Source organism: Pantoea sp. MHSD4 (assembly GCF_021043305.1).
In the GTDB taxonomy this organism is placed as follows: Bacteria; Pseudomonadota; Gammaproteobacteria; order Enterobacterales; family Enterobacteriaceae; genus Pantoea; species Pantoea eucalypti.
In genome coordinates, this window is record NZ_JAJNDH010000006.1 from 171830 (window position 1) to 229079 (window position 57250).

General features: G+C 56.1%; 55 protein-coding genes (2 of these 55 cut by a window edge). 35 read left to right on the top strand and 20 right to left on the bottom strand.

Features of this window, described 5'->3' with window-relative positions:
* The 4 genes from glpG to malQ all read left to right on the top strand — a co-directional run.
* On the top strand, positions 1 to 80 hold the final stretch of the coding sequence (gene glpG, locus LQK91_RS17815) for a rhomboid family intramembrane serine protease GlpG (RefSeq protein ID WP_033743324.1). 742 nt of this gene lie to the left of the window's left edge; the window shows 80 of its 822 coding nt (coding positions 743–822); its start codon lies off the left edge, out of view; the stop codon is at positions 78 to 80.
* Between the two features lie 30 nt (positions 81 to 110).
* Positions 111 to 869 carry a DeoR/GlpR family transcriptional regulator gene (locus tag LQK91_RS17820; protein WP_003853028.1) on the top strand — a complete coding sequence of 253 codons (759 nt, stop codon included), beginning with the start codon at positions 111 to 113 and terminating at the stop codon, positions 867 to 869.
* A 160-nt stretch (positions 870 to 1029) separates the two neighbouring features.
* Positions 1030 to 3435 (top strand): maltodextrin phosphorylase, encoded by a 2406-nt coding sequence (gene malP, locus LQK91_RS17825; RefSeq protein WP_003853027.1) that lies wholly within the window; start codon positions 1030 to 1032, stop codon positions 3433 to 3435.
* A gap of 9 nt (positions 3436 to 3444) precedes the next feature.
* Positions 3445 to 5526: a 4-alpha-glucanotransferase gene (gene malQ, locus LQK91_RS17830; protein WP_003853025.1), complete on the top strand. Its 2082-nt coding sequence runs from the start codon at positions 3445 to 3447 to the stop codon at positions 5524 to 5526.
* A 35-nt stretch (positions 5527 to 5561) separates the two neighbouring features.
* On the opposite strand, the gene nfuA is transcribed toward malQ, so the two are convergent.
* Both nfuA and gntX read right to left on the bottom strand, forming a co-directional pair.
* Entirely contained in the window at positions 5562 to 6137 is a 576-nt protein-coding gene (gene nfuA / locus LQK91_RS17835) for a Fe-S biogenesis protein NfuA (protein ID WP_003853024.1), read from the bottom strand.
* 58 nt (positions 6138 to 6195) lie between these two features.
* Positions 6196 to 6876 (bottom strand): DNA utilization protein GntX, encoded by a 681-nt coding sequence (gntX, locus tag LQK91_RS17840; protein ID WP_003853023.1) that lies wholly within the window; start codon positions 6874 to 6876, stop codon positions 6196 to 6198.
* A 34-nt stretch (positions 6877 to 6910) separates the two neighbouring features.
* Here gntX and bioH point away from each other — a divergent pair, with 34 nt between their 5' ends.
* Positions 6911 to 7687 carry a pimeloyl-ACP methyl ester esterase BioH gene (gene bioH, locus LQK91_RS17845; protein WP_078805138.1) on the top strand — a complete coding sequence of 259 codons (777 nt, stop codon included), beginning with the start codon at positions 6911 to 6913 and terminating at the stop codon, positions 7685 to 7687.
* Positions 7688 to 7858: 171 nt separating this feature from the next.
* A complete protein-coding gene (locus tag LQK91_RS17850; RefSeq protein WP_003853019.1) occupies positions 7859 to 8128 on the top strand; it encodes a YdgH/BhsA/McbA-like domain containing protein in 270 nt (89 codons plus the stop codon).
* Here the strand turns inward: LQK91_RS17850 and LQK91_RS17855 are convergent, their stop codons facing one another.
* The 4 genes from LQK91_RS17855 to yjbE form a co-directional block, all read right to left on the bottom strand.
* Positions 8129 to 9814: an alpha-amylase family glycosyl hydrolase gene (locus tag LQK91_RS17855; RefSeq protein WP_078805139.1), complete on the bottom strand. Its 1686-nt coding sequence runs from the start codon at positions 9812 to 9814 to the stop codon at positions 8129 to 8131. It abuts the gene before it with no gap.
* 127 nt (positions 9815 to 9941) lie between these two features.
* Positions 9942 to 12269 (bottom strand): Tex family protein, encoded by a 2328-nt coding sequence (locus LQK91_RS17860; protein ID WP_105099967.1) that lies wholly within the window; start codon positions 12267 to 12269, stop codon positions 9942 to 9944.
* 103 nt (positions 12270 to 12372) lie between these two features.
* Entirely contained in the window at positions 12373 to 12846 is a 474-nt protein-coding gene (greB, locus tag LQK91_RS17865; protein ID WP_003853016.1) for a transcription elongation factor GreB, read from the bottom strand.
* Positions 12847 to 13030: 184 nt separating this feature from the next.
* Complete coding sequence (gene yjbE, locus LQK91_RS17870) at positions 13031 to 13279, bottom strand: exopolysaccharide production protein YjbE (RefSeq protein WP_003853015.1); 249 nt, start codon at positions 13277 to 13279, stop codon at positions 13031 to 13033.
* A gap of 537 nt (positions 13280 to 13816) precedes the next feature.
* Between yjbE and ompR the strand changes: the two genes are divergently transcribed.
* Both ompR and envZ read left to right on the top strand, forming a co-directional pair.
* Positions 13817 to 14536, top strand: a complete 720-nt coding sequence (gene ompR, locus LQK91_RS17875) for a two-component system response regulator OmpR (protein WP_003853014.1) — start codon at positions 13817 to 13819, stop codon at positions 14534 to 14536.
* The gene (gene envZ / locus LQK91_RS17880; RefSeq protein ID WP_003853013.1) at positions 14533 to 15900 is read left to right on the top strand and encodes a two-component system sensor histidine kinase EnvZ; all 1368 of its coding nucleotides are present in this window, start codon (positions 14533 to 14535) and stop codon (positions 15898 to 15900) included. Before ompR ends, envZ begins: the two co-directional genes overlap by 4 nt.
* Positions 15901 to 15938: 38 nt before the next feature.
* Here the strand turns inward: envZ and pckA are convergent, their stop codons facing one another.
* The 5 genes from pckA to LQK91_RS17905 form a co-directional block, all read right to left on the bottom strand.
* Complete coding sequence (pckA, locus tag LQK91_RS17885; RefSeq protein ID WP_039660825.1) at positions 15939 to 17558, bottom strand: phosphoenolpyruvate carboxykinase (ATP); 1620 nt, start codon at positions 17556 to 17558, stop codon at positions 15939 to 15941.
* A 375-nt stretch (positions 17559 to 17933) separates the two neighbouring features.
* Positions 17934 to 18800 carry an Hsp33 family molecular chaperone HslO gene (gene hslO, locus LQK91_RS17890; protein ID WP_003853011.1) on the bottom strand — a complete coding sequence of 289 codons (867 nt, stop codon included), beginning with the start codon at positions 18798 to 18800 and terminating at the stop codon, positions 17934 to 17936.
* 49 nt (positions 18801 to 18849) lie between these two features.
* Positions 18850 to 19251 carry a ribosome-associated heat shock protein Hsp15 gene (hslR, locus tag LQK91_RS17895; protein WP_003853009.1) on the bottom strand — a complete coding sequence of 134 codons (402 nt, stop codon included), beginning with the start codon at positions 19249 to 19251 and terminating at the stop codon, positions 18850 to 18852.
* Positions 19252 to 19264: 13 nt separating this feature from the next.
* Positions 19265 to 19912, bottom strand: a complete 648-nt coding sequence (yrfG, locus tag LQK91_RS17900) for a GMP/IMP nucleotidase (protein ID WP_003853007.1) — start codon at positions 19910 to 19912, stop codon at positions 19265 to 19267.
* Positions 19913 to 19966: 54 nt separating this feature from the next.
* Entirely contained in the window at positions 19967 to 22102 is a 2136-nt protein-coding gene (locus LQK91_RS17905; protein ID WP_033743308.1) for an intracellular growth attenuator family protein, read from the bottom strand.
* 391 nt (positions 22103 to 22493) lie between these two features.
* Between LQK91_RS17905 and nudE the strand changes: the two genes are divergently transcribed.
* Positions 22494 to 23057 (top strand): ADP compounds hydrolase NudE, encoded by a 564-nt coding sequence (nudE, locus tag LQK91_RS17910; RefSeq protein WP_003853003.1) that lies wholly within the window; start codon positions 22494 to 22496, stop codon positions 23055 to 23057.
* A gap of 71 nt (positions 23058 to 23128) precedes the next feature.
* On the opposite strand, the gene mrcA is transcribed toward nudE, so the two are convergent.
* A complete protein-coding gene (mrcA, locus tag LQK91_RS17915; protein WP_008926270.1) occupies positions 23129 to 25678 on the bottom strand; it encodes a peptidoglycan glycosyltransferase/peptidoglycan DD-transpeptidase MrcA in 2550 nt (849 codons plus the stop codon).
* Between the two features lie 116 nt (positions 25679 to 25794).
* On the opposite strand from mrcA, the gene pilM reads away from it, so the two are divergent.
* The 13 genes from pilM to LQK91_RS17980 all read left to right on the top strand — a co-directional run bounded on the left by pilM (position 25795) and on the right by LQK91_RS17980 (position 37368).
* The gene (gene pilM, locus LQK91_RS17920) at positions 25795 to 26601 is read left to right on the top strand and encodes a pilus assembly protein PilM (RefSeq protein ID WP_039660864.1); all 807 of its coding nucleotides are present in this window, start codon (positions 25795 to 25797) and stop codon (positions 26599 to 26601) included.
* The gene (locus LQK91_RS17925; RefSeq protein WP_105099968.1) at positions 26601 to 27143 is read left to right on the top strand and encodes a PilN domain-containing protein; all 543 of its coding nucleotides are present in this window, start codon (positions 26601 to 26603) and stop codon (positions 27141 to 27143) included. Before pilM ends, LQK91_RS17925 begins: the two co-directional genes overlap by 1 nt.
* Entirely contained in the window at positions 27136 to 27633 is a 498-nt protein-coding gene (locus LQK91_RS17930) for a hypothetical protein (RefSeq protein WP_105099969.1), read from the top strand. Before LQK91_RS17925 ends, LQK91_RS17930 begins: the two co-directional genes overlap by 8 nt.
* Positions 27623 to 28006 carry a HofP DNA utilization family protein gene (locus LQK91_RS17935; RefSeq protein ID WP_039660823.1) on the top strand — a complete coding sequence of 128 codons (384 nt, stop codon included), beginning with the start codon at positions 27623 to 27625 and terminating at the stop codon, positions 28004 to 28006. The genes LQK91_RS17930 and LQK91_RS17935 overlap by 11 nt, the downstream gene beginning before the upstream one ends.
* Entirely contained in the window at positions 27945 to 29216 is a 1272-nt protein-coding gene (gene hofQ / locus LQK91_RS17940; protein ID WP_078805146.1) for a DNA uptake porin HofQ, read from the top strand. Before LQK91_RS17935 ends, hofQ begins: the two co-directional genes overlap by 62 nt.
* A gap of 363 nt (positions 29217 to 29579) precedes the next feature.
* Positions 29580 to 30101 carry a shikimate kinase AroK gene (gene aroK / locus LQK91_RS17945; RefSeq protein WP_003852989.1) on the top strand — a complete coding sequence of 174 codons (522 nt, stop codon included), beginning with the start codon at positions 29580 to 29582 and terminating at the stop codon, positions 30099 to 30101.
* Positions 30102 to 30139: 38 nt separating this feature from the next.
* Positions 30140 to 31228, top strand: a complete 1089-nt coding sequence (gene aroB / locus LQK91_RS17950) for a 3-dehydroquinate synthase (protein WP_105099970.1) — start codon at positions 30140 to 30142, stop codon at positions 31226 to 31228.
* Positions 31229 to 31300: 72 nt separating this feature from the next.
* Entirely contained in the window at positions 31301 to 32347 is a 1047-nt protein-coding gene (locus tag LQK91_RS17955; RefSeq protein WP_105099971.1) for an SPOR domain-containing protein, read from the top strand.
* A gap of 93 nt (positions 32348 to 32440) precedes the next feature.
* The gene (gene dam / locus LQK91_RS17960) at positions 32441 to 33256 is read left to right on the top strand and encodes an adenine-specific DNA-methyltransferase (RefSeq protein WP_039660819.1); all 816 of its coding nucleotides are present in this window, start codon (positions 32441 to 32443) and stop codon (positions 33254 to 33256) included.
* A gap of 67 nt (positions 33257 to 33323) precedes the next feature.
* A complete protein-coding gene (gene rpe, locus LQK91_RS17965) occupies positions 33324 to 34007 on the top strand; it encodes a ribulose-phosphate 3-epimerase (RefSeq protein WP_003852981.1) in 684 nt (227 codons plus the stop codon).
* Positions 33991 to 34668, top strand: coding sequence for a phosphoglycolate phosphatase (locus tag LQK91_RS17970; protein ID WP_105099972.1), 678 nt, complete (start codon positions 33991 to 33993; stop codon positions 34666 to 34668). The genes rpe and LQK91_RS17970 overlap by 17 nt, the downstream gene beginning before the upstream one ends.
* Positions 34669 to 34684: 16 nt before the next feature.
* Positions 34685 to 35686 (top strand): tryptophan--tRNA ligase, encoded by a 1002-nt coding sequence (trpS, locus tag LQK91_RS17975; protein ID WP_003852975.1) that lies wholly within the window; start codon positions 34685 to 34687, stop codon positions 35684 to 35686.
* A gap of 404 nt (positions 35687 to 36090) precedes the next feature.
* A complete protein-coding gene (locus LQK91_RS17980; protein ID WP_003852974.1) occupies positions 36091 to 37368 on the top strand; it encodes a cytosine deaminase in 1278 nt (425 codons plus the stop codon).
* Between the two features lie 35 nt (positions 37369 to 37403).
* Here LQK91_RS17980 and tsgA read toward each other — a convergent pair whose 3' ends face one another.
* Positions 37404 to 38582: an MFS transporter TsgA gene (gene tsgA, locus LQK91_RS17985; protein WP_003852972.1), complete on the bottom strand. Its 1179-nt coding sequence runs from the start codon at positions 38580 to 38582 to the stop codon at positions 37404 to 37406.
* A gap of 261 nt (positions 38583 to 38843) precedes the next feature.
* Between tsgA and ppiA the strand changes: the two genes are divergently transcribed.
* The 5 genes from ppiA (at position 38844) to argD (ending at position 42188) form a co-directional block, all read left to right on the top strand.
* Positions 38844 to 39416: a peptidylprolyl isomerase A gene (ppiA, locus tag LQK91_RS17990; RefSeq protein WP_003852970.1), complete on the top strand. Its 573-nt coding sequence runs from the start codon at positions 38844 to 38846 to the stop codon at positions 39414 to 39416.
* 99 nt (positions 39417 to 39515) lie between these two features.
* Positions 39516 to 39686, top strand: a complete 171-nt coding sequence (locus LQK91_RS17995; protein WP_003852968.1) for a YhfG family protein — start codon at positions 39516 to 39518, stop codon at positions 39684 to 39686.
* On the top strand, positions 39676 to 40269 hold the full coding sequence (locus tag LQK91_RS18000; RefSeq protein ID WP_003852963.1) for a putative adenosine monophosphate-protein transferase Fic: 594 nt from the start codon (positions 39676 to 39678) through the stop codon (positions 40267 to 40269). The genes LQK91_RS17995 and LQK91_RS18000 overlap by 11 nt, the downstream gene beginning before the upstream one ends.
* A 41-nt stretch (positions 40270 to 40310) precedes the next feature.
* A complete protein-coding gene (locus LQK91_RS18005; RefSeq protein WP_008926263.1) occupies positions 40311 to 40886 on the top strand; it encodes an aminodeoxychorismate/anthranilate synthase component II in 576 nt (191 codons plus the stop codon).
* Positions 40887 to 40967: 81 nt separating this feature from the next.
* A complete protein-coding gene (argD, locus tag LQK91_RS18010; protein ID WP_003852959.1) occupies positions 40968 to 42188 on the top strand; it encodes a bifunctional acetylornithine/succinyldiaminopimelate transaminase in 1221 nt (406 codons plus the stop codon).
* Between the two features lies 1 nt (position 42189).
* On the opposite strand, the gene LQK91_RS18015 is transcribed toward argD, so the two are convergent.
* Positions 42190 to 44265, bottom strand: a complete 2076-nt coding sequence (locus LQK91_RS18015; protein WP_105099973.1) for a YccS/YhfK family putative transporter — start codon at positions 44263 to 44265, stop codon at positions 42190 to 42192.
* Between the two features lie 57 nt (positions 44266 to 44322).
* Complete coding sequence (gene crp, locus LQK91_RS18020; protein ID WP_003852956.1) at positions 44323 to 44955, bottom strand: cAMP-activated global transcriptional regulator CRP; 633 nt, start codon at positions 44953 to 44955, stop codon at positions 44323 to 44325.
* 303 nt (positions 44956 to 45258) lie between these two features.
* On the opposite strand from crp, the gene LQK91_RS18025 reads away from it, so the two are divergent.
* Positions 45259 to 45663 (top strand): OsmC family protein, encoded by a 405-nt coding sequence (locus LQK91_RS18025; protein ID WP_003852949.1) that lies wholly within the window; start codon positions 45259 to 45261, stop codon positions 45661 to 45663.
* A 513-nt stretch (positions 45664 to 46176) separates the two neighbouring features.
* Here the strand turns inward: LQK91_RS18025 and LQK91_RS18030 are convergent.
* From LQK91_RS18030 to LQK91_RS18040, 3 genes are all read right to left on the bottom strand, one after another.
* Complete coding sequence (locus LQK91_RS18030; RefSeq protein WP_003852946.1) at positions 46177 to 47046, bottom strand: phosphoribulokinase; 870 nt, start codon at positions 47044 to 47046, stop codon at positions 46177 to 46179.
* Between the two features lie 61 nt (positions 47047 to 47107).
* Positions 47108 to 47326: a YheU family protein gene (locus tag LQK91_RS18035; RefSeq protein WP_003852945.1), complete on the bottom strand. Its 219-nt coding sequence runs from the start codon at positions 47324 to 47326 to the stop codon at positions 47108 to 47110.
* A gap of 4 nt (positions 47327 to 47330) precedes the next feature.
* A complete protein-coding gene (locus LQK91_RS18040; protein ID WP_008926262.1) occupies positions 47331 to 48347 on the bottom strand; it encodes a hydrolase in 1017 nt (338 codons plus the stop codon).
* A gap of 57 nt (positions 48348 to 48404) precedes the next feature.
* Between LQK91_RS18040 and LQK91_RS18045 the strand changes: the two genes are divergently transcribed.
* The gene (locus LQK91_RS18045; RefSeq protein ID WP_003852942.1) at positions 48405 to 49007 is read left to right on the top strand and encodes a LysE family translocator; all 603 of its coding nucleotides are present in this window, start codon (positions 48405 to 48407) and stop codon (positions 49005 to 49007) included.
* A gap of 1 nt (position 49008) precedes the next feature.
* On the opposite strand, the gene LQK91_RS18050 is transcribed toward LQK91_RS18045, so the two are convergent.
* Positions 49009 to 49989: a LacI family DNA-binding transcriptional regulator gene (locus LQK91_RS18050; RefSeq protein ID WP_105099974.1), complete on the bottom strand. Its 981-nt coding sequence runs from the start codon at positions 49987 to 49989 to the stop codon at positions 49009 to 49011.
* Positions 49990 to 50225: 236 nt separating this feature from the next.
* On the opposite strand from LQK91_RS18050, the gene tauA reads away from it, so the two are divergent.
* Genes tauA through tauD form a run of 4 tightly spaced genes read left to right on the top strand, consistent with a single transcriptional unit; the run spans position 50226 to position 53640 of the window.
* On the top strand, positions 50226 to 51203 hold the full coding sequence (tauA, locus tag LQK91_RS18055) for a taurine ABC transporter substrate-binding protein (protein ID WP_003852939.1): 978 nt from the start codon (positions 50226 to 50228) through the stop codon (positions 51201 to 51203).
* Positions 51204 to 51212: 9 nt separating this feature from the next.
* A complete protein-coding gene (gene tauB / locus LQK91_RS18060) occupies positions 51213 to 51980 on the top strand; it encodes a taurine ABC transporter ATP-binding subunit (RefSeq protein WP_105099975.1) in 768 nt (255 codons plus the stop codon).
* On the top strand, positions 51977 to 52804 hold the full coding sequence (gene tauC / locus LQK91_RS18065; protein WP_003852935.1) for a taurine ABC transporter permease TauC: 828 nt from the start codon (positions 51977 to 51979) through the stop codon (positions 52802 to 52804). Before tauB ends, tauC begins: the two co-directional genes overlap by 4 nt.
* Entirely contained in the window at positions 52801 to 53640 is an 840-nt protein-coding gene (tauD, locus tag LQK91_RS18070; protein WP_105099976.1) for a taurine dioxygenase, read from the top strand. The genes tauC and tauD overlap by 4 nt, the downstream gene beginning before the upstream one ends.
* 30 nt (positions 53641 to 53670) lie before the next feature.
* On the opposite strand, the gene LQK91_RS18075 is transcribed toward tauD, so the two are convergent.
* Positions 53671 to 55575 carry an ABC transporter ATP-binding protein gene (locus LQK91_RS18075; RefSeq protein ID WP_003852931.1) on the bottom strand — a complete coding sequence of 635 codons (1905 nt, stop codon included), beginning with the start codon at positions 55573 to 55575 and terminating at the stop codon, positions 53671 to 53673.
* A 112-nt stretch (positions 55576 to 55687) separates the two neighbouring features.
* Between LQK91_RS18075 and kefG the strand changes: the two genes are divergently transcribed.
* Complete coding sequence (gene kefG / locus LQK91_RS18080) at positions 55688 to 56239, top strand: glutathione-regulated potassium-efflux system ancillary protein KefG (protein WP_003852930.1); 552 nt, start codon at positions 55688 to 55690, stop codon at positions 56237 to 56239.
* Positions 56240 to 57250: the 5' portion of a glutathione-regulated potassium-efflux system protein KefB gene (gene kefB / locus LQK91_RS18085; protein WP_003852928.1), read on the top strand. 798 nt of this gene lie beyond the right edge of the window; only the first 1011 of its 1809 coding nucleotides appear in the window; it begins with the start codon at positions 56240 to 56242; the stop codon falls past the right edge of the window. It begins immediately after the preceding gene.

Below are 57250 nucleotides of genomic sequence, written 5' to 3' on the forward strand. Positions count from 1 at the left end.
CCAACGCGGCGCACGTTGCTGGTCTGGTGGTCGGGCTGGCGATGGCGCTGGTCGATACGCGTAACGTCACGCGTCGATAGACAGGTTTAGCGGGTTAACAGGAGAGGAACGTGAAGCAGACGCAACGTCATGACGCGATTATCGATTTAGTCCGTCGTCAGGGATATGTCAGTACTGAGGAGCTGGTAGATCATTTTGAGGTCAGCCCGCAGACCATTCGTCGCGACCTCAACGATTTGGCCGATCAAAACAAAATTCAGCGCCACCACGGCGGCGCGGCGCTTCCTTCCAGCTCTGAGAATACCGCCTGGCACGATCGCAAAATGATGTGGTCAGCGGAAAAAGCGCGGATTGCGCAGCGTGTTGCCAGCCAGATCCCGGATGGCGCTACGCTGTTTATTGATATTGGCACCACGCCGGAAGCGGTGGCGCATGCGCTGCTCAACCACAGCAATTTACGTGTGGTGACCAATAACCTTAACGTCGCGATGCTGTTAATGGGCAAACCCGATTTCCGGGTGATTATCGCGGGCGGTGAAGTGCGCACCCGCGATGGCGCCGTGATGGGGGAAGCGACGCTCGACTTTATTTCTCAGTTCCGGCTCGATTACGGCATCCTGGGGATCAGCGGCATCGACATGGATGGGTCGCTGCTGGAGTTCGACTATCACGAAGTCCGCACCAAACGCGCGATTATAGAAAATTCACGCTGCGCGATGCTGGTGGTGGATCACTCGAAATTTGGCCGAAATGCCATGGTTAACCTTGGCAACATGAGTCTGCTGGATTATCTCTACACCGATAAAATGCCGCCAGCCAGCGTCATGAAAGTGATTGAGCAGCATGAGGTTCACCTCGAACTCTGCTGATTCCTGCGACGCCAGCCACCCGGCTGGCGTTTTTCTTTGATTGTTGTCGCTTTTTCCCCCACTCACGTCTTAACTTAACGGTTGCTGGCACCCGGTTGCCAGCCCGTGCGCTTTCTATTTTTGTTTTGCTTCACCTCATTGCGTAACAGAAGGGAGTGATATGCCGCAGCAAAAATTTAATAAAGCCCGTTTTACCGCTGCCCTGACCCGACAGTGGCAACAGTTGAGTCTCCATTCCGCCCAACAGATGACCTCGCACCAGGCGTGGCAGGCGGTCAGTGCGGCACTGGCAGAACTGCTCGATACCCAGCCGGCACCGCGTCCGGCTAAGCAGCAGCGTCACGTAAATTACCTGTCGATGGAGTTTCTCATTGGTCGTCTGACCGGCAACAATCTGCTGAATCTCGGCTGGTATGACGAGGTCAAAGCGGCGCTGGCTGAGCAGCAACTTGATTTAACCGAATTGCTGGAGCAGGAGATCGACCCGGCACTCGGCAACGGCGGGCTGGGGCGACTCGCCGCCTGCTATATGGATTCGATGGCAACGGTGGGGCAGTCCGCCACCGGCCACGGGCTGAATTATCAGTATGGCCTGTTCCGCCAGTCTTTCGAGGAGGGTAAGCAGATTGAAGCGCCCGATGACTGGCAGCGTGAACGCTATCCGTGGTTTCGTCACAATGCGGCGCTGGATGTGGACGTTGCGATGGGCGGCCGGGTGGAAAAGCGTGAGGATGGCGGTGTACGCTGGCTTCCCGATTTTACGCTGCGTGGTGAGGCCTGGGATTTGCCGGTGACCGGCTACCGCAACGGCGTGACACTGCCGCTGCGCCTGTGGCAGGCCGTGAGTGCGCACCCGTTTGACCTGACGGCCTTTAACGACGGCAATTTCCTTCAGGCGGAGCAGCCTGGTATTGAGGCGGCAAAACTCACCAAAGTGCTCTATCCCAATGACAACCATCAGGCCGGCAAGCGGCTGCGTTTGATGCAGCAATATTTTCAGTGTGCCTGCGCCGTAGCCGACATCCTGCGCCGTCACCATCTGGCGGGCCGCAGCATTCACAGTCTGCCGGACTTTGAGGTGATCCAGCTCAACGATACCCATCCGACCATCGCCATCCCCGAGATGCTGCGTGTGCTGCTGGATGAACATCAGCTGAGCTGGGATGAGGCGTGGCATATCACCAGCCGCTTGTTCGCTTACACCAACCACACGCTGATGCCGGAGGCGCTGGAGCGCTGGGATGAGAAGCTGATGCGCAGCCTGCTGCCGCGCCATATGCTGATTATCAAAGAGATTAATCAGCGGCTGAAAAAGCAGGTGAAACAGCACTGGCCGGATGACAAAGCGATGTGGCACAAGCTGGCGGTGGTGGCGGACGGACAGGTGCGCATGGCCAATCTCTGTGTGGTGAGTGGCTTTGCGGTCAACGGCGTGGCGGCACTGCACTCCCGCCTGGTGGTCAGCGATCTCTTCCCGGAATATCACCAGCTCTGGCCGCAAAAATTCCACAACGTCACCAACGGCATTACGCCGCGTCGCTGGCTGAAGCAGTGTAATCCGGCGCTGGCGGCACTGATTGATGAGACGCTGAAAACGGAGTGGGCCAATAACCTTGATGCGTTAACCGGTCTGGAGCCGTATGCCGACGATCAGGCGTTTCGTCAGCGCTATCGCAGCATCAAACAGCAGAACAAAGCGCAGCTCACAGAGTATATCGCCCGCCATACCGGCATCATCGTGAACCCGGCGGCGCTGTTCGATGTGCAGATCAAACGTCTGCATGAGTACAAGCGCCAGCACCTCAGCCTGCTGCATATCCTCTACTGCTATCAGAAGCTTCTGAACAACCCGGAAGATGTCACCTTCACGCCGCGGGTGTTCCTGTTCGGGGCCAAAGCCGCGCCGGGTTACTACCTGGCAAAAAATATTATCTACGCCATTAACAAGGTTGCGGAGGTGGTGAACAACGACCCGCGGGTGGGTGACAGGCTCAAAGTGGTGTTTATCCCGGACTACCGCATCACCGTGGCTGAACTGATGATCCCGGCGGCCGATCTCTCCGAGCAGATCTCTACAGCCGGTTATGAAGCCTCGGGCACTGGCAACATGAAGCTGGCGCTGAATGGCGCGCTGACTATTGGCACGCTGGATGGTGCCAATGTCGAGATTGCCGAACAGGTGGGCGAGGAGAATATCTTTATCTTCGGTCACACCGTGGATGAGGTGAAGGCGCTCAAAGCGAAAGGCTACAACCCGAAAAAGGTGCGTAAGCAGAACAAGCCGCTGGACGATTTACTGAAATCGCTGGAGAAAGGCAAATTCAGCGGCGGGGATAAACATGCGTTTGACCTGATGCTGGAGAGCCTGACCAAAAATGGCGATCCCTGGCTGGTGCTGGCTGATTTTCAGGCCTATGTCGAGGCACAGCAACGGGTGGAAGCCCTGTGGCGTGACCCGGAAGGCTGGACCCGCGCCGCTATCCTCAATACGGCCCGAACCGGCATGTTCAGTTCGGACCGTTCCATTCGTGACTATCAGCAACGTATCTGGCAGGCACCGCGCTAAGGAGCAGCAATGAAGCAAAATGCACTCGATCAGGCCGCCCGTGCCGCGGGAATTTCACTGGATTACATCAACGTTAACGGCGAGAAAGCGGCGATCAGCGATGAGACCAAACGCGCGCTGCTGGCGGTAATGGACGATCCGCAGGATGCCAAAAAATCACCGCTGCCGCCGGTCGCGGTGTTCAGCGGCAGTGGCAAACGGCAATTGACGCCACAGGGCAGCGGCGTCTACAGCTGGCAGTTGCAGACCGAAAAGGGCAAGCAGTTTAGCGGCGAGTTAACCGCCGGAGAGCCTTTTTCGCTGCCGGGGCCGCTGACACAGGGTTATCACCAGCTCACGCTCACTAAAGGAAAGAAGCGCTGGCAGACGCGGATTATTGTCGCGCCGCGCCGCTGCTATCTGCCGCCAGCGCTGGAGGCGGGAGAGAAACGCTGGGGCGCGCTGGTGCAGCTCTACACGGTGCGATCTGAACAGAACTGGGGCATTGGCGACTTCGGCGACCTTGACCAGCTGCTGGTGCAACTGGCTGAGCGCGGCGGCGATTTTGTCGGGCTGAATCCGCTGCATGCGCTCTATCCCGCCAGCGCCGGTTTTGCCAGCCCGTACAGTCCGTCATCCCGCCGCTGGCTGAATGTGATTTATATCGACGTCAGTCAGGTCGCCGATTTTCAGCAAAGCGCGGCAGCACAGAAGTGGTGGAAAAGTGCCAAAACCCAGAAGGCGCTGACCAAAGCGCGAGAGGCGGAGTGGGTTGACTACGAGGCCGTGATGGCGCTTAAGCTCACTGCGCTGCGGCACGCCTGGGCCCACTTCCAGGCGCGTGATAACCAGAGCGAAGAGCATCAATCCTGGGCAGATTTTGTACGTGAAGGCGGCGACAGCCTGCGTTATCAGGCGGCTTACGACGGCATCCAGCTGGAGCGGCAGGCGGACAAGACGCAGCAGGGCGGCTGGCCTGCATGGCCGGAAGCGTGGCGTAACAGCCAGTTACCTGAGGTGCAGCAGTGGTGTGAGCAGCATGAAGAGGAGATCGCGTTCTGGCAGTGGCTGCAATGGCTGGCACAGCAGCAGTTCTCGGCCTGCTGGACGCACAGTCAGGCGCTGGGCATGAGCGTGGGGCTTTATCGTGATCTGGCGGTGGGCGTAGCAGAGGGCAGTGCGGAAACCTGGCACGACCCGGAGCTTTATCGCCTTAAAGCTTCAGTGGGTGCACCACCCGATCGTCTGGGGCCGCTGGGACAAAACTGGGGCTTGCCGCCGATGGACCCGCATGTGATGCAGGCGCGGGGCTATCAGCCGTTCATCGACATGCTGCGCGCCAACATGCGCGACTGCGGGGCATTGCGTATCGACCATGTGATGTCTCTACTGCGTCTGTGGTGGGTACCCGCCGGAGAGACGGCGGATAAAGGCGCCTATGTCGCCTATCCGGTCAATGACCTGCTGGGCATCCTGGCGCTGGAGAGCCACCGGCTGCGCTGCATGGTGATTGGTGAAGACCTGGGCACCGTGCCTCAGGAAATTATCAGCCTGCTGCGTAAAAGCGGTGTCTTTTCATGGAAGGTGCTCTGGTTTGAGCAGGAGAAAGATCAGCGTTATCGCGCGCCGCAGGACTATCCACGCCAGTCTATCGCCAGCGCCAGTACCCATGATCTGCCGACGCTGACCGGTTTCTGGGAGCAGGGCGACCTGGATCTGGGTGAGAAGCTGGGCCTTTATCCGGGCGATGCAGTGAAAGCGCTGCATCAACAGCGTGCCGCGCAGAAACAGGCGCTGCTGGATGCGCTGCATCAGGCAGGTGCCTTACCGGCCCGCAGTCAGAAGAAGGCGGAAAAGCTGAACATGACACCTGCGCTGAACCGGGCCATCCATCGCTTCCTGGCGGATACCGACAGTGCGCTGCTTGGCCTGCAGCCTGAGGACTGGCTCGGTATGACCACGCCGGTCAACGTGCCGGGCACAGTAGATCAGTACCCTAACTGGCGACGCAAGCTGAGCAAAACGCTGGAGGCGATCTTTGCTGACAAGGAGGTGAATACGCTGCTGAAGGTGGTCAGTGAGCAGCGTCAGTCAGGACAGAAAGGGCAATAAAAATAGCGCGGCAGTCAGGCTGCCGCGCTTTATCATCAGTAGAACGAGTGTTCGCCACGCTGATGCTCGGTAATATCCCGCACGCCTTTCAGTTCCGGGAAGGCAGCCAGCAGCTCTTTCTCGATACCATCTTTCAGGGTCACGTCGATCATCGAACAGCCGTTACAGCCGCCGCCAAACTGCAGAATGGCGTAGCCATCTTCGGTGATCTCCATCAGCGATACGCGACCGCCGTGGCCAGCGAGCTGTGGGTTGATCTGCGCCTGCAGCAGGTACTCAACACGCTCAACCATTGGCGCATCATCAGAGACTTTGCGCATCTTGGCATTCGGCGCTTTCAGCGTCAGCTGAGAACCCAGATTGTCAGTCACGAAGTCGATTTCCGCATCTTCCAGATAAGGTTTGCTCAGTTCATCAACATACGCTGAGAGCTTCTCGAACTTCAGTTCAGTATCGGTGGCTTCAACAGCATCGGGCGGACAGTAAGAGACGCCACACTCGGCTGTTGGCGTACCCGGGTTAATCACGAATACGCGAATCTGGGTGCCATCTTCTTGTTTGGATAGCAGTTTAGAAAAATGTTCCTGGGCAGAGTCAGTAATTCGGATCATGTCGATTGCTCAATAGTTGACTAATTTAGTTGGTTATAATACGCCCATCAATGACGCGCTACAAGGTACGGCACAGACACCAGACCTGCACGCTGGCAGCACCCTGCGCCAGTAAAAGACGACTGATTTCATCTACGGTACTGCCGGTGGTAATGACGTCATCCAGCAAAGCGATATGGCGTCCCTGCACCGCCATTTCAAGGCGGAAAGCACCGCGTAAGTTAGTGCGGCGCTGGCGGGCGCTGAGCTGATGCTGTAATGCGCCTCTGCGCGTGCGGGAAAGCCCTTCACGCCATTCACATCCCAGCCAGTGCGCCAGCGGTGCGGCCAGCAGGACAGTCTGGTTGAAGCCGCGCTGCCAGCGTCGTCGCTGGTGCAGCGGAACCGGCAGCAGCAGATCAGGACGCGGCACATCACCGCGTCGGTAAACATTAAGCCAGCTTAGCAAAATCAGCCGCGCCAGCATCACCCTGAGTGCGGTTATGTGAGAAAATTTAAGCTGATTAACCCACTGGCTGAACGGCAGACAATAGTCATTAACGCAGACCAGCGCCTGCCAGGCGGGCGGTTTAAGCTGGCAGCGGCCACAGGCGACCTTTTCTGATCCTGCTGGTAACCCACAGCGTGGGCAGAGCCGCGGTAATGGCGGTAATTTGCGTAAACATAAGCTGCAGATACCGTGCCGGGCTATCCGCAACGGCATCCGGCATAGCCAACACAGGGCGGGCATTGCTAGCATAGCGACCTCCTTATCATTTTCGGGATAGTAACTGATGACGTCGCTCTACTGGCACACCTGCGGAGAAGGAAAACGCGATCTTGTGCTGCTGCACGGATGGGGACTGAATGCCGAAGTCTGGCAAAGCATTATTCCGCGACTCAGCGCGCATTACCGTCTGCATCTGGTCGACCTGCCCGGTTATGGTCGCAGCCAGAACGTTGACGCGCTGACACTGGAGCAGATGGCTGAGCAGATAATGCCTTTGCTGCCACCGCAGGCCATTGTGGTGGGCTGGTCGCTGGGCGGACTGGTCGCGACGCAGCTTGCGCTGACCGCGCCAGAAAAGCTGGACGCCCTGATTACCGTTGCATCATCACCCTGTTTCACCGCCACAGAGCACTGGCCCGGCATTAAACCGGAAACGCTGCAGAACTTTCAGCAGATGCTCAGTAATGATTTTCAGCGCACGGTGGAGCGCTTTCTGGCGCTGCAGACGCTGGGCACCGAAACGGCGCGTGCCGATGCGCGACAGCTGAAAGAGGTGGTACTGTCACAACCCGTGCCGGCGGTGGCGGTGCTGGATGGCGGGCTCGACATTCTGCGTCAGGTCGACCTGCGCGACGCGTTACCGCAGATCACATTGCCGTTTTTGCGACTCTACGGGGCATTAGATGGTCTGGTGCCGCGTCGGATTGCTGCAGAGATCGATGAAATGTTGCCAGCCTCGCCCTCTGTGATTATCGAAAAAGCAGCACATGCACCTTTTATTTCTCATCCAGAGATGTTTTGTCAGCACATTATTAATTTTATCAGCAGTTTAGAGGGATAGTCGTGCTATGGGTTGGCAAAAATCGTTAACAGCATCAATACTTCTCTTTGTGAGCAAGGCCGCTGCAATTTTATGTGATTAGTCACGGAAATGACTATGCCGTTCCATACTGCCTTACGCGTTTAGCGGCTGCTTACATCTCACAATGGATCATGAATGAGGGTAAACATAATGAAGGTTTTTAAATGGGTTGTGGCTTCAATGATGATGGGCGCGATTTCATTTTCTGCGATGGCAGCGAAGGAAGTCACCAAAGAAGAAGTTAAGACAATGAACCTGCAGAAAATTGGCACCGTTAACACCACAGCGGAAACCACCTCGCCAATGGATGCTAAAAAAGTACTGTCTAAGCTCGCTGACGAAAAAGGCGGGAAATACTACCTGGTGATCGCCGGTCGCGAACACGGTAAATTCAGTGCAACGGCTGAAGTCTACAAGTAATTAACGCAGCCACATGAACTGCCAGGCATCCAGCTTAACCGGCTGGGTGCCATCAATCTTCTCTCCGCTCACCACATCCTGCAACGTATGCGCCACCGGCAATCGCGTTTCCACTGACCGGCCACTCAGATTAAACACGCATAGCAATCCGCCGCCGCTTTCTGGCTGATGCCGGCTGAGCACCAGCAGGGCGTTTTCGCTGTCGTAGATCGTCATCGGATTATCAGGATGGAATGCGGGCTGACGACGACGCAGCTGGATCAACTGGCTGAGTCGGGTATAAATCTGCTGACGCAGCCAGTCACCACCCGCCAGGGCCGCCTCAATCTGCTGTAAATCATACTTCTGACGGTTAATCGCCCGGTTATGTCCGGCGGCCCGCACGCCATCATAATGGTTACGACCGCCCAGAATGCTCTGGATATAGATGGCCGGCACGCCAGGAAAGACCAGCAGAATCGCATGGGCCAGCAGGAAGCGTTTCAGCCGCGTGGCATCATCATCCGCTTCACGGTTCAGCGCATCCAGAAACGTGACATTAATTTCATAGGGGCTGGTGCTACCGTCAGGGTTATTTTTATAGGAGACCAGCGCGCCCTCCAGCGCCAGGTCGCGCACCAGCGACACAATCTCCACTTCAGACAGGATGCCGCGCGCCGGATTCAGCCCGATACCATCGTGTGACGCCAGGAAGTTGAAGAAAGTGGTGTCATTACTACTGAGATCCAGTGAGCTGGCCCACTGCCGCAACGCGCGCGCCGAGCCGGTGTGAATGGCATGCAGCACCAGTGGCGGCAGCGAAAACTGATAAACCATCTGCGCTTCATCGTGCCCGTTGCCCAGGTAGCTGATGTTGTCCTGATGCGGCACGTTAGTCTCGGTAATAATCACCGTACCTGGCGCGACATGGTTGGCAATCGCGCGGAACAGCTTCACCAGTTGATGGGTCTTTTCCAGATGAATGCAGCGCGTGCCTGGCGTTTTCCACATATAGCCGACCGCATCAAGGCGCACATAGTCGGCGCCACGGACCAGGTAGTCGAGCAACACGTTGACCATGCGCAACAATACCTCAGGATTGGCAAAGTTAAGATCAATCTGGTCGGCACTGAAGGTGGTCCAGATGAAGCGGGTATCACCATCCGCCATCTTAAACGGTGTCAGCAGCGGCGAGGTACGTGGGCGCGTCACGGCGCTGAGATCCGTGGCAGGTGGCATGCTGATAAAGAAATCGTCCCAGCCGGGATCCTGCGCCAGAAAGTGGCTGAACCAGGCGCTTTTTGCCGACATATGGTTGCAGACGAAGTCGAACATCAGGCGGGTTTCCTGATGCAAACGCGAAATATCCTGCCAGTCGCCGCACACCGGATCGACCTCGTGGTAATTAATCACCGAAAATCCGTCGTCGGACGACCAGGGGAAAAAAGGTAGCAGGTGAACCAACGGAAAGGTGGATTGCAGGTGCTGCTGATAGAAACGGGAAAAGGTGTTGAGCGTGGGTTTATCGGTTTCACGAAACTGGTCGGCGTAGGTGATGAGCACCACATCCTGCTCATCCCAGTGGGCCTTGCGCGGCAGCTTAATCGCCTCGCGGGCTGTGGCAATGTCAGCCTTAAGGCGCGCTAAGGTCGCCTCCGGAAATGTGCCAGCATAAATCTTATCAATCAGATCGGTGATCGTTTCCATCGTGAATTGGGTGCCACAGCAGGTGTTGTTTTTATGACAGGCTTCTTTTTAGCGTAGCGCGATGATGGGGATTTTCAACCGGGGGAAAGCGTGTGAAGAGGGGGCCTGATGTGGCCCCCTGAAAAGCTTAGCGTTTTTTACCGAATGCCGCAGCCAGTGCATCACCCATTGCACTGTTGCCTGCGGATGCGCTGGCTGGACGCGGACGGCCTTTACCTGCAGCCGGACGTTTCTCTTCGCGCGGCGTGGTATTCTTCGCGCCACCCCGTGCATTGCCTTCGCCTGGCTGCTCATCAAGACGCATGGTGAGGGCGATACGTTTACGCTGGAGATCGACTTCCATCACTTTCACTTTGACGATATCGCCGGCTTTCACCACCTGATGGGGATCTTCCACGAAGCGATCAGAAAGCGACGAGATATGCACCAGGCCATCCTGATGCACGCCGATATCCACAAACGCACCGAAGTTAGTGACGTTGGTGACGGCACCTTCAAGGATCAAGCCCGGCGTCAGATCGTTCAGTGTTTCAACGCCTTCCGCAAACTGCGCAGTCTTAAACTCAGGACGCGGATCGCGACCCGGTTTCTCCAGCTCTTTCATGATGTCGGTAACGGTCGGCAGACCAAAACGCTCATCAATAAAATCGCGCGGGCTGAGGTTACGCAGGCTGCCAGCATTACCCATTAGATCGCTGAGGGCCTGCTCGGTGGCGGCCAGAATACGTTCGACGACCGGATACGCTTCCGGGTGAACCGTTGAGGCATCCAGCGGGTTATCACCGTGGTTGATGCGCAGGAAGCCCGCACACTGTTCAAAGGCTTTTGGCCCAAGACGACTCACTTTCAGCAACTGCTGGCGGTTCTGGAAGCGGCCATTCTCGTCACGCCAGCCGACAATGTTCTGCGCCATCATGCGCGTCAGGCCCGCGACGCGGGTCAGCAGCGGCACCGAGGCGGTGTTGAGGTCAACGCCGACGGCGTTCACGCAATCCTCTACCACGGCGTCGAGTTTCTTCGCCAGCTGGCTCTGACTGACGTCATGCTGGTACTGACCGACACCGATGGATTTCGGGTCGATTTTCACCAGCTCAGCCAGCGGATCCTGCAGACGTCGTGCGATAGACACCGCGCCACGTAGTGAAACATCGAGATCCGGGAACTCCAGCGCCGCCAGTTCAGAGGCCGAGTAAACGGAGGCGCCGGCTTCACTGACAATCACTTTCTGCGCCGTCACCTGCGGGAACTGCTGCTGCAGATCCAGGAAGAAGCGCTCGGTTTCACGTGAGGCGGTTCCGTTGCCAATCGCCACCAGCTCAACCTGATGCTTAATGCAGAGCGCGGCGACGGCAGCGGCGGCTTTGGCGGTCTGGCCGGTGTGCGGATAGACGGTATCGGTCGCCACGACTTTACCGGTGGCATCGACCACCGCGACTTTAACGCCGGTGCGCAGGCCGGGATCCAGTCCCATAGTGGCGCGCATGCCCGCCGGCGCCGCCATCAGCAAATCGTGCAGGTTGCGGGCAAAGACGTTAATGGCTTCATCTTCTGCGCGTTCGCGCACTGTACCCATCAACTCCGTTTCCAGATGCAGCATCACCTTGATGCGCCACGTCCAGCTCACCACCGCTTTACGCCAGCTGTCGGCTGGCGCGTTGTTCAGGCGCAGATTCAGGTGTTCAGCGATCAGCGTTTCGCCGTGGCTTTCACGTGGTGCTTCATCAAACTGCGGATCGGCATTCAGCGACAGTTGCAGTACACCTTCGTTACGGCCACGCAGCATCGCCAGCGCACGGTGTGACGGCACGCTGCTCAGCGCTTCGTGGTGGTCAAAGTAGTCACGGAACTTCGCGCCCGCTTCCTCTTTGCCTTCCACCACGCGTGACACCAGATGGGCATTTTTCCACAGATAGTTACGCACTTTGGCCAGCAGCGCCGCATCCTCGGCGAAACGCTCCATCAGAATATAGCGGGCACCATCCAGCGCGGCACGGACGTCAGCAACGCCTTTGTCCGCATCGACATACTGCTCAGCAAGCTGCTCAGGGATGTGAGAGGGCTCCTGCCAGAGCGTGTCCGCCAGCGGTTCCAGACCGGCTTCAATAGCGATCTGTCCACGCGTCCGGCGTTTCTGTTTGTAGGGCAGGTAGAGGTCTTCAAGCTCGGTTTTGCTGAGGGTGGTGTTGATGGCGCGGGCGAGGTCGTCAGTGAGTTTTCCCTGATCGTCAATCGACTTCAGAATCGACTGGCGTCGATCTTCAAGTTCGCGCAGATAGCTGAGACGGGTTTCCAGCTGACGCAGTTGGGTGTCATCCAGCCCGCCGGTTACCTCTTTACGATAGCGTGCGATAAACGGCACGGTATTCCCTTCATCTAACAGGCGAACGGCGGCGTCAACCTGCTCTGGTCGCGCCTGTAGCTCACTGGCAATTATCTGGCTCAGAACTTTCATCATCAGGACTGTCTTGCTTTCCGGGTTGAGAAATAGCCGACAGTTATACGGATTGATGGTTAAAATTGCCAGAGAAGCGGGCGGCTTTCAGCGATAATCTGAATCGTTATTGCGGGTAGTCAATGGCGTTGACATACCACAGCGCCGGACCCACGGGTGTCTCAACAGTGGCGGCATCACCGACCTCTTTTTTCAGCAGCGCCCGCGCCATAGGTGAGTCGATGGAAATGTAATCTTTGCGGCCAAAAATCTCGTCGTAGCCCACAATGCGGAAGCGTTTGAGGTCGCCCTCATCGTTTTCAATTTCCACCCAGGCACCAAAGAATACTTTGCCATCCTGCTGGGGTGAGTAATCAACGATTCGCAGCTGCTCAAGGCTTTTGGTCAGATAGCGTACGCGGCGATCAATTTCACGCAGCCGTTTTTTGTTGTACTGGTAGTCTGCATTTTCACTGCGATCGCCAAGGCTGGCAGCCCAGGTGACTTTCTTTGTCACTTCCGGTCGCTCTTCACGCCATAAATAGTCGAGTTCCGCTTTCAGTTTGTCGAAGCCTTCGCGGGTAATGAGTCGGGTTTTCATGCTATACCGGCCAGAGAGATCTAAAGAGCGACAGTGTAAGGCAAAGAGGGCGCGGCAAAAAAGAGTCGGGGAAAGGGTTTTTAAAGGTTAAAAACCCACGTTGATTTCCCCGGCGGCGAAAGGGTTGGTGCTGTGATTGAAATAGAGCCAGTCATCTGAAGCCGGCGAAAAAGCGTGCGTAAACTTATTTTCCGGCGTGGGTCGCCGTGGTGGTCGATGTGCCGGTGCTGTGACCGTCACCGCCGCCGCCGCCCATGGTGGCCAGTGCTACGCCCAGCAGGGCTGCGACTGCGCCAACACCGATGGCGTTAGAGTTACCTTGTGCTGTTGTTGTCGCTGCTGCGCCGGCCGCTTCACCGGTTGCAGTGGCTGCATAACCTGGGCTGACGCTGCCTAAGGCCAGCGCGCTCAGCAGTAAAATTGTTTTTTTCATTGTATGTAATCCCCGTTGAGACATCGAATGTTGCCTGAGCAGTCTGGTTTAAAAAGGGGAAGGCGAAAAGTTGGCTTTACTGATTGATTTAAAGGACTTTAATTACAAATGGCCTTGCTGATGGCACGACTGAAACTAATCCGAGAGGAGCGTCGTGCATTATGCGGGGTTGCTGGAATATTATGCTGTCTGGCTGTGGTTGAGGTAGATTATCTGGAGCATATTCACAGTGATGGCTGATCATTAAGTCAAATTGCCTGCTAACTCACTGAATTAATACATTGATTAAAAGCTGGCACGCTTCCAACGCCAGCGATTCAGAGAAATAGGGCCTTTTTTTCAGATTTGCCGTATCGGCTGTCGGGCGGGGTTAAAAGCGCTAAAACTGACCCCAAAACGCCTTAAATCAAATATAAGCCCCTGTTTAATATGCTTTGTAACAATTTTGGCTAGAATATAAACCAATAATGACTGTCACTATAAGGCATCTTTTTTTAACAATGTTGGTTCAGGCAATAGCGCCTTTGGGAGTTGAAAATGCAAGAGAACTACAAAATTCTGGTCGTCGATGACGATATGCGTCTGCGTGCACTGCTTGAACGCTATCTCACCGAGCAGGGCTTTCAGGTGCGCAGTGTCGCTAATGCTGAGCAGATGGATCGCCTGTTAACCCGTGAATCCTTCCATCTGATGGTGCTCGACCTGATGTTGCCAGGTGAAGATGGCCTCTCTATCTGCCGTCGTCTGCGCAGCCAGAGCAACCCGATGCCGATCATTATGGTGACGGCTAAGGGTGAAGAAGTGGATCGTATCGTGGGGCTGGAGATCGGCGCTGACGACTATATTCCCAAACCGTTTAACCCGCGTGAGCTGCTGGCGCGTATCCGGGCGGTACTGCGTCGTCAGGCCAATGAACTGCCAGGCGCACCTTCGCAGGAAGAGGCGATTATTGCCTTTGGCAAATTCAAACTGAACCTCGGCACTCGCGAGATGTTCCGTGAAGATGAGCCGATGCCGCTGACCAGCGGTGAGTTTGCCGTGCTGAAAGCACTGGTAAGCCATCCGCGTGAGCCGCTGTCTCGCGACAAGCTGATGAACCTGGCGCGTGGCCGTGAATACAGCGCCATGGAACGTTCGATTGACGTTCAGATCTCCCGCCTGCGTCGCATGGTGGAAGAGGATCCTGCGCATCCGCGTTATATTCAGACCGTCTGGGGTCTGGGCTACGTCTTTGTGCCGGACGGCAGTAAAGCATGAAGCGACTGCGCTTCTCGCCACGGAGTTCGTTTGCCCGCACCCTGCTGCTGATCGTTACCCTGCTGTTCGTCAGCCTGGTAACGACCTATCTGGTGGTGCTGAACTTCGCCATTCTTCCCAGTCTGCAACAGTTCAATAAGGTGCTCGCTTACGAAGTTCGTATGCTGATGACCGACCGGTTGCAGCTGGAGGATGGCACGCAGCTGGAAGTGCCACCGGCGTTTCGCCGGGAAATCTATCGCGAACTGGGGATCTCGCTCTACACTAATGCAGCAGCAGAGGAGAGCGGATTGCGCTGGGCGCAGCATTATGAATTCCTGAGCGAGCAGATGGGACAGCAGCTTGGCGGTCCGACCGATGTCCGGGTTGAGGTTAACAAAAACTCGCCGGTGGTCTGGCTGAAAACCTGGCTGTCGCCCGACATCTGGGTGCGGGTGCCGCTGACTGAAATTCATCAGGGCGACTTCTCCCCGCTGTTCCGCTATACCCTGGCGATTATGCTGCTGGCGATAGGCGGTGCCTGGCTGTTTATCCGTATCCAGAACCGACCCCTGGTGGATCTGGAGCACGCCGCCCTGCAGGTCGGGCGCGGGATTATTCCGCCGCCGCTGCGCGAGTATGGCGCGTCAGAAGTGCGATCGGTGACCCGTGCCTTTAACCAGATGGCAGCGGGCGTGAAGCAGCTGGCGGATGACCGTACGCTGTTAATGGCGGGCGTCAGCCATGATTTGCGAACGCCGCTGACCCGCATTCGTCTCGCCACCGAGATGATGAGCGAGCAGGATGGCTATCTTGCCGAATCGATTAATAAAGATATCGAAGAGTGCAACGCCATCATTGAGCAGTTCATCGACTATCTGCGCACTGGTCAGGAGATGCAGACCGAGCGCGCGGACCTGAACAGCGTGCTGGGCGAAGTGGTGGCGGCTGAAAGTGGCTATGAACGTGAAATCGAAAATGCAGTGATGCCAGAAGAGCTTATGCTGGATATCAACCCGCTGTCGATTAAACGGGCGCTGGCTAACCTGGTGGTTAATGCCGCGCGATATGGCAATGGCTGGATCAAGGTCAGCAGCGGACGGGAACTGCATCGCGCGTGGTTTCAGGTAGAAGATGATGGCCCTGGCATCAAGCCGGATCAGCTGGCGCATCTGTTCCAGCCGTTTGTGCGGGGCGACAGTGCCCGCAGCACCAGCGGTACCGGTCTCGGTCTGGCGATTGTACAGCGTATTATCGATGCTCATCAGGGCTCGCTGGAGATTGGCGAGAGCGAGCGCGGAGGTTTGCGTATTCGTGCCTGGTTGCCGTTAGTGGAAAGCATGGCGCTGAGCCACAACAACGGCAGCAACAGCGTGTCGGGATAAAAAAACGGCGCGGCACTGTTATTGCCGCGCCGGTTCTTTTAGCGTTGCGGGCCCGCTTTCACCAGCGCAGCACCTGCGGCGTTATCGGTGTACTTGTCGAAGTTATCAATAAAGCGCTGTGCCAGACCCTCGGCAGCAGCGGTCCACTTCTCTTCACTCTCCCAGCTACGACGCGGATCCAGCGTGTCACTATCCAGCTCGCCCAGCGCAACCGGCATCTGCAGATTAAAGATCGGCAGCGTTTCCGTTGGCGCATCATCCAGCTCACCCGCCAGGATCGCATTGATGATGGCGCGGGTATTCTTCAGTGAGATGCGTTTGCCGCTGCCGTTCCAGCCAGTGTTCACCAGGTAAGCTTGCGCACCGGACGCTTCCATTCGCTTCACCAGCACTTCAGCGTACTGCGTCGGATGCAGCGTCAGAAATGCCGCGCCGAAACAGGCGGAGAAGGTTGGGGTGGGTGCCGTCACGCCACGCTCGGTACCGGCCAGTTTGGCCGTAAATCCTGACAGGAAATGATACTGTGTCTGCTCCGGCGTCAGACGTGAAACCGGTGGCAACACGCCAAACGCATCGGCGGTCAGGAAAATCACTTTCTTCGCGTGGCCCGCTTTTGAGACCGGCTGCACGATATTGTCGATGTGATTGATCGGATAGGAGACGCGGGTGTTTTCCGTTTTGCTGCCATCTGCGTAATCGATGCTGCCATCTTCGCGTACCACCACATTTTCCAGCAGCGCGTTGCGGCGAATGGCGCGGTAGATCTCCGGCTCAGCCTGCTCAGAGAGGTTGATGGTTTTGGCGTAGCAACCGCCTTCAAAGTTAAACACGCCATCATCGTCCCAGCCGTGTTCATCATCGCCAATCAACTGGCGATCAGGATCGGTGGAGAGGGTGGTTTTGCCGGTACCCGAAAGGCCAAAGAAGACCGCCACATCACCTGCTTTACCCACGTTAGCAGAGCAGTGCATGGAGGCGATGCCTTTCAGCGGCAGCAGGTAGTTCATGATGGCGAACAGACCTTTCTTCATCTCGCCGCCGTACCAGGTTCCGCCAATCAGCTGCATACGCTCAGTCAGATTGAAAGCGACAAAGTTCTCTGAGTTAAGACCCTGCGCCTGCCAGTCAGGATTGGTGCATTTAGCTCCGTTCATCACCACAAAGTCAGGTTTGAAGTCGGCCAGCTCAGCATCGTCAGGCTGGATGAACATATTCTTCACGAAGTGCGCCTGCCAGGCGACCTCGGTGACGAAACGTACGCTCAGACGTGAATCGGCATTGGCCCCGCAGAACGCATCCACAACAAACAGACGCTTGCCGGAAAGCTGGCGGGTGACGCAGCTTTTCAGTGCGTTCCAGGTCTCCTGCGACAGAGGCTGATTGTCGTTTTTGCCGGTGCCCTGGTCGTTCCACCACAGGGTATCGCGCGTGGTGTCATCACGCACAATGTACTTATCCTTAGGCGATCGCCCGGTGAAAATCCCGGTGTCTACTGCAATCGCGCCGCTCTGCGTCAGGGTGCCACGAGCAAAACCTTCGAGGTCCGGGCGCGTCTCTTCCTGAAATAGTGTGTCGTAATCAGGGTTGTAAACCACTTCCGTGGTATCCACGATGCCCAAAGCGGCAAGGTCTTGCGAGGTCAGGCCGTTAACGCGCATTTTACTGCTCCTTAAATCGGTGTCTGTTCTGCAAAGCAGAGATAGGTTGGGATCGTGCCAACCGGCTGTTGCATCAGGTGCGGCGAATCACTGACAGTCCACTGCGCTTCGTCACGACAGCCTGCAAAGAGAACCGGACTTTTCAGGGCATCTGCCTCTGGCTTCCGGGCGTTTGCACGATCGCGCGCAGTTTACTCTTCTGCGTTACGGGAAAAAGGGCAGTGATCTAAAAATGCGACTCAGGGCGCGTTAAGGCTATGTTTCGAACGTTTAAAAGATGTTATGAAAGTAAAAAAAGATAATTTGTCTGGAAAATTATGGGGATAGGAAAGGGGGAGAGGAGAAGGGGCGGCAGACGCCGCCCGAACAATCAAATCAGTGCAGACGGTCATCATTCTCAAGGGAGTGGCTGCGAATACCGGCGATATCGACAGCATCAAACACGTAGTTTGAACCGCAATAGTCACAGTGCATGTCGATTTTGCCATCTTCCGCGATGATCTCGTCCACTTCTTCCTGTGGCAGCGTAGTCAGCACTTCGCCACAACGTTCACGCGAGCAGGTGCATTTGTAGATCACCGGCTGCGGATCGTAGAGGGTGACCTCTTCCTGATGATAGAGACGCCAGAGCGCTTCATTCGCCGGCAGATCGATCAGCTCTTCTGTTTTAATGGTTTCGGTCAGCGTCGCCAGATGTTCAAAGACCTCTTTCTCTGTGTCCTGCGCGGGCAGCACCTGCAGCAGAATACCGGCGGCGCCTTTGTCGCTGGTGCGGATAAACAGACGCGTTGGCAGCTGCTCTGAGCGCATGAAGTAATCTTCCAGGCACGCAGCCAGGGTTTCACCTTCCAGCCCGACCACACCCTGGTAACGTTCACCCTTTTCAGGCGAAATCGTGATCACCAGATAACCGTTGCCGACCATGCTTTTCAGGGTGCTGTCGTCCGGGATATCGCCTTTGATGCGCGCAACGCCACGCAGCTCCTGATTGTTGTTGCCGTTGATCACGGCCAGCGACAGCGGACCGTCACCCTGCAGCTGTACGGTGATTTCGCCATCAAACTTCAGCGTGGCGGTCAGTAAGCTGGTCGCTACCAGCATCTCACCCAGCAGCGTTTTAACCGGTGCCGGATAGTCGTGATTTTTCACGGTTTCACGCCAGGTGTCAGAGACGTTCACCAGCTCGCCGCGCACGGCGGCATTTTCAAACAGATAACGGTGCAGTTGATCCTGGACTGACATATTTTTTCTCTCACTGGAACGGGGCGACGGTGCGTCAGCGAAGACGGCGTTATTCATCGCCCGATAATTTAAACTTCATCAAATCGCGACGCTCTTTTTTGTCAGGTCGCCGATCGGGATGGGGCATAGTCAGCGCATTCAGTTTGCGCGCCTGCGCCATTTTTTCGCGTTTTTCAATACTGGCATCGGTTTCGCGATAGAGCTGCTGGGCCTCACTGGCGGGACGGCGCTGGGCGCTGATGTCCGCCACGATCACGGTGCGTTCATCGTTGCCCTGACGCAGTGTCAGTTCCGCATTCAGTTCCACCACTTTGCCGGGTTTGCTGCGCTGGCCGTTGTAATGGACTTTGCCGCCTTCAATCATCTCCCGCGCAATCGCCCGGGTTTTGTAGAAGCGCGCGGCCCACAGCCACTTGTCGAGGCGGACCTCTTCGCTGCTTTTCTCTTTCATTGCTGCTCCTGACTCAGATCAGCGTCCGGTAATCGCCAGTGGCCCGGTGACGCTGAAAGATTTGCTCAGGACGACCCGAATCAGGGTTCTTCACGCCTAAGCACCAGCCGATGCCCCATAACGTTGCAGCATCCAGAATCACTTCGTTGTCATCGATAAACAGCGTGCGCGCCGCAGAAAAGCCGGTGTGCTGTTGTACCGCCTGCCATAAACGTTGGTCTTCTTTCGGATACCCAAAGGTATGGGTGGAAAGTAATAAATCAAGGTGCGGCGCTAAACCTGTCTGCGCCAGTTTGACGTCCAGATTGTAAGGATGCGCGTTGGTCAGCAGGATGGTGGACTTGCCCGCGCGACGCAGCGCCTGCAAAAAAGGCAGCGTATCGTCACGCAGGGCAATTAGGCTGCGCATCGCCAGCGTCATGGCACGGATATCCAGCTTCAGCGCGTCTGCCCAGTAATCCAGACAATACCAGTTTAGCGTATGGGCGACGGCCTGATATTTTTCCGCAATGATCGCGTCGGCTTCCGCCCGGCTGATGCCGCGTTGCTGGCTGAGCTGTTCAGGCACATGCTCCAGCCAGAAGTGACGATCAAACGCCAAATCCAGCAGCGTGCCATCCATGTCGAGCAGCACGGTATCAATCTCAGACCAGTTGAGCATCCAGGTTCACCCTGTGAAAAAACCGGGCGACAGGGTAGCACAGAAGGGCAGGACTCAGAATATCGAGCGCACACCCTGCAAAGTGCCAAGGTTATGGTTGAAACACTTTTCATAATACTGCTGGATATCGATCATGCGCTGGCGATTACGGTGCATGCGGCGAAGCGCCAGTAAGCCGTTAATTATCCCACAGGTCAGCAGCATCAGAAGCAGCAATACGGTGCCGAGATAGCGCCACTGCGCCATGGCATCCGGTTCATTGTGCAGGACAATGTGACGCGTGCCGTTGGCATCCGTTGAAATGCTGGTGATGATGCCGCTGGCGCTGAAAGGTGTATGCAGCAGTACGGTGGAGAGTCGTTGCAGCTCACGCCACTGAGAAGGCGGATCGAGATCAAACAGCGATACGGTGGGCTGCGGCTGATTCACTAACTGGCGACCTTCGTCGCTGACGATCAGGAATCCCCCTGGCGGCGGGCTGTTAAGATTTTCTGCCGCCCGACGGGTTTCGCGGAAAAAGAAGGTGGATGTAGCGGTATTAACCAGGTTTTCCAGCGCTTCCGCACTCACCGGGCGCAGCAGCACATTCATGCCGTTTAACTGACCGGAATCTGCCCGACGCATCAAAGCTTCCCAGTCTTTGGCATTGCCAAGGTTTACCAGGGCGTTTTTCAGCCGCATACAATCCTGCGGCTGATTGCAGAGATCCTGCGTTTTCATCACCAGATCTGAGAAGTCATCCAGCAGAATCATTCCGGACTTTTGAATCGCGGAAGCCAGCTGTGGGTTCAGTTTAGGGTCAGTATTGGTTTCGGGATGCAGCTGCTTTGTGGTGGTCTCCAGCAGCGCCGCTGCTTTATCAATAATGTCCGATTGCGGCTGCGGCAGTGGCGTCGCGTTATTCCAGTAGATCGCCGAACAGTCGAACGGCATGTAGGCGTAGCTGCGGTTGCTCTGATAGTTGTCCGGCACTGAACACATACCGGTGCCACTCACTTTGAGGTTATCGCCAATGTTCAGTGCCACGTTGCTGAGCTTATCAACGCTGCTGACCTCCAGGCTGTCGGTGCCTCTTGCCCAGGCCAGACTCAGTTTAATCGGCATCGTGAGCGGGATCCAGGTGACCAGCATAGTCAGCACCAACAGTGAACCACACGCCAGCACCACGTTTTTCCGCCAGCGCTGGATAGGGAAGTTTTTGACCTCATCCTGTAGCGACAGGAAGCGACCCTGACGCACCACCTGACGATTAAGGTAGATCTCGACATCCGTTACCTGACCGAGATCGTGTGCGACGTAAGGCTGCCAATGTGGCGGATAGGCAAGGTCAATAATGCCCAGCGTGATATTGCTCTGCTCCTGGTTCGATTCACTGAACAGACCCCAGCGTTTTGGTGCGCCGCGCAGGCAGTGTATATCACGCAGCCCGCGCTCGCCGGGAATGCGATAAAGCAGCCAGAGGCTGGCGCCAATCATTAATGTCCCCGTCAACACCAGCCAGATCATCAGCGTGGCAGGCACTAACAGGCTGAAGAAGAACAGTAAGAAGGCCAGAGAGATCGTCACCGCTTCACGCGTGCCGTCTGGCCGCGACAGACGATACTCTTCTGGCGTCTCTTTACGCACCTGCAGCAGCTCAACATTTTCTGTTTCTGCTTTGCGGATTGAGGCGTTGGTGGACACCGGACGCATGAGCACAGGCAGCGATTGCTGATCCACAGCGTAATCAACCAGCGAGTGGCCGTTCAGCGAGATCACCAGCGGAATAGATTGGGTGCGGATTAACTCCACATAGTTTTCGTCGGTAATGTACTGTTCCCACAGCGGCGGCAGATGAACTTCAACCTCATCCAGGTAATAGCGCCATTTATGGGGATCGTCTGTAGAGAGGCCGTAACGGGTAATTGCGCGGGTAACCGGATAGACATTGTTGCTCTGCGCTGTCAGCGTCAGCCGTTCAGACGCGCTTCGCTTATGGGTAGTGACAGGCGTACTGAGTTGTTTTTCCAGCGCGGCGACATACTTATCGACAGCCTCACGTTCCTGCGGAGAGAGCTTACGGCAGGGCGGACTGATGAATGGCAGTGGTTTCGCCAACGGCGGACGATGCCGCATAGCGTACCAAAACCCCATGCCTGCCAGGATTGAACAGGTCAGCACTATGGCCAGGATCATCAAGATTGTGCTCATGCTCTGCTCAATTCAGCCAAAATGCTGCCTTCACTTTAAACTTTCGCTCCCGGTTATGCTCACTATAAAAGAGACATTCCGAAAGATTATATAACCCTGAGGAGTCAGACACCCGATGAAATAGTGCCAGCGTATATCTGATTGGCATTTGTTAAACCCTGCCTTGTCCGAATGGTAACCGGCACAGACTGGATTAAATATCGGTATTATCTGAAACTTATCGCAGCGTATTGACTAATGCAAATTTAGTCTTAACTGATAACTAAAGCCTGTTATTCAACCGATTGAATCTGTGCAACGATAACGTCACTGTCTGACTGTCGCACAATTGCCTGCGGTTAGGTATGCTAATTCGCTACTGATAGCCGGCGCAGAATAATTTGAGGCTGATATGAAAATTCCAAAAAAACCTGACATCCTCAATATCACCGCCGTGGCACGTTCACGGTTATTCACTATTGAGTCGGTTGATCTGGCTTTCAGCAATGGTGCACATCGCGTCTATGAGCGGATGAAGCCTTCAGAGCGCGAAGCGGTGATGATTGTGCCGATTATTGATGATCATCTGATCCTGATTCAGGAGTACGCCGTCGGACTGGAAACCTACGAACTCGGCTTCCCGAAAGGGCTGATCGATGCAGGCGAAACCGTGAATGAAGCGGCGGTGCGCGAACTGAAAGAAGAAGTCGGCTTTGGTGCAGATCAGCTGACCACGCTGGGCAAGCTCACCATGGCACCTTCTTACTTTTCCAGCAAAATGAATATTGTGATCGCGGAAGGTCTCTATGCTGAAAAGCTGGAGGGTGATGAGCCGGAGCCGCTGATTATCCACCGCTGGCCGCTCAGCGATATGCTGTCGCTGCTGGACGAACCCGATTTCCGCGAGGCGCGTAATGTCAGTGCACTGTTTATGGCGCGCGAATGGCTGGTGAAACAGGGACGGCTGCGTTACTGAACAGGATGCTTTAATGAATAAAAAAGCCGACAGATGTCGGCTTTTTTTATCGTGCAATAACAGGGATCACATCAGAACAGTTCGTGACTCTCGCCGTTATCCATAATAGTGGTACCCACATCGTGAACCGAATATTCGGTCGGCTGGGTACCATTGATGAAGTACTCCTGACGCGTGTTACCGCCGCCATTTGCCAGCTTGCCGGTACTGCGATCGATTGTCACCGTGACGACGCCATCCGGCGGTGTCAATGGCTGCACCGGTACACCGTCCAGCGCGCTCTTCATGAACTCATCCCATGCCGGTTGCGCACTCTTCGCGCCACCTTCATAGCCCGATATCTGATCGGGAATCGCGCCGGAAAGCGTACTGCGGCCCAGATTACGGCGCGCATCATCAAAACCGATCCAGACGGAGGTCACTACGCCAGGGCCGTAACCCGAGAACCAGGCATCTTTCGAGCTGTTGGTGGTACCGGTTTTCCCGCCGATATCATTACGTTTAAGGTCACGTCCGGCACGCCAGCCCGTTCCCATCCAGCCCGGTTCGCCAAAGATATTACTGTTCAGCGCGCTCCTGATGAGGAAGCTGAGCGGCGTATTGATCACGTGAGGTGCATATTGCTGATCGCCCTGCTGAGCCTGAGCAGGAACCTGCTCCAGTTCAGGCTGAGGAACTGCCTGATTCTGGTTGTTATTTGAGGCAGCAACGTTCTCAACACTCTCTTCATTCAGCGCCAGCGCTTTTTTGGTCTCACCATAGATCACCGGCAGATTGCACTGCGGACAGGCGATCTTCGGTTTCTCTTCAAAGACGGTGCCGCCCTGTTCGTTCTCAATCTTCGTAATGAAGTAAGGATCAACCAGGAAGCCGCCATTCGCCATCACGGAGTAGCCACGCACCACCTGTAATGGGGTGAATGAGGCCGCACCCAGTGCCAGCGACTCGGTGTGAACAATGTTCTGCGCCGGGAAACCAAAGCGCTGCAGATACTCTGCGGCATAATCCACGCCCATCGCACGCATCGCACGCACCATCACGACGTTTTTCGACTGACCTAATCCCTGACGCAGACGAATCGGACCATCGTAAGTTGGCGGTGAGTTTTTCGGACGCCAGTCTGCACCGGCACCTGCATCCCAGCGTGAAATCGGCACATCGTTCAGGATGGAGGCGAGCGTCAACCCGCGATCCATGGCGGCGGTATAAAGGAAAGGCTTGATGTTAGAGCCGACCTGGCGCAGTGCCTGGGTCGCACGGTTAAACATGCTCTGGTTAAAGGCAAAACCACCTACCAGCGCGCGCACCGCGCCATCATTCGGATCCAGTGAGACCAGTGCCGAGTTCACATCCGGCACCTGACCCAGCCACCAGTCGTCACCCACTTTACGCACCCAAATCTGCTGGCCAGCCTGCAGGACCTGCGTCACGCTTTTCGGCGTCGGGCCCTGCACGGTGTCAGACTTATAAGCACGCGCCCAGCGCACACCGGCTAATGACAGCGACACATTGCTGCCATCCTGCATCATGACGGTCGCTTCATCGCTGCGTGCTTCTGTCACGACGGCCGGGTGGAGCGGGCCATAAACCGGCAGCACCTTCAGCGCTTTCTCGATCTTCGTCTGATCCCAGGCCGGTTCACCCACTTTCCACAGCACGCTGGTCGGGCCGCGATAACCATGACGCATATCGTAGGCCATGACGTTATTGCGCACCGAGGTCTGCGCGGCTTCCTGCAGACGACGAGTCACGGTGGTGTAAACCTTGTAACCGTCGGTGTAGGCATTATTGCCGTAGCGTTTCACCATCTCCTGACGCACCATCTCGCTGAGATAAGGGGCAGAGAAAGCGATTTCCGGGCCATGATACTTCGCCACCAGCGGTGTATTACGGGCCTCGTCATATTGCTGCTGCGTGATGTAATGCTGATCCAGCATACGCGCCAGTACCACGTTGCGGCGCGACAGGGCGCGGCTCGGCGAGTAAAGCGGGTTAAAGGTAGACGGCGCTTTCGGCAGACCGGCAATCATCGCCATCTCACTCAGCGACAGCTGGTCAACGGGCTTACCGAAATAGACCTGTGAGGCTGCACCGACGCCATAAGCGCGATAGCCCAGGTAGATCTTATTCAGGTAGAGCTCAAGGATTTCATCTTTATTCAGCAACTGCTCAATGCGGATCGCCAGGAACGCTTCCTTTATTTTACGCATCAGGGTGCGTTCCGGACTCAGGAAGAAGTTACGGGCCAGCTGTTGAGTGATGGTACTTGCACCCTGTGAAGCATGACCGGAGACCAGTGCAATGCTGGCCGCACGGAAAATACCCACCGGATCAACACCATGGTGCTCATAAAAACGGCTGTCCTCGGTCGCAATAAACGCTTTCACCATGACAGGTGGCACTTGCTGCAGAGTCAAAGGGATACGGCGCATTTCGCCATACTGGGCGATCAGGTCGCCATCGGCGCTGTAAACCTGCATAGGGGTTTGCAGACGCACATCTTTCAGCGTGTTCACGTCGGGCAGCTGTGGCTCTATATATTTGTATAAACCATAAATCGAGCCAGCTCCCAACAGGATGCAACACACTGTAAGGATTAATAAATACTTTACGAACTTCACCTGGAATTTCCCATCTGTTGTCGTTTGAGCAGTTTATAAACAACCGCGCGGTAGTATAAAGGCAAGCCAGACGCTTTGATATGTCCATTTTCCCGGACGATAAGGAGATCGCGCGCATGGCTTTTCATACCTGGCAAATTGGGCTGGATATTCAGAATAGGCAGATTTGTGCCCTTGCCCTCCAGCCTCGTCGTGATGGCTGGCAGCTACGCCACTGGTGGCAGCAGCGGCTGCCGCAAGATACGTTAAGAAACGGCGTGCTGCAATCTTCGCCTGAATTACTGGCGGCCTTAACGGCATGGCGTCAGCGGTTGCCGCGTCGTTATTCGCTGCGTGTCGCACTGCCCGCCCGGCTGGTGTTACAGCGCCAGCTTCCCCTGCCTGCGCAGGCGCTGAACGAACCCGCGCTGGGGCATTACGTGCAGGCGGCCGCGCGCCGTCTCTTTCCTCTGGAGCCCACTGCGCTGGCGCTGGATTACCGGCCGGATGCAAAGCGTGATCAACTCTGCGTCACGGCAGCGCGGCTGGAGATTATCGATCAGTGGGCAGCGCCACTGTTACACTCAGGATTAAAGCCGCAGGTGTTTGAACTGACCACTAATGCGTTGAAGCGATTAGCCCGGCAGGCAGCACTGAAATCCGGCGCGGTACTGGTTCTGCAGCAGGATAACCGCTGGCTCTGGAGCGATGCGCACTCAGCGGCTGACATCGGCGAAGTCGCCACACTGGCGGCCCTGCGGCAGCAGGCTTTCCCCGACGCCAGTTTTGTTGCCTGGTGCGCCGCAGAGCCGGGTGTACTGCCCGCCGAAGCCACCCGCTTTTCCCCTTTTGATCTCTTTCGCTATAAGCAACCTCCTTTGCCGGAAAACCCGGGAGCCTTTGCGCTGGCGGCCGGGCTGGCGCTACGTGATGGAGATGAATAATGGTGGCGGTTAATCTGCTGCCCTGGCGGCAGCACCGTCGGCAACAGCAGCAGCGGCAGAGTCTGGTGATGCTGTTACTGATGCTGGGTACGTTGTTTCTGGTTGTTGTGCAACAAACCTGGCAGATCCATCAGGCGCGTCAGCAGGTGGCGCAGACGCGCAGTTTACAGCAGCAGGCGCTGGACGCTCTGGGACAACAACTCGCGCAGCAAAAGCAGTTACTCGCCCGGCTCGCCGTCGTACAAAAACAGCAGGCAAAGCAGCGTCAGCAGGCCGTGCAACTGGCTGCCTGGCAGCAGTTCTGGCTCAATTTACCCGTGTTGATGCCCGATTCCGCCTGGCTGGCCCGTCTGGAGAAGCGTGACAATCATCTGACTCTGGAGGGCCAGGCGCAGGATATGGCCTCGGTCCGGCAATTCCGCCAGCAGTTAACTACGGTCGCCCTGCTGGATCAGGTTAAGCAGGGCGGTGTAAAGCGGCAGGCCGATGGCAGTTATCGTTTTTCACTGCGGGCAACGGTCCAGGCGGTGGCTGATGAATGAGTGGTGGGAGCGGTGGTGGCAGATGGCCGCGCTTCCGCGTTACGGCTTGCTCGCCGCCCTCGCATTCTGCCTGCTCCTGCTCTCGTGGATTCTCTGGCTGCGGCCACAGCAGCAGGCGCTGACAACTGAAAAGGTGGTGCTGTTGCAGTTGACCCGTACCCTGCAGCAGCGCCAGCAGCAGTGGCGTCAGCATCCTGATAATGAGGTGTTGCAGGTGCAACTGGCGGAAATTCAGCGTGCCCGGTCTGTATCTGGCACATCAGGCCTGGCACTGGAAGCGATTCTGGCGGCACGTCGTAACCAACTGGAAGAGTGGCAGCCGGATGCACCCTCCCGCGTGCTGACGCTGCATCTGCAGTGGCCGGCATTCCAGTCGCTTTTTGCCGAGCTTGCCGATGCCTCCGCACCGTTTCCGGTTCATTTTCAGCTGCTGGCGCAGCCGCAGTTCCTGATCGCTCAACTCTGGCTGGAATCTGACGATGCGCCATAGCCTGCTGATTTTACTGCTGTGCTGTAGCAGTGTGGTGGCGCGTGATCCGTTCAGGCCGGTTGCCGGTTCAGTGTGTGAAGCGTCAGTGGAACCGCTCACTGGCTGGCGTCTGCAGGGGATCATTGGCCGGGAGGCGCATTTCCATGCCTGGCTGATTGGTCCGCAGAAGGAGATTGTCATCGCCCGCATCGGCAAACCTTTTCCTGTAGCGCCCTGGCAACTCACTGACATGACCCGCCGCAGCATCACCTTAGCGGTGCAAAACAGCTGCACCGCACAACAGACTACATTCTATTTAAAAGGACGTTCGTATGGTTTGGATAGCCACTCTGCTGCTGGTCATCAGCTGCCTGCTGCCGGTTTACGCCGCTGATGAGGAACCGCTCAGCCTGACATTTGATAATGCACCGGTAGAGCGTATTTTGCAGGCGCTGGCTGATTATCAGCAGATCAATCTGATGATTGCGCCAGAGGTGGAAGGTTCGTTATCGCTGCGGCTGGATAACCTGCCGTGGCATCAGGCGCTGGAGCTGGTGGCGCGCATGGCAAAGCTGACGCTGATTGAACAGGATAATGTCCTGCTGGTCTATCCGGAAAGCTGGCAACAGGCGCAACAGCAGGCTCGTGCGGCTGAGCAGCAGGCGCAGTTGCAGCAGGTACCTTTGCAGCAGCGCGCCGTCACATTGCGTTATGCCAGCGCCAGCGAGGTGCATGCCAGTCTGCTGAGTGAGCGGCAATCGCTGATGACGGCGCGCGGCAGCGTGACAGTCGATAAACGGACCAATGCGCTGTTACTGCGCGATACCGCAGCGGCTTTAAAAGAGACAGAACGCTGGATACGGGCGCTGGATCTGCCACTGGAGCAGATTGAGCTCTCAGCGCATATCGTTACCATCAGCGAAGAGCATTTGCAGGAGTTGGGGGTGAAGTGGGGATTGCAGGCGGGTGACGCCGCAGTGACTGACATTCTGCACCATCCCCGTCTGGATATCCCGCTGGCGTTGAGTTCACCCGGCATCAGCGTGGGGATGGCGCTGGCGCGTATAGGCGGCCAGCTTCTGGATCTGGAGTTAAGCGCGCTGGAACAGGAAAACCAGATTGAAATCATCGCCAGTCCGCGCCTCTTTACCTCACATCAGCAGACCGCATCGATTAAGCAGGGCACGGAGATTCCTTATGAAGTGTCAGCAGGAAACAGCGGGGCAACCAGTATTGAGTTTAAAGAAGCGGTGCTGGGCATGGAGGTGACACCGACCCTTTCCGGTAATGGCCGCATCCAGCTGAAAATTCGTATCAGCCAGAATATGCCGGGTCGCAGCATCAGAACCGGTGACAGCAACATATTATCCATTGATAAACAGGAAATTGAGACTCAGGTCACGGTCAGTGACGGGCAAACACTGGCGTTAGGGGGTATCTTTCAGCAGCAGCGTAGTCGTGGCGAGAATAAGGTGCCGCTACTGGGAAATGTGCCGCTGATTGGCGGGTTATTTCGCCAGCAATCTGAGCAGCGCAAAAAAAGAGAGCTGGTGATCTTCATTACGCCACGATTGGTCAGGGAAGCAGCGCTTACGGCTGGATAAAACGGAAAATGCGTCCCTTAAGGCCATCTGCGTTGACGCAGGAGAGGAATTAGCTTACAAGGTTTAGCGATTTTCAATACGGTGTAACCGTCTAGGCTGGGTAAATCCCGGCAAACAGATCAGAAAACTTCTCTGTAAGCAGCGTTGTAAAAGACGCAGCGCTGGCGCGTTACAGTTTCGCGAACACAGGCCAATTCAGAAATGGATGTGCTGAAGGCAATATAATCGGTTGCCAAACAGCCTTGAGTGTTGAGATAATTTTTCATCTGACTCTTGCTAACGCTCATGAGGTCTCAGTTCCTGTCCCGCCAGCGAATGCTGAACGCGGGGTATCATTAACGAATTCTTAGTAATACCGACAAAATGGCAGAGAAACGCAATATCTTTCTGGTTGGGCCGATGGGTGCCGGCAAAAGCACTATTGGCCGTCAGTTGGCTCAGCAACTCAACATGGAGTTCTTCGATTCCGATCAGGAAATTGAGCGACGCACCGGAGCGGATGTGGGCTGGGTTTTTGATGTCGAAGGCGAAGCTGGCTTTCGCGATCGCGAAGAAAAAATCATCAACGAACTGACCGAGAAGCAAGGCATCGTCCTGGCGACAGGCGGGGGTTCCGTCAAATCCCGGGAAACGCGTAATCGGCTCTCCGCTCGCGGTGTTGTGGTTTATCTTGAAACCACCATCGAGAAGCAACTGGCGCGCACCCAACGTGACAAAAAACGTCCGTTGTTGCAGGTGGATTCACCGCCGCGTGAAGTGCTCGAAGCGCTGGCTGGCGAACGTAACCCGCTCTACGAAGAGATCGCCGATGTAACCATTCGCACAGATGATCAGAGTGCGAAAGTGGTGGCGAATCAGATTATCCACATGTTGGAAAAAAGTTGATCCAACGTTCGAAGGCTCTTTAACAGGTATCGAGCATCATGGAGAAGATCACCGTCTCACTAGGGGAACGCAGTTACCCCATCACTATCGCCGCCGGACTGTTTAACGATCCGGCTTCTTTTTGGCCGCTACGCGCGGGCGAAAACGCCATGGTGGTGACAAACCAGACGCTGGCTCCGCTTTATCTTGACTCGCTTACAGCGCTGCTGAAGGCGGCTGGTGTAAAAGTGGATCAGGTGATCTTACCCGACGGCGAGCAATACAAGACGCTGGCCGTAATGGATCAGGTTTTTACCGCACTTCTGCAAAAGCCGCACGGTCGTGATACGACGCTTATCGCCTTAGGCGGTGGCGTCATTGGCGATCTTACCGGTTTTGCTGCGGCCAGTTATCAGCGTGGCGTACGCTTTATTCAGGTACCGACCACCTTACTGTCGCAGGTTGATTCTTCGGTTGGCGGTAAAACGGCCGTTAACCATCCGCTGGGCAAAAACATGATCGGCGCGTTTTATCAACCCGCGTCGGTGGTGATTGATACGGCCTGTCTGAAGACACTGCCCGCGCGCGAACTGGCGTCGGGTCTGGCGGAAGTCATTAAGTACGGCATCATTCTCGACGGGACATTTTTTGAGTGGCTGGAGCAGAATCTTGATGCTCTGCTGGCGCTGGATGAACAGGCGCTGGCGTACTGCATTCGTCGCTGCTGTGAGCTGAAAGCCGAGGTTGTTTCGGCCGATGAGCGTGAAAACGGTCAGCGGGCGTTGCTTAATCTGGGCCATACTTTTGGTCATGCGATTGAAGCACATATGGGCTATGGCAACTGGCTGCATGGTGAAGCCATTGCGGCAGGCATGGTGATGGCAGCACGAACGGCTGAACGTCTGGGGCAGTTCCAGGCGCAGGAGACCGACCGCATTATTGCGCTGTTCCGCCGTGCCGGTTTACCGGTGCATGGGCCGCAGGCGATGAGTGCGGAGATGTATCTGCCGCACATGATGCGCGATAAAAAAGTTCTGGCGGGCGAACTGCGGCTGATACTCCCGCTGTCGATTGGTCGCTCTGAAGTGCGTGGTGGCGTGGCACATGATATGGTGCTGGCTGCGATTAATGATTGTCAGCAACCCTGAGATTAAGCAGTTGAGTGGTGACGCGGCGCGCAGGGTGCGCAGTGCGGAATGCCGCTTTACGGAGGAGGCAAAATGGATGAGTTTAAACCGGAAGACGAGTTAAAACCTGACGCCAGCGACCGCCGTCCCTCGCGCCCGCGTAAGCCGTCTGCCGCAGCCAAAGTACCGGCGTCGCGCCAGCGCATCATGATGGGTGTCGGGATTCTGGTTCTGCTGTTACTGGTACTGGGTATTGGTTCAGCGCTGAATGGCCCGGATGAGAAAAAGCCAGCGACTGCGGGCACGACTCCTGCCGCCAGTGGCGGTTCCGGTAGCGAGAAGAATATCGATCTGGGCGGCTCCTCTTCCATGTCAGCCGGGCAGACTCCTCCGTCAGGTCAAACCACGCCAGCGCCTGACGCAAATAACGCATCGACCAGCGGTGAGGGTGCCTCTGCTCCTCAGCGTGACGTTTCCATGCCGCCTGTGGCGTCAACGCCTACCCAGGCCGCGCCGGTTGGCGCGCCAGCAAATCAGCAGCGCGTCACGCTGCCAGGCGATCTGAACAGCGCGCTGACGAATCAGCAGCAGCAGGTCGATAACGCTGCGATGGGAACGCAGGGTGGCAGTTCACTGCCGACGGCGCCCGCGACGGTCAGCGGTAATGCAGGAACGGCAGCCAATCCTGTCGCCGTACCTTCACGTCAGACGCCCAACAAATCCAGTGCTTCTGCACGTCCGGCGCATGATTCATCGCATAAAACGGCGTCGAAACCTGCAACCCGTGACAGCAAAACGCATACCACGCCAGCGCATTCCCCAGCCAGTTCTGCTCCGGCCACTGCGTCCACCGGCAGCAGTTCAGCCAGCAAATCCGTGCCAGGCGGCAGCTATACGCTGCAGCTGAGCGGTGCATCGAAGGCGGAAAGCCTGAATGCCTGGGCTAAACAACAGAATCTGAGCGGGTATCACGTCTACAAAACCACCCGTAACGGTCAGCCGTGGTATGTGCTGGTGAGTGGATCTTATGCCACACCGGCGGATGCCAAACGCGCTGTCGCGTCGCTGCCTGCGGAAGTACGTGCAAAAAACCCATGGGTAAAACCCGTTAGCCAGGTGAAGAAAGAAGCCAGCCAATAGCGGATGTGGGGCCATGTTCTGGCCCCGTTTTAAGCGCAGATATGCTGTCGGTAAAGCCACAGCCTCACAATAAGATGTAATAACCACGACAGCATGAAAAAAAATCGCGCTTTCCTGAAATGGGCAGGGGGAAAATTTCCCTTAGTAGAAGAGATCCATCGTCACCTGCCGCAAGGCGACTGTCTGGTCGAGCCCTTTGTGGGTGCAGGTTCAGTGTTTCTGAACACGGAGTTTGATCGCTACCATCTTGCAGATATCAACAGTGACCTGATTAATCTCTACAACATTGTTAAAACGCGCACGGCGGATTTCATTCGTGACGCGCAGCTGCTGTTTACGCCGGAAGGTAACAACGAGATCTGTTATTACCAGCGGCGCACCGAATTCAACACCAGCACCGACGCCTACCAGCGCGCGCTGCTGTTCCTCTATCTGAACCGTCACTGTTACAACGGCCTCTGTCGCTATAACCTGCGTGGTGAGTTCAACGTGCCGTTTGGCCGCTATCGCAAACCCTACTTTCCGGAAGCAGAACTGTTATGGTTTGCCGAGCGCGCGCAAAAAGCGACGTTTGTCTGTGAATCGTACGATGTTACGCTGACCAATGCTGGCAAGGGCTCTGTGGTCTATTGCGATCCGCCTTATGCCCCGCTGTCGGCAACGGCTAATTTCACGGCTTATCACACCAACAGCTTCAGTCTTCGCGAGCAGGAGAATCTGGCGGCGTTAGCGGCACAGCTCGCTTCGTCGGAGAACCGTATTCCGGTTCTGATTTCTAACCACGACACTGCACTGACGCGTTTGTGGTATCAGGATGCAGTGTTACATGTGGTCAAAGCCCGGCGTTCTATCAGCCGAAGCATAACGGGTCGCACCAAGGTCGACGAACTGCTGGCACTTTATCGCTAGTCTGTTTCGTCCGCGACCAACGCATCACGCCAGCCTCCGGGCTGGCGCACAACAGTGGGAGAATCGGATGAAACAATATTTGCTGGCCCCTTCAATCCTTTCGGCGGACTTTGCCCGTCTGGGCGAAGACACAGCCAAAGCGCTGGCGGCCGGAGGTGACGTGGTGCACTTCGACGTGATGGATAACCACTACGTCCCTAATCTGACCATGGGTCCGATGGTGCTAAAAGCACTGCGGGACTATGGCATCACCGCTCCCATCGATGTGCATCTGATGGTGAAGCCGGTAGATGCGCTGATCCCTGAGTTCGCCAAAGCCGGCGCCACTTACATCACCTTTCATCCCGAAGCCAGCGAACATGTTGACCGCACCCTGCAATTGATTAAAGAGCATGGCTGTAAAGCAGGTCTGGTGTTTAACCCGGCGACCCCGCTTAGCTATCTGGATTACGTCATGGATAAGCTGGATATCATTCTGCTGATGTCAGTGAACCCTGGTTTTGGCGGTCAGTCATTTATTCCCGGCACCCTGGATAAACTGCGTGAAGCGCGCAGGCGTATCGATCAGAGCGGTTACAACATTCGCCTTGAAGTGGATGGCGGCGTGAAGATCGACAATATCCGCGAGATAGCGGCTGCCGGTGCTGACATGTTTGTCGCCGGTTCTGCCATCTTCGGTCATCCTGACTATAAAAAAGTGATCGACGACATGCGCAATGAACTGGAGAAAGCCAATGGCTCATTTCACTGAGATTCGTGCGCTGGCGTTTGATCTCGATGGCACGCTGGTGGATAGCGCGCCAGGTCTTGCTGATGCGATCGACCGCACGCTGAGCGATCTCCGCCTGCCGCAGGCGGGCCTTGAGCGGGTCTCCACCTGGATCGGCAACGGTGCCGATATCATGATGGCCCGCGCGCTGACCTTCGCGCTGGGTCGCGAACCGCAGCCTGAAGAGCAGCGTGATGCGCGGGCGTTGTTTGACCGGCACTACGCCGATACGGTAGAGGCGGGTAGCACGCTGTTTCCACAGGTAAAACAGACGCTGGAGGCATTAAAGGCTTCCGGATTGCCGATGGCGATTGTGACGAACAAGCCGACGCCGTTTGTGGCACCGTTACTGGAATCGCTGGGCATTGCCGATGCGTTTTCGCTGATTATTGGTGGCGACGATGTGCCGTTTAAAAAACCGCACCCTGCAGCGATCTTTATGGTGCTGGGCACCTTCGGCGTATTGCAGAATGAGTTGCTGTTTGTTGGCGACTCTCGCAATGATATTCAGGCGGCGCAGGCGGCAGGCGTACCGAATGTGGGTATGACCTTTGGTTATAATTATGGCGAGCCGATTGCGACCAGCCAGCCCGATTTAACCCTCGACTCTTTCGACGAACTTTTGCCCGCTCTGGGGCTGTAAATATCAGGACTTAAGTATGAAACCCATCGTTTTCAGCGGCGCACAGCCGTCCGGCGAACTGACCATTGGCAACTATATGGGAGCGCTGCGTCAGTGGGTGCAGATGCAGGATGATTTCCACTGTATTTACTGCATCGTTGATCTGCACGCAATCACCGTGCGTCAGGATCCTGCAGCACTGCGCAAAGCGACGCTGGACACGCTGGCGCTTTATCTGGCCTGTGGTATCGACCCGGAAAAAAGCACCATCTTTGTTCAGTCGCATGTGCCAGAACACACGCAGCTGAGCTGGATCCTGAACTGCTACGCCTACTTCGGTGAACTGAGCCGCATGACGCAGTTCAAAGATAAATCAGCGCGCTACGAAGAGAACATCAACGCTGGTCTGTTCGATTATCCGGTGCTGATGGCGGCGGACATTCTGCTTTATCAGACCAATCAGGTGCCGGTGGGTGAAGATCAGAAGCAGCATCTGGAGCTGAGCCGCGATATCGCACATCGCTTCAATGCGATCTATGGCGACATATTCAGAGTGCCAGAGCCGTTCATTCCGAAATCGGGTGCGCGCGTCATGTCGCTGCTGGAACCGACCAAAAAAATGTCCAAGTCTGACGATAACCGCAATAACGTTATCGGCCTGCTGGAAGATCCGAAAGCGGTCGTGAAGAAGATCAAACGTGCCGTTACTGATTCTGAAGAGCCGCCAGTGGTGCGCTACGACATCAAAGAGAAAGCGGGCGTGTCTAACCTGCTGGATATTCTGTCAGGCGTGACCGGTAAAACCATTGCTGAGCTGGAGCAGGAGTTCGAAGGCAAAATGTATGGTCATCTGAAAGGCGCGGTAGCCGATGCTGTGTCGGGCATGCTCTCTGAGCTTCAGGAGCGTTATCATCGCTTCCGCAACGATGAAGCCCTGCTGGAGCAGGTAATGCGTGATGGCGCGGCCAAAGCACGCGCACAGGCGCAGGAAACGCTGAAGAAGGTTTATCAGGCGGTAGGCTTTGTCGCGATGCCATAATGGCTGAGCAGACAAACAACGCGGCGGGCTTTGTGCCCGCCGTTTTTATTTGCAGGATTTAAAACCAGCGCAGGCTGTCACGCAGACTCACCACGCTGCCGATGATCATCAGGCTGGGACTGATCACCTGTCCGGCTGGCCGACCATGCCGTTACCAATAACGACGACATTGTGCTTGCTCATTTTTGCCTCAAATTTGCGATATCTGCGGCTACAATAGCGCGCCCTTTCTGACGCTTATTGATATACATCAACCACGGCCCTATATACCCATTAATATGTATGACTTTGATTTTAATTAAGTTTATCTGGCGTGGCTAACCTGCTGAATATCCTGCATTGCCGTGCGTGGTATGAATCGTGCTAGTTTTAACCACTCAGGTTAACCGGATAAGGAATCAGCCATGTTGTCACCTAAGTGGATCAATAACGTGCGTTTACCCTGGCGGGAAGGATTGTGGCAAATCGAAATCGCCGACGGAAAAATTGCCCGCATTTCAGCTCAGCCGCAGCAGCCTTCACCCGCGGATCAATCACTGGACGGTGAGGGCGGCTTAGCCTGCGCGCCCTTTATTGAGCCTCATATTCATCTGGATACCACCCAGACGGCGGGTGAACCGGCATGGAATCAGTCCGGGACGCTGTTTGAAGGCATTGAGCGCTGGGCCGAACGCAAGGCGCTGCTCAGCCACGAAGATGTTAAACAGCGGGCGTTGCAGACGCTGAAGTGGCAGATCGCCAACGGTATCCAGTTTGTCCGCACTCACGTTGACGTGTCCGATCCGTCACTGACGGCGCTGAAAGCGATGCTGGAGCTGAAAGCGGAGATGGCCCCATGGATCACCCTTCAGATTGTCGCGTTTCCTCAGGAGGGCATTCTCTCTTATCCCAACGGCGAAGCATTGCTGGAAGAGGCGTTACGGCTGGGCGCGGATGTGGTCGGCGCCATTCCGCACTACGAATTCACCCGCGAATATGGCGTCGAGTCGCTGCATAAAACCTTTGCGCTGGCTAACCGCTACGACCGGCTGATCGATGTTCACTGCGATGAGATTGATGATGAACAGTCGCGTTTTGTGGAAACCGTGGCGGCGCTGGCACATCGCGATGGCAACGGCGCACGTGTGACGGCCAGTCATACCACCGCAATGCACTCTTACAATGGCGCGTACGCCTCACGGCTGTTCCGGCTGCTTAAACTGTCGGGCATTAACTTTGTTGCCAATCCGCTGGTCAATATTCATCTGCAGGGTCGCTTTGACACCTATCCTAAGCGGCGCGGGATAACGCGCGTAAAAGAGATGCTGGAGGCAGAGATTAACGTCTGCTTCGGCCACGACGATGTGTTTGATCCCTGGTATCCGCTGGGCACCGCCAATATGCTCCAGGTGTTGCATATGGGCTTACATGTCTGTCAGCTGATGGGCTATGAGCAGATTGATGCGGGTCTGGATTTGATTACGCATAACAGCGCGAAGACGATGCAGCTGTCAGGTTATGGCATTCAGAGCGGCAACGAGGCCAGCCTGATCATTCTGCCAGCGGAAAGCGGTTTTGATGCGGTCAGAAGGCAGGTGCCGGTGCGCTATTCATTGCGTCGTGGTGTCGTGGTGGCAGAGACAAAGCCCGCAGAAAGCGAGATTTACTGGCGGGAACGGGAGCGCATCGACTTCCGGCGGTAGAAAGCAGAGCGGCGATGACTCGCCGCTCTGAAGGACTAATGCGTGACGTGACCGTGAGTACGATGACGGCTGACAAAGCCGAGCAGGGCACACATTACAAACACCACGGCGTAGAGCGCGTTAGCCGTCGCCAGTGCGGTATGCACACCACTTTTCTCAACGATAGGTGCCGTGACCACAAAGGTCAGCATGGTGCCGACGGTGCCGCAGGTCAGGATGAAGTTCACCAGCTTCGGTGAAGCCACTTTGGTCTGTAGTGAACCCAGAGTGATAATGGTGGTGTAGATAGCACTTGAGCTGAAACCAAGAATCATGATGATCCACTTCAGCATGCCAGCATCGCTGCTGCTGACGAACCAGTACATCAGCACGGTCGCCAGGCCTGCCAGCACCATCAGAATGCGTTGCAGATCGAAGAAACGCAGCAGGAAGCTGAAGGCCCACATACCCACCATATACGCCGTCCAGAAGCTGCCCACCAGTTGTCCTGCGTCATTGATGTTCATGCCCATGACTTTGGTGGCATATTCCGGCACCCAGGAGATAAAGCCGAGCTGGCCCAGAATGTAGCAGAGTGCCGCCACTGCCAGCAGCAGCACGCCCACACCCCATTTTTCTTTCTCAACCGTCGGGCTGTTTTCAGGCTTACGCAGCACCGGGAACTCAACAAACAGCGTCATGATGAAGATGGCGACGTAGATAAAGCCGATGCAGACGTAGACCCAGTACCACGGCAACTGACGCGCCAGCAGAATCCCTGCCAGCACCGGAAACAGTGTGCCCGCCATGCTGAAGAAGGAGTCGGTGAACAGCAGGCGTGAACCACGCTGACGACCTTCATACATGTGCGTAATCAGGAAGGTGCCGATCGACATGGTAATGCCGCTCACCACACCCAGTACAAACATGCAGAGCGAAAAGACAGTGAGATCGCGACTGGTCATCAACCCGATTATCGCCAGCACCATCAGGACGAAGCCGAAAATAAGCTGGCGCTTCAGCGGCACAATGACCATCAGCCAGGCGTTCAGGAAGACCGCAGCTAAAATGCCGCTGTTGAGGAAGGTGAAGGTATTACTCATGCTGGAGATGGGGATCTGGAAATCTTTTGCGATATCGCCCATTACCATGCCGGTAACGATCACCAGCGCGCCAGTCAGCGCATAGGAGAAGAAGCTTATCCAGGTGAGGCCAATACGATTACGGTTTGTCATGTTCTGAACCTGTTGAGAACCGGGTGGCAAAAAGTGTCAGAAAGTGTAAACGGAACTGTGATCTTAATAAACAAGCAGTGAAACTACAGATCCATATTTCATGTGTTGTGTGATTTTAATCACGCAATTGCGGGTGTTTAACGTTTGCTCAGACCTTTTGCTGCAACAGCGTAAATATAGGTAAAACGCTGGCTCATGGAATAGAGTCTCTTTACAATCAATCACGTTTTTGTGCCCGCTCTCCCAGGTAAGGAATCTTTCATGTTTAAACGTACTTTAACAGCGGCCATCACCCTGTTAGCGCTCTCTTCCGTTTCCGCCCAGGCGCTGGCCGCAAAAGGTGACACCCACGTTCTGCTCACCACCTCCGCCGGCAATATTGAACTCGAACTGAATAACCAAAAAGCGCCGGTTTCTGTGAAAAACTTCGTTGATTACGTCAACAACGGTTTTTACAACAACACCATTTTTCACCGCGTGATCCCGGGCTTTATGGTGCAGGGTGGGGGCTTCACCACAGACATGCAGCAGAAGCAGACCAACGCGCCAATTAAAAACGAAGCGGACAATGGCCTGCGTAACCTGCGCGGCACCATCTCTATGGCGCGTACCGCCGATAAAGACAGTGCGACCAGCCAGTTCTTCCTCAACGTCGCGGATAATGCCTTCCTCGACCACGGACAGCGCGATTTTGGCTATGCCGTATTTGGCAAGATTGTGAAAGGTCAGGATGTGGTTGAAAAAATTTCTCAGGTTCCGACCAAAGATGTGGGTCCTTATCAGAATGTTCCGTCCAAACCGGTAGTTATCCTCTCCGCTAAAGTCCTGCCTTAACGCTTTTCGTCGCCATCTGCGGATGGCGACCGTCTGTCGCCTCCGGCAAAGCCAGAAATTGCTCTTATACTTAGGGCAAAAACCTGAGCAGGAGGCGGCATGGCGAACAAACTCACCGAAAAACAGAAGGTCACCCTGTGGCAACAGCGACGTAGCGCCAGCTATCAGGCCAGCTGTCGGCTGGAAGGTTTCATGCCAAATGAAACCAGTGTTAACAGCGATGATGCAGCCGCACGTCTGGCGTCACTGAGGAGGCAATATGGACTCTAATACCGCCGTCAGCCAGGATCCCTACCTGTGGCAGCACGACAACGTGCTGAAAAACCTGCCCGATATTCATGACGCTGCGCAGCTGCGCAAGGCAGAGCTGAGCTTTAGTGCGGCACGCGCCGCTACGCTGGAGCTGGGCCCGCGTAATCCCGGGCTGCCTTACCTGCGCCAGATCCATCGCACGCTGTTTCAGGATGTCTACAGCTGGGCGGGGGAACTGCGCACCATTGATATCTGGCGTGATGAGACGCCGTTCTGTCATTTCGAATATATCGAAAAGGAAGGCAATGCCCTGATGGCCGCGCTGGAAGAAGAGAAGGGGTTAGCTGATTTGCCGCGTGACGAATTTATTCAGCGCCTCGCTCACTACTATTGCGAAATCAATATGCTGCATCCTTTCCGCCACGGAAATGGTCGGGCGCAGCGGATTTTCTTTGAACAGCTTGCACTGCATGCCGGATATCTGCTGAACTGGGAAGAGACGGATGCTGAAAGCTGGAAAGCGGCGAATCAGGCCGGTGTAGCCGGAGATTTGGTCCCGCTGGAGCAGGTCTTTGCGAAAGTGGTGAGTGAGGCGGCCTGACCGCGTAGAATAGCGGCGCGGTTTATCATTCTGGACACGTCATGCTGCTGCTTATCGACAATTACGACTCCTTTACCTGGAATCTCTATCAATATTTCTGCGAGCTGGGCGCGCAGGTTCAGGTGGTGCGCAATGATGCCATCACGCTGGAGCAGATGGCGGCGCTGCCACTGACCCATCTGGTCATCTCGCCTGGCCCCTGCACGCCGTCGGAATCAGGCATCTCGCTGGCGGCAATCCGGCACTTCGCCGGACAGCTGCCGGTGCTGGGCGTCTGCCTGGGCCATCAGGCGATTGCGCAGGCGTATGGCGCGCAGGTGGTACGTGCGCGTCAGGTGATGCACGGCAAAACCTCTGCCATTCAGCACACCGGCCAGGGCGTGTTTCGCAATCTCAATAATCCCCTTACCGTGACCCGCTATCACTCGCTGATTGTGCAGCGCGATACTCTGCCCGAGGCTTTCGAGGTGACGGCCTGGACGATGCGTGACGGCGAGCCTGACGAAATTATGGGATTCCGCCACAAAACTCTGGCGCTGGAAGGCGTACAGTTCCATCCCGAGAGCATTCTCAGCGAGCAGGGACATCTGCTGCTGCGCAATTTCCTTGAGCAATAAGTTGCCTTTGAGTGATTTTTTATGCATATTTTGTGATTATTATTTCATGTTTGCACAATAATCATTTAAATGGGGTCATCAATGGCAGCGGAAAAAATTGCGGTCACGCGGGAGACGTTCGATAACGTTATTTTGCCTGTTTATGCACCTGCGCAGTTCGTGCCGGTAAAAGGCAAGGGCAGCCGTGTATGGGATCAGCAGGGCAAAGAGTATATCGATTTCTCGGGTGGTATCGCCGTCACCGCACTTGGACACTGCCATCCTGCGCTGGTGGAGACGCTGAAAAGCCAGGGCGAGACGCTGTGGCACACCAGCAACGTCTTCACCAACGAACCGGCGCTGCGCCTTGCCAGTAAGTTAATCCAGGCGACCTTTGCCGATCGCGTCTTCTTTGCCAACTCCGGTGCCGAAGCCAACGAAGCCGCGTTTAAGCTGGCGCGCTACTACGCCTGCAAACGTCACAGCCCGTTTAAAAGTAAAATCATCGCCTTCCATAACGCCTTTCATGGCCGGACGCTGTTTACCGTTACGGTCGGCGGACAGCCAAAATATTCCGACGGGTTCGGGCCGAAACCGGCGGATATCGTTCACGTGCCGTTTAATGACCTTGATGCAGTGAAAGCGGTAATCGACGACCACACCTGCGCCATCGTGGTTGAACCGATTCAGGGCGAAGGCGGCGTAGTGCCCGCGACGCAGGAATTTATGCAGGGACTGCGCGAGCTTTGCGATCAACATCAGGCGCTGCTGGTGCTGGATGAAGTGCAGAGTGGCATGGGACGCAGCGGCAAACTGTTCGCCTATGAGCATTATGGCGTCCAGCCCGATATTCTGACCTCAGCCAAAGCGCTGGGCGGCGGTTTCCCGGTCAGCGCCATGCTGACCACTAACGAGATCGCCTCGACCATGGCACCAGGCGTGCATGGGACCACGTATGGCGGCAATCCGCTGGCCTGCGCCATCGCTGAAACGGCGCTGGATATTATCAATACGCCGGACGTGCTGGCGGGTGTCGATATGCGGCGTGAGCACTTTGTCACAGCGCTGCAGGCCATTGATGCGAAGTATGACTTGTTCAGTGACATTCGCGGCAAGGGGTTGCTGATTGGCGCCGCGCTTAAACCTCAGCATGCCGGGAAGTCACGCGACATACTGAATGCCGCCGCCGCTGAGGGCGTGATGGTGCTGGTTGCCGGCACCGACGTGATGCGTTTTGCGCCGTCACTGATTATCGAACCGGCCGATATCGAAGAGGGCATGCGCCGCTTCGCCACCGCCGTCGGCAAGGTGCTTAACGGCTAGGCTAGTTTTTACGTAAGCGTCTGATCAGCCAGCGGCCATGTTGTGGTCGCTGGTTCCATGCCAGTGAGGAGATGGTGTACATCACGCTCAGATGGTCAAGAATACGTCGCACATGCTGTTCAACCACCGTGACAGGTCCCTCACTGATGTTCTCAAGATCATCCAGCAGATTAACCTGTGAGCTTTCACCATCATATTCCAGCCGCTGCTGACACCGCTGTAGCGCGATTTCACAGGATTGCAGATAGCGTTCTGCCAGCGAGTCGGTCAGCATAGTGTGCTCCCGCGCCAGAATCGTTATGGCATTAATGTGCTCAACAATAAACTGACTGTGCGTGACCCAGAGCCGCATATCACTCAGATAGCGGGAGTTAAACGCGGGTTCCTGCATCGCCTGATTCAGCGAGTTAAACAGCGCATTGTGCGCCTGATTCACCTTCACGCGCTGATACGCCAGTTTCTCAGGTGACTGTTCGTTACACAGCAACAATCTCAGTGCGTCCTGATCGGCTTCCAGCGCATCATGGGCGTTCTGTCGCAGTAAGCCACTCTGCCACTGCGGCCACAGCCACAGCATTCCGCCAAAGGCGATCAGACAGCCCATCAGCGTATCCATCAGTCGCGGCAGCAGAAACTGCGCGCCATTCAGCGACAGCAATTGCAGCGAGTAAACCGCCGTGACCGTAAAGCCAATCATTGACCAGCCATAGAACTGGCGCGTAAAGCGATAGCTGATAAAGGTTATTGCCAGCATGATCAGCAGCACCAGCGACTCCGGTACCGCCAGCCGCAACGTGGCGGCCGCAATCACCAGACCGGCAAAGGTGCCCAGCGCACGGTGCTGGATGCGAACACGCGTAGCGCTGTAACCGTTCTGGCTGACGAACATGATGGTCATCAGGATCCAGTAAGGTTTGGGGATGTTGAAGAACAGCGCCAGTGCACTGCCCAGCATCAGCATTACCGCAAAGCGTCCGGCGGTGCGCAGCGCTGACGAGCGAAAAGAGAGATAACTGCGCAGCGCCGGTAACAGCGGCAGACGGCGCTGACGATCCGCCATCAGATCACGCTGATACAGCGGTTTCTGCGTGCGCAGCACCCGCGCAATGCGGTTGAAGTGGTAAAGACAGAAGTTACCCACCGGATTGTCGGGATGCTGATGGGCGATCTTCTCCAGCGCGCCAAGCTGTTTGTCCATCGCAAAGCGATCGGGTAGCTGGTGATAAAGGATGTTATCCGCCAGCACCCGTAGCCGGGCCGAAATGGTTTTGGCATTCCAGCGGATCACCGCTTCGGCATGGCTCTGTTCGACCAGCTTCTGCACCTCTTCCGGCCGATGCAGACTAACCGAGATGTGTTCCTGCAGATCCAGCGCCACCTGAAAGGCGCGCGTCAGCCGCTTATGGCTGTGATCGCGGCTTGCCGACAGCATGTGCATCTGCTGATAGCAGGTGTTAATCAGATCGACCACTTTCTGCTGACGCGCCAGCAGCGGCGGCAGTGCCTTTTCCGGGTCGGTCAGCTGCGTCAGCAGGGTGTATTTGGCGTCGCAGTAGTTAGCCAGCTCGCGGTAGATCAGGCTGAGGCTTTCGCGCATCGGCTGCTCTTTCCACAGCCAGAACCAGAACCAGTTAAACAGCCCATACCAGAGCGTGCCGCCGATGTAGAGCAGCGGGGTAACATAGATGGGCATGCGGCCAATGAGGCTCAGGGTAAAAATGGCGGCGATAAGCGTGCCGGGCAGCAGACGACCATGCAGCGGGCTGATCTCACCCGTCACGCCGAGCAGCAGGGGCATGGCGAACAGGATGAGCGGTAGCGGAATGGCATGCAGTGTGAGCCACTGAATCAGGAAGCTGCCGAGGGCAAACAGGCTGCCACCCACAATCAGGCGTTTGAAAAAGCGTTTATGCGGGGTATCCAGACCGGCAATATTGCAGCAGGCAGGCACTAACGAGAACAGCAGACCTTTTTGCAGGTCGCCAGCCAGCCAGCCCAGCGCGACGGGCAGACAAAGCACCAGCGTTTGCCGCAAGGCGTAGTTGACTTCAGGATGGTAAATAATTCGACGCCACATCGGCCCAACACAAACAATAACGGCGTGATGTTGCCATCACGCCGTGGGTGACAGGAATTAGCGGGTGCCGTAAACGACGATGGTTTTGCCGTGTGCGGAGATCAGGTTCTGATCTTCCAGCATCTTCAAAATACGGCCCACGGTTTCGCGTGAACAACCAACAATCTGGCCAATTTCCTGACGAGTGATTTTAATTTGCATGCCGTCGGGATGCGTCATGGCATCTGGCTGCTTCGCCAGGTTGAGCAGGGTCTGTGCAATGCGTCCGGTGACGTCGAGGAAAGCGAGGTTACCCACTTTTTCAGACGTGACCTGCAGGCGACGCGCCATCTGCGAGGAGAGTCGCATCAGGATGTCGGGATTAACCTGAATCAGCTGACGGAATTTCTTGTAAGAAATCTCCGCCACTTCGCACGCGCTTTTCGCACGTACCCAGGCGCTGCGCTCCTGGCCTTCTTCGAACAGGCCAAGCTCACCAATGAAATCGCCCTGATTCAGGTAGGAAAGAATCATCTCTTTGCCTTCTTCATCTTTAATCAGAACCGCGACGGAACCTTTCACGATGTAGTAAAGCGTTTCTGCTTTTTCACCTTGGTGAATCAGCGTACTTTTGGATGGATACTTGTGAATATGGCAATGGGACAGGAACCATTCGAGTGTAGGGTCTGTTTGCGGTTTGCCGAGAACCATTCGCTATTATCCTCTGTTGTAATCGTGCCCAAAATACAGGGGGCAGTTTTCCCTGTCAGGCGGTGAAAGCTTCAAGCGTTTCCCTTTCAGGAAATTATTCGGGCCGCATCAGGCGCAGTGCGCATCATTCTTCCCGGCTTCGCCATCGGGTGACGAAAAATATTTTCAGCACTGTTTGTAGCACAGCTTTTGCCGACTGTCTTGTGTTGTCTCGCTTCAGCTACAGGCGGATTTCTCTGGATTGCTGTTTACCAGGCGAAAGCGTACTCTGGCGACAAAACAGCGTATTCCGGAGCAAAAATCATGCAGGCAAGAGTGAAGTGGGTAGAAGGACTGACATTCCTCGGAGAATCCTCATCCGGCCATCAGATACTGATGGATGGAAATTCGGGCGATAAAGCGCCCAGCCCAATGGAGATGGTGCTGATGGCGGCCGGCGGATGCAGCGCGATTGACGTGGTATCAATTCTGCAAAAAGGCCGTAACGATGTGGCTGATTGTGAAGTAAAACTGACCTCAGAACGTCGTGAAGAGGCGCCGCGAATCTTTACGCACATCAACCTGCATTTTATCGTGAGTGGTAAAGCGCTCCAGGATAAAGCGGTCTCACGCGCGGTGGATCTTTCTGCTGAAAAATATTGTTCGGTGGCCATCATGCTGGGTAAAGGCGTGACGATTACGCATAGCTATGAAGTGATTGAGCTGTAACAGGCTGAAGGGCATTTTAAAGTCGCGGGCCAATTCGGAGTCGGTCTGGTGTCGGGCCGTTCCTGCATAGAGAGTCCGCTTTAAGACTGTGCCCGCGCTATTACGCACCTCATCCCTGAGGTGCGCCCATACCGGGCCAACGCTTTGCGTTGTTCAAAAACGCTCCCGGCGTTTTTGTCCCAGTCGCGGGACGCTTTCCTCTTCTGACCCGGTTCCCGGCGTGTTGAGCTTAGGTGTTGCTGTCAGATTCTTTGTCACCAGGTTTTTTCAGTGGCGACCTTTCTGAAAACGGATGTGGCTGCCGGACGTGAAGCGAAGGGAGCATATGCCTGTAGCAAAGCATAGCGGGCCAGGGATGGCCCGCGCTGAGCCTGCCAGGGATGGCGGTTTTGCGTCTTTGCGAAAGGTGTATGCTCCCTGAAGCCAGCTCAGCAGTAAGCCTTTCCCCGCAGAAATGCCAGTTTTACCTCTTTGCGAAAGGCCTCTGCTCTCTGCGTTTTTTTTGCTGACCTCTTACTCTATCCGCTTACCTTCCATCAGCCGCTTCACCAGCGGACCCATGATCAGCTCCATCGCCAGACCCATTTTGCCGCCGGGCACGACCAGCGTATTGATGTGCGAGATAAACGAACCCTGCAGCATCGCCAGCAGGTAGGGGAAGTCGATATCTTCCAGCGCCTGGAAATGAATCACCACAAAGCTCTCATCCAGTGACGGAATGGCGCGGGCAGCGAACGGGTTTGAGGTGTCGACGGTCGGGACGCGCTGAAAGTTGATGTGGGTGCGCGAGAACTGTGGCGTGATGAAATTGATGTAATCTTCCATCGAACGCACCACGGAATCCATCACTGCTTCGCGTGAATGACCGCGCTCGCCGGTGTCGCGCACCAGCTTCTGAATCCACTCCAGGTTAACAATGGGCACAACGCCCACCAGCAAATCAACCTGTTCCGCCACGTTATGCTGCGCCGTCACCACGCCGCCGTGCAGTCCTTCATAGAACAGAATGTCAGTGTTCTGCGGCAGCGGCTGCCAGGGCGTAAAGGTGCCGGGCACCTGATTCCACGGTACGGCTTCATCGTAGGTGTGCAGATATTTACGCGACTGGCCCTGTCCGCTTTGACCATACTCTTTAAAGCTCTGCTCCAGCAGACCAAAGTCATTGGCTTCCGGGCCAAAGTAGCTGACGTGACGTCCTAAATCGCGCGCCTTACGAATCGCCATATCCATTTCAGGGCGGGTAAAGCGGTGAAAGCTGTCGCCTTCAAGCTCAGCAGCATGAAGATCGAGCTGCTGAAAGATTTTACGAAACGCGAGGCTGGTGGTGGTGGTTCCTGCACCGCTGGAACCGGTCACCGCGATAATGGGATGACGTGCAGACATAGAAAAGCTCCCTGTGAGATCGGGCGATGAGCATTGTTATCATGAAATGATGCCGGGTGCATCAGCCACGAAATTCTTTGCGCGGCATGATATTGACCGATTCATGCAGTTCCGACCACACCAGCACCACTTCACCGGTTTCCAGCTGGCGTCGCACATCAGCTACCTTGTCCAGCAGGCTGCGTTCCTGCTCGCCGTAGTCTGTGCCTTCGCGCAGCACAAAGGTTTCAATCAGATTTTCAAGGGTCTCAGGTGAGACCTGTTGCCAGGGAATAATCACAAGATCAGTTATCCAGAAAAGGGGCGATCCACTGCGGGATGCGCTGTTCCAGCCACATTTCAGGCTGGCGTAGCGTTCCGCCGACAAAACCGACGTGGCCGCCGTAGGGTGTCAGTTGATAAGTAATAGTGGCAGATAATTGGCTGCTGTGCGGGATCACCTCATCACTCATAAAGGGATCGTCTTTGGCGTGGATGATCAGCAGCGGTTTCTCTGTGTGTTTCAGCCAGGGCATGGCGCTGGCACGATGATAGTAATCTGCTGCATCGACAAAACCGTGGGCGCGGGCTGTAATCGCATCATCAAAATCGCGCAGTCGCCGCATCGCTTTGAGCTGTGCCAGATTAACCGGCAGGGTGTCCGGCCAGGCATGCAGTTTGCGGCGTGCATTTTTCTTGAGCTGCGCCAGCAGGTAGTACTGATAGAAGCGCGAGAAGCCGCGTTCCAGTTTCACGCTGCACGGTTCCAGCAGCAGCGGGGCGGAGACAATCACGGCGGCATCCACCTCCGCAGCGGCACCCTGCTGGCCGAGCAGGCAGCCCAGCATGTTGCCGCCCAGCGAGAAACCCACGGCGGCGGTAGGCACATGACCCCAGCGGGTGCGCAGCCAGTGCAGGAAGAAGCGGGCATCTTCAGTTTCGCCGGAGTGATAGATGCGGTTCAGCCGGTTAGGTTCGCCGCTGCAGCCGCGAAAATGCATTACTACTGCCAGCCAGCCACGTGCGCGGCAGATCGCCATCAGGCCATGAATGTAGGGACTCTGAAAGCTGCCCTCCAGTCCATGAAACAGCACCACGCGCGGTTTATGCTGCGCCAGCTGCGGATCTTCGCTCCAGGCGAGATCGACGAAATCGCCATCGGGCAGATCGAGACGCTGCCAGTGAGGAGCGAAGGTGATACGGCGACGTAACAGGCGCGGCAGCATCGTCTGCAGATGCGCGTTACGCAGCGTGTCAGGTGGTCTGAACTGCTCGTTTTCCGGGCCGGTAAATTTCATGTGGTAAAAGCTTGTCTGTTCCATATCACACTGTTAGCTTCGATAAGTTTTTTATTGCAGGGTAAGGAGTACCCGATTGCCATGGAACTGAGTCTTTTCTTATCAATGTTGGGATTTCTGTGGGTCGCGGCCATTACGCCAGGCCCCAATAATATGTTACTCACCGCCTCGGGCGCTAATTTTGGCTTTCTGCGCACGATTCCGCTGATGATCGGCATCATGATCGGCATGCAGGTGATGCTGCTGATGGTGGCTTTTGGCGTAGGCGGTTTGATCCTGCTCTATCCCTCGCTGCATCTGATGCTGAAAATCGCCGGTAGCCTCTATCTGCTCTGGCTGGCGTGGAAGATAGCCACCGCCAGCTATGCAAAGCTGGAAACTGACCAGGCACCGGATGCGCCAATGCCGTTCTGGCAGGGCGGGCTGCTACAGCTGATCAACCCCAAAGCCTGGCTGATGGCGCTGGGCGCGGTCGCCAGCTTCAGTCTGGCCGGTGATGCGTATCGTCATTCCGTGATGGCCATAAGCGTCGGTATGTTTCTGGTTAATCTGGTGTCGGGCGTCATCTGGATGGGATTTGGCGCGATGATTGGTCGCATTCTGCGCAGTCGCCGCGCCTGGAGAATATTTAACCTCGCCATGGGGCTGCTGACCGCTGCCTGCGTGTTATTAATCTGGCACTGAGTCAGCTGGATGCGCGTTCAACGCGCGTCCAGGGCAGCACCTCACGCATCACCGGCGCGTTCGGGTTGCGGATCTTCTGCAGCAGCAGCTGTACGCTGCGTGCGCCCAGCTGATTCATCGGCTGTTCAATGGTAGTCAGTGGCGGATTCAGGCTGCGGGTAAAGGGCACTCCGTCAAACCCCACCACCGCCAGATCTTCCGGCACGCGCAGACCCGCTTCCAGCGCCGCATGCACCACGCCCATCGCCAGCACATCTGAAACCGCAAACACCGCATCCGGCGGTTCCGGCAATGCCATTAATTCCTTCATCGCCTGAATGCCTGCCTCTGGGGAGATTTCATAGGTATAGGAGACGGCGGACCACGCATAGCCCAGCTCCTCAATGGCCTGGCGGTAGCCCTTTTCACGATGATGCGAGTAGAGGTAACGCATGTCGCCATTGACCAGCCCAATGCGTTTCCGCCCTTTACCCGCGAGGTAATGGATGGTGTCACGCGCGGCTTCAAGGTGATCAATGCTGACCGAGGAGGCGGGAATATCCGGATCAAATTCACAGCATTGCACCCAGGGCGCCCCGGCGATCAGCGCCTGCAAATCCTGCAACCCTGATGCGGCATCCATCGTTATTACACCATCCACCACTTTTCCGGTCAGCAGCGAAAGATAGGCGGCTTCACGCTGAAGCTGCGAGGCGGAGTTGCAAAGCAGAATGTGATAGCCGTGCAGTTCTGCTTCGGCTTCAATGCCCTGAACCACGCGCGAACAGAAGGGGTTGGTAATGTCCGAGATCAGCACCAGCAGCATGTGGCTTTGTGCCGTCCGCAGCTGACGTGCCAGTAAGTTGGGCTGATAGTCGCAGGCAGAGATTGCCGCCAGAACTTTCTCACGCGTATCGGGCTTTACGCCGGGATGCGCGTTGAGAACCCGCGATACCGTGGCTTTGGAAACGCCAGCCAGCTGAGCGACTTTCTCGATCGACATCGGATTTAAAGACCTTAACAGGTAATAATTGGGAACGCATATCAATAACACAGGCACAATGTGAGCGCCTGACATTTTTGCTTACTTTAGCTATTTTCAGCATTTGCGATTTTCAGCTTAGTTTTGCAGATAGTGATCTAAGAACTTATTTCTATTAGGGATAATTTTTAATTCCTTTATGAAACTATTGCGTGCAGAGACACTGCCTCCACGATAAAACCGGTGGGGTAGTGATCATGGCAGCAACACGTTTAACTTTCTTAGCCGCAGCGATGGCGCTGCTGGCGTTTCGGGCTGATGCAGTCAATGTCACCGTTGCGTACCAGACCTCTGCCGAACCGGCGAAAGTGGCACAGGCTGATGACAGTTTTGCCAAAGAAAGCGGGGCCAGCGTCGACTGGCGTAAGTTTGACAGCGGTGCAGGCGTATTGCGCGCGCTGGCGTCCGGCGACGTCCAGATTGGCAATATCGGCTCCAGTCCGTTAGCGGTCGCAGCGGCGCAAAAGCTGCCAATCGAAGCCTTTCTGCTTGCCTCACAGCTGGGCAACTCTGAAGCGCTGGTGGTAAAGAAGAACATCATCACTCCCAGCGATCTCATCGGCAAGCGCATCGCGGTGCCGTTCATCTCTACCACCCACTACAGCCTGCTTGCTGCACTGAAACACTGGGGCATCAAGCCGTCGCAGGTACAGCTGGTTAATCTGCAGCCGCCTGCGATTATCGCGGCGTGGCAGCGTGGCGACATTGATGGCGCTTACGTCTGGGCGCCTGCGGTGAATGAACTGGAAAAACAGGGCAAAGTGCTGACCGACTCGGCGGCAGTGGGGAGCTGGGGATCGCCGACGCTGGATGTCTGGGTGGTCCGCAAAGATTTCGCTGAGCAGCATCCGGAGATCGTGACCGCATTTGCCCGCAGCGCGCTTGATGCCCAGCAGGCCTATCTTAACAGCCCCGATAGCTGGCTGAAGCAGCCCGATAATCTCAGCAAACTCTCCCGCCTTAGCGGTGTGCCGGAAGCGCAGGTGCCGGATCTGGTGAAGGGCAATACCTACCTCACGGCGCAGCAGCAGGTTGAGCAGCTGGGCAAACCGGTCAATAAAGCGATCGTCGATACTGCGCAGTTTCTGAAAGCACAGGGCCGGGTGCCGCAGGCGGATAACGACTACAGCAGCTATGTGACCTCCCGTTTCGTCGCACCATTAGTTAAACCCTAAGGAGGCACGATGCTGCGTATCGCTCATCTTCATGCCCGTTATGCCGGACAACCGGCGTTGCAGGATATCAATCTGCAGCTGGATAGCCATGAACTGCTGGTGGTGCTCGGCCCCTCCGGCTGCGGCAAAACCACGCTGCTTAATCTGGTTGCCGGATTTCTGCCGGTGGAGTCGGGCAGCATCACGCTGGATAAACAGCCAGTGACGGGGCCTGGTGCGGAGCGCGGCGTGGTGTTTCAGCATGAAGGCTTACTGCCATGGCGTAACGTGCTGGATAACGTTGCCTTTGGTCTGCAGCTGGCGGGGATGTCGCGTCCGGCGCGCGAGGCCATCGCACGGAAGCTCATCAGGCAGGTGGGGCTGGAAGGGGCGGAGAAGCGCGCCATCTGGCAGTTGTCAGGCGGTCAGCGGCAGCGGGTCGGCATTGCACGCGCGCTGGCGACCGATCCGCAACTGCTGCTGCTTGACGAGCCATTTGGCGCACTGGATGCCTTTACCCGCGAGCAGATGCAGACCCTGCTGCTGACGCTGTGGCGCGACAGCGGTAAACAGATCCTGCTGATTACGCACGATATAGAAGAGGCTATTTTCCTGGCCAGCGAACTGATTCTGCTGTCGCCAGGACCCGGCCGCATCGTGGAACGCTTGCGGCCCGGCTTTGGTCAGCGCTTTGCCGCAGGTGAGTCGTGCCGCAGCATAAAATCCGATCCGCAGTTTATCGCCCAGCGCGAATATGTGCTGAGCCGCGTATTTGACCAGCGGGAGGCGTTTGCATGAGCGCGTTAATCCACGACAAGTCTCTGCCGGTGCGCCGTCGTTTGCGCTGGCCATTTTCAACCACGTTCACGCTGAGCATGCTGAGTCTCTCTCTGCTGTTGCTGCTCTGGTGGGGCGTGACCGCGCTGGGCCTGATTGCTCCGCTGTTCCTGCCGTCGCCACAGCAGGTGTTCAGCAAGCTGCTGCTGATTGCCAGCGCCCAGGGCTTTATGGATGCCACGCTGTGGCAGCATCTGGCCGCCAGCCTGACGCGGATGCTGATTGCGCTGACCGCGGCTGCCGTCATCGGCATTCCGGTGGGGATTCTGATGGGCCTCAGCCCGGTAGCTCGCGGTCTGCTTGATCCGCTTATTGAGCTTTATCGCCCGATTCCGCCACTTGCCTATCTGCCGCTGATGGTGATCTGGTTTGGCATTGGTGAGACGTCGAAAATCCTGCTGATCAGCCTGGCCATCTTCGCGCCGGTGACGCTCTCCACGCTGGCCGGGGTGCGTAACACCCAGCAGGTACGGATTCGTGCGGCGCGCTCGCTGGGAGCTAACCGCTGGCAGCTGCTGCGCTGGGTGATTCTGCCGGGCGCGCTGCCGGAGATTCTGACCGGCCTGCGCATTGGGCTCGGGGTGGGCTGGTCAACGCTGGTGGCGGCGGAGCTGATTGCCGCCACGCGTGGCCTCGGTTTTATGGTGCAGTCTGCGGGAGAATTCCTCGCCACCGATGTGGTGCTGGCGGGTATCGCCGTGATTGCTTTTATCGCTTTTAGCTTAGAACTCGGGCTTCGTGCGTTGCAGCGCCGTCTGACGCCCTGGAGTGGAGAACAATCATGAATGAACGTCTGAGTTTTACCCCGCTTGGCCCTTACATAGGCGCGCAGGTCTCAAACCTGGATGTCTCACGGCCATTGAGTGATGCGCAGTTTGAGCAGCTGTATCATGGCTTGCTGCGTCATCAGGTGCTGTTTCTGCGGGACCAGAAAATAACGCCGGAACAGCATCGCGCACTGGCAATCCGTTTTGGCGACCTGCATATCCATCCGGTCTATCCCCATGCGGAGGGCGTCGAAGAGATTATCGTGCTCGATACCCATCAGGATAATCCGCCGGATAATGACAACTGGCACACCGATGTCACCTTTATCGAAACACCACCGGCTGTCGCGCTGCTGGCATCCAAAGTCTTACCGGAAGCGGGCGGTGACACGCTCTGGACCAGTGGCATCGCCGCTTACGAGGCGCTGTCAGTGCCTTTTAAGCAGTTGCTGGAGGGTCTCCGCGCCGAGCATGATTTTAAAAAATCATTCCAGGAGTATAAGTACCGCAAAACGGAGGAAGAACATCTGCGCTGGCAGCAGGCGGTGGCAAAACATCCACTCGTGCAGCATCCGGTAATCCGCACGCATCCGGTCAGCGGCAAAAAAGCGCTGTTTGTGAATGAAGGCTTTACCACGCGGATCCTGGATTTAAGCGAGAAGGAGAGTGATGCGGTGCTGGGCTTCCTGTTTGCGCACGCCACCAAACCGGAGTTTCAGGTGCGCTGGCGCTGGCAGCCAGACGATCTGGCTATCTGGGATAATCGGGTCACGCAGCATTATGCCAATGCCGACTATTATCCGGCCCGTCGGATCATGCAGCGGGCAACGGTACTGGGCGACAAACCCCGTTAAAAAGCATCTCCCCGCAAGCGGGGAGATTTTTTATGAGGCCATAATCTGTTCGAGCTGTTCCTGGGCTTCCAGCCACGCCATCTCAACCTCTTCCAGCGCAGATTTACTTTCCGCCTGCCGCTTGAGTGCAGTGGTCAGGTCCGCTTTTCGGCTCTGATCATAAATCGCACTGTCTGCGAGCTGCGCTTCGGCATCGGCCAGCTGGCTCTGCCATTTGCTCATCTGCTTTTCCAGCTTCTCTATCTCTTTGCGCAGCGGCTGGGTCTGAGTGCGCAGTTCGGCATCACGGCGCTTTTGATCTTTACGCGCCTGGGCGCTGTTACCGTTATCCAGTTTCGGCGCGGCATCCTGTTGCGCCTGCTGTTTCTGCAGATCGCTCAGCCACTGCTGATAATCTTCGAGGTCGCCCTCAAACACATCCACTTTGCCATCATGCACCAGATAGAGATCGTCCGTGGTCGCGCGCAGCAGGTGACGGTCATGCGAGACCACCACCAGTGCACCTTCGAAGTCGATCAGCGCTTCGGTCAGCGCCTGGCGCATATCAAGATCCAGGTGGTTAGTTGGTTCATCGAGCAACAGCAGGTTAGGGCGTTGCCAGACAATCAGCGCCAGCACCAGTCGCGCTTTCTCACCGCCGGAGAAGCGCTCAGTGTTCTCCGTGACTTTGTCGCCGCGGAAATCGAAGCCGCCCAGATAGTCGCGCAGCTGCTGTTCCAGCACGTCAGGCGCAATGCGCGACAGATGCTGCAGCGGTGACTCATCGGCCCGCAGGTACTCCAGCTGATGCTGGGCGAAGTAACCAAGCTTGATCCCTTTCGCCAGCCCCATCTTGCCATGCATCGCCTCCAGCTCACCTGCCAGCAGCTTAATCAGGGTGGATTTACCGGCTCCGTTACGTCCCAGCAGGCCGATGCGTGAGCCTGGCACCAGGTTGAGCTTGATCGCGTCGAGAATGATGCGATCGCCATAACCTGCGGTGACCTTCTCCATCTTCATCAGGGGATTAGGCAGGTTTTCCGGCTTGCGGAAGGTGAAGCTGAATGGATTATCAACATGGGCGGGCGCAATCATCTCCATGCGCTCCAGCATCTTGATGCGGCTCTGTGCCTGCTTCGCCTTGGTCGCCTGGGCGCGGAAGCGATCAATGTAGCTGTGCAAATGCGCGACTTTCTCCTGCTGACTCTCATACAGCGCCTGCTGCTGAGCCAGCTTGGCGACGCGCTGCCGTTCAAAGGAGCTGTAGTTGCCGGTATATTCGAACATCGACTCCTGTTCGATATGAATAATTTTGTCGATGACCGGATCGAGGAAGTCACGATCGTGCGAGATTAGGATCAGTGTGCCTTCATAACTTTTCAGCCAGCGCTCCAGCCAGATCACCGCATCGAGATCGAGGTGGTTGGTCGGTTCATCCAGCAACAGCAGATCGGAACGGCAAATCAGCGCCTGTGCCAGATTGAGGCGCATGCGCCAGCCACCAGAAAAGTCGCTGACCGGCCGTTGCAACTGCTCCTGACTGAAGCCCAGGCCGTGCAACAGGCTTGAGGCGCGCGCATGAATGCTCCACGCCTGCACCGCGTCCAGCTGGCCATGCAGCAGCGCAATGGCATTGCCATCGTCACGCAGATTGGCGTCCGCCAGCTCGGCTTCAAGCTGACGAAACTGGCGATCGCCATCAATCACGTACTCCAGCGCGGCTTTATCCAGCGCTGGCGTTTCCTGATTCACCCAGGCCAGCGCCCAGTGAGCGGGGAACGTGACGGTGCCGGCATCGCTGGTGATTTCACCTTTTAACAGCGACAGCAGCGTGGATTTCCCACAGCCGTTTTTACCCACCAGCCCGACCTTCTGACCGGGATTAATGGTGGCGGTGGCATTGTCGAGCAGGACGCGGATGCCGCGGCGAATTTGTAAGGCTGAGAAGACAATCATGTAAGCGCCGTATCGTCAGAATATGTTAATTTACTGGCAACATAATGAGATTTTGCTGCGTCGTGCATGGTAGCTGAAAACCGCACCAATGACGACGCTTTGGAGGGAAAGGATGTCGCAGCCACCCAGGGTTTTGCTGCTTTATGCTCATCCGGAATCACAGGATTCGATCGCGAATCGGATTTTGTTACAGCCGGCTCAGGCACTGGAACACGTCACCGTGCACGATCTGTACGCGGCCTATCCGGATTTTTTTATCGATATTCATCATGAACAACAGTTACTGCGCGAACATGACGTGATCATTTTTCAGCATCCGCTCTATACCTACAGCTGTCCGGCATTGCTGAAAGAGTGGCTGGATCGGGTTCTGTCCCGCGGCTTCGCCAATGGCGTGGATGGCAATGCACTTGAAGGTAAATACTGGCGCAGCGTGGTGACGACCGGCGAACCGGAAAGTGCCTTTAAGCAGCAGGGTCTGAACCGCTATTCGCTCAATGACATTATGCGGCCTTTTGAGCTGACCGCCCGGATGTGCCGTATGCACTGGATGCCGCCGATGATTGTTTACATGGCACGTCGTCAGAGTCCTGAATTATTGAAAAATTACGCCCGCGCTTATGGTGACTGGCTCGCGGCACCGCTGCTGAATGGAGGGGTATAGATGGAAGGGCAAACGCTGCTGACCGCGGGGGTGATTTATCTGGTCGCGGCGGTCTTGATTGTACCGGTGGCGGCTCGCCTCGGTATTGGTGCAGTTCTGGGTTATCTGGTGGCGGGTATCGCCATCGGCCCGTGGGGATTAGGTTTTATCAGCGACGTCGACGAGATTCTTCACTTCTCTGAGCTCGGCGTGGTTTTCCTGATGTTTATTATCGGGCTGGAGCTGAACCCGGCAAAGCTGTGGGCGCTGCGCCGCTCCATTTTTGGGGTCGGCGCGGCGCAGGTCATCTTCTCCGCAGCCATTCTCGGCGGCTTATTGTGGCTGACCCATTTTAGCTGGCAGGCGGCGATCATCGGCGGGATTGGCCTGGCGATGTCCTCGACCGCCATGGCGCTGCAGCTGATGATGGATAAAGGCATGAACCGCAGCGAAGCGGGTCAGCTGGGTTTTTCGGTGCTGCTGTTCCAGGATATCGCGGTTATTCCTGCCCTGGCGCTGATCCCGCTGCTGGCCGGGACCGACAGCGGCCATATCGACTGGATGAAGGTTGGCATGAAAGTGCTGGCGTTTGCCGGCATGCTGGTAGGCGGACGCTATCTGCTGCGGCCAATCTTCCGTTACATCGCCGCATCGGGCGTGCGCGAGGTCTTTACCGCGGCGTCGCTGCTGCTGGTGCTGGGTTCCGCGCTGTTTATGGATGCGCTGGGCCTGTCGATGGCGCTGGGTACGTTTATTGCCGGGATCCTGCTGGCGGAGAGTGAATACCGCCATGAGCTGGAAGTGGCTATCGACCCGTTCAAAGGTTTACTGCTGGGCCTGTTCTTTATTTCGGTAGGCATGGCGCTCAATCTCGGTGTGCTCTATACCCATATTGTGACCATCCTGCTGGGTGTGGTGACGCTGGTGGCGGTGAAAACAGGGGTGCTCTATGTGCTGGCGCGCATTTATGGCCTGCGCAGTTCAGAGCGACAGCAGTTCGCGGGTGTGCTGAGTCAGGGTGGTGAGTTCGCC

Coding starts and splice junctions, on each gene's coding strand:
- trpS (WP_003852975.1), top strand. CDS start 34,685: ATGAAACCCATCGTTTTCAGCGGCGCACAGCCGTCCGGCGAACTGACC.
- LQK91_RS18040 (WP_008926262.1), bottom strand. CDS start 48,347: ATGGAACAGACAAGCTTTTACCACATGAAATTTACCGGCCCGGAAAAC.
- LQK91_RS18005 (WP_008926263.1), top strand. CDS start 40,311: ATGCTGCTGCTTATCGACAATTACGACTCCTTTACCTGGAATCTCTAT.
- ppiA (WP_003852970.1), top strand. CDS start 38,844: ATGTTTAAACGTACTTTAACAGCGGCCATCACCCTGTTAGCGCTCTCT.
- LQK91_RS17980 (WP_003852974.1), top strand. CDS start 36,091: ATGTTGTCACCTAAGTGGATCAATAACGTGCGTTTACCCTGGCGGGAA.
- crp (WP_003852956.1), bottom strand. CDS start 44,955: ATGGTTCTCGGCAAACCGCAAACAGACCCTACACTCGAATGGTTCCTG.
- tsgA (WP_003852972.1), bottom strand. CDS start 38,582: ATGACAAACCGTAATCGTATTGGCCTCACCTGGATAAGCTTCTTCTCC.
- LQK91_RS17955 (WP_105099971.1), top strand. CDS start 31,301: ATGGATGAGTTTAAACCGGAAGACGAGTTAAAACCTGACGCCAGCGAC.
- tauB (WP_105099975.1), top strand. CDS start 51,213: ATGCTGCGTATCGCTCATCTTCATGCCCGTTATGCCGGACAACCGGCG.
- yjbE (WP_003853015.1), bottom strand. CDS start 13,279: ATGAAAAAAACAATTTTACTGCTGAGCGCGCTGGCCTTAGGCAGCGTC.
- tauA (WP_003852939.1), top strand. CDS start 50,226: ATGGCAGCAACACGTTTAACTTTCTTAGCCGCAGCGATGGCGCTGCTG.
- LQK91_RS17860 (WP_105099967.1), bottom strand. CDS start 12,269: ATGATGAAAGTTCTGAGCCAGATAATTGCCAGTGAGCTACAGGCGCGA.
- hslO (WP_003853011.1), bottom strand. CDS start 18,800: ATGTCAGTCCAGGATCAACTGCACCGTTATCTGTTTGAAAATGCCGCC.
- bioH (WP_078805138.1), top strand. CDS start 6,911: ATGACGTCGCTCTACTGGCACACCTGCGGAGAAGGAAAACGCGATCTT.
- envZ (WP_003853013.1), top strand. CDS start 14,533: ATGAAGCGACTGCGCTTCTCGCCACGGAGTTCGTTTGCCCGCACCCTG.
- LQK91_RS18045 (WP_003852942.1), top strand. CDS start 48,405: ATGGAACTGAGTCTTTTCTTATCAATGTTGGGATTTCTGTGGGTCGCG.
- yrfG (WP_003853007.1), bottom strand. CDS start 19,912: ATGCTCAACTGGTCTGAGATTGATACCGTGCTGCTCGACATGGATGGC.
- dam (WP_039660819.1), top strand. CDS start 32,441: ATGAAAAAAAATCGCGCTTTCCTGAAATGGGCAGGGGGAAAATTTCCC.
- hslR (WP_003853009.1), bottom strand. CDS start 19,251: ATGAAAGAGAAAAGCAGCGAAGAGGTCCGCCTCGACAAGTGGCTGTGG.
- LQK91_RS18030 (WP_003852946.1), bottom strand. CDS start 47,046: ATGTCTGCACGTCATCCCATTATCGCGGTGACCGGTTCCAGCGGTGCA.
- LQK91_RS17935 (WP_039660823.1), top strand. CDS start 27,623: ATGCGCCATAGCCTGCTGATTTTACTGCTGTGCTGTAGCAGTGTGGTG.
- LQK91_RS18050 (WP_105099974.1), bottom strand. CDS start 49,989: ATGTCGATCGAGAAAGTCGCTCAGCTGGCTGGCGTTTCCAAAGCCACG.
- argD (WP_003852959.1), top strand. CDS start 40,968: ATGGCAGCGGAAAAAATTGCGGTCACGCGGGAGACGTTCGATAACGTT.
- tauD (WP_105099976.1), top strand. CDS start 52,801: ATGAATGAACGTCTGAGTTTTACCCCGCTTGGCCCTTACATAGGCGCG.
- LQK91_RS18000 (WP_003852963.1), top strand. CDS start 39,676: ATGGACTCTAATACCGCCGTCAGCCAGGATCCCTACCTGTGGCAGCAC.
- LQK91_RS17930 (WP_105099969.1), top strand. CDS start 27,136: ATGAATGAGTGGTGGGAGCGGTGGTGGCAGATGGCCGCGCTTCCGCGT.
- gntX (WP_003853023.1), bottom strand. CDS start 6,876: ATGCTAGCAATGCCCGCCCTGTGTTGGCTATGCCGGATGCCGTTGCGG.
- pilM (WP_039660864.1), top strand. CDS start 25,795: ATGGCTTTTCATACCTGGCAAATTGGGCTGGATATTCAGAATAGGCAG.
- kefG (WP_003852930.1), top strand. CDS start 55,688: ATGTCGCAGCCACCCAGGGTTTTGCTGCTTTATGCTCATCCGGAATCA.
- LQK91_RS17850 (WP_003853019.1), top strand. CDS start 7,859: ATGAAGGTTTTTAAATGGGTTGTGGCTTCAATGATGATGGGCGCGATT.
- LQK91_RS18015 (WP_105099973.1), bottom strand. CDS start 44,265: ATGTGGCGTCGAATTATTTACCATCCTGAAGTCAACTACGCCTTGCGG.
- LQK91_RS18025 (WP_003852949.1), top strand. CDS start 45,259: ATGCAGGCAAGAGTGAAGTGGGTAGAAGGACTGACATTCCTCGGAGAA.
- LQK91_RS18075 (WP_003852931.1), bottom strand. CDS start 55,575: ATGATTGTCTTCTCAGCCTTACAAATTCGCCGCGGCATCCGCGTCCTG.
- aroK (WP_003852989.1), top strand. CDS start 29,580: ATGGCAGAGAAACGCAATATCTTTCTGGTTGGGCCGATGGGTGCCGGC.
- nudE (WP_003853003.1), top strand. CDS start 22,494: ATGAAAATTCCAAAAAAACCTGACATCCTCAATATCACCGCCGTGGCA.
- LQK91_RS17855 (WP_078805139.1), bottom strand. CDS start 9,814: ATGGAAACGATCACCGATCTGATTGATAAGATTTATGCTGGCACATTT.
- LQK91_RS17970 (WP_105099972.1), top strand. CDS start 33,991: ATGGCTCATTTCACTGAGATTCGTGCGCTGGCGTTTGATCTCGATGGC.
- LQK91_RS17925 (WP_105099968.1), top strand. CDS start 26,601: ATGGTGGCGGTTAATCTGCTGCCCTGGCGGCAGCACCGTCGGCAACAG.
- LQK91_RS17905 (WP_033743308.1), bottom strand. CDS start 22,102: ATGAGCACAATCTTGATGATCCTGGCCATAGTGCTGACCTGTTCAATC.
- ompR (WP_003853014.1), top strand. CDS start 13,817: ATGCAAGAGAACTACAAAATTCTGGTCGTCGATGACGATATGCGTCTG.
- pckA (WP_039660825.1), bottom strand. CDS start 17,558: ATGCGCGTTAACGGCCTGACCTCGCAAGACCTTGCCGCTTTGGGCATC.
- malQ (WP_003853025.1), top strand. CDS start 3,445: ATGAAGCAAAATGCACTCGATCAGGCCGCCCGTGCCGCGGGAATTTCA.
- nfuA (WP_003853024.1), bottom strand. CDS start 6,137: ATGATCCGAATTACTGACTCTGCCCAGGAACATTTTTCTAAACTGCTA.
- rpe (WP_003852981.1), top strand. CDS start 33,324: ATGAAACAATATTTGCTGGCCCCTTCAATCCTTTCGGCGGACTTTGCC.
- LQK91_RS17995 (WP_003852968.1), top strand. CDS start 39,516: ATGGCGAACAAACTCACCGAAAAACAGAAGGTCACCCTGTGGCAACAG.
- tauC (WP_003852935.1), top strand. CDS start 51,977: ATGAGCGCGTTAATCCACGACAAGTCTCTGCCGGTGCGCCGTCGTTTG.
- greB (WP_003853016.1), bottom strand. CDS start 12,846: ATGAAAACCCGACTCATTACCCGCGAAGGCTTCGACAAACTGAAAGCG.
- aroB (WP_105099970.1), top strand. CDS start 30,140: ATGGAGAAGATCACCGTCTCACTAGGGGAACGCAGTTACCCCATCACT.
- hofQ (WP_078805146.1), top strand. CDS start 27,945: ATGGTTTGGATAGCCACTCTGCTGCTGGTCATCAGCTGCCTGCTGCCG.
- malP (WP_003853027.1), top strand. CDS start 1,030: ATGCCGCAGCAAAAATTTAATAAAGCCCGTTTTACCGCTGCCCTGACC.